Here is a 57671-nt window from a genome sequence, read left to right on the forward strand (position 1 = left end):
CTTACTTATAGATTCAGTTTGAAATAAAAAACTAAATGAATTGATTTTAAAGAAATAAAATGCTAACAGATATATAAGATGTTAGCATTTTATTTCTAAGAAAGGAGAATGAAATGGTTGATAAAAGAGAAAAACTGATGAACTCTTTCAATCAGTATGGTTTTTTAACTTTTAAACAAGTAATAGATGAAAATTTACACTACAAAACCTTATTGAAAATGCTTGCAGAAGGAAAAATCGATGCTGAAGAAAAAGGGTTATATCGCTTACCTGATATTTATTTAGATGAGTGGTTTGTCCTTCAGTATCGATTTCCAAAGGGAATCTTTTCTTTGGAGAAAGCACTTTGGTTACATAGTTTATCTTTGACTATCCCTTTTAACATGACGATGAGTTTTCCTTATGGTACGAATACCAAAAACATTAAGGAAGCAGATATATGTCCTATTATTTTACGCTCTCACTATAGTGAAGGAATTATTGAAATAGAGCGCCTTCCTGGTCGATTTATTAAAGTTTATGAAGTTGAACGAGTTTTGGTTGAATGTCTATGCCCAGCTATTTAAAGTAACTGATAAGTTACAATCTTATACGGAGGTGCTATCTTAATGTTTTTTAATACAAAAACTTTAATAGTTTTAGAATTTGGTTGATAGCTTATGAATAAACAGCTATATTTTTTTGATTATTAAATATTCAAAAATCTATTATATAATTAGTTGAAATTATATGTTGTAAGTGTTATAATACAGGCGAAAAGGGTTGCTCTGGAAAGGAGAAAAAACGGAAACTATATTTTGAGCAATTCATAATTTTATTGTTAAATAAAGCTTTTAATTCTAATTATGGAAGGTGAACAGTCATGAAAACGAGTAAAATTATCCTTTCTGTCTTAACTGTAATTATTAGTTGTAGCTTAGCGTGTCCTGTATTTGCTGATTGGGTATCTGGTGGTAACTGGAGTTACGGAGGTTATCATAATCCAGGCAATTGGGGAGCATTCTCAAATTATTTCCACGACTATCGATGGCATTGGTCAAGTGTGACTCGAGCAAGTGACAGCAGAGCTAATGTAGGTTATGCTTCTGCTCATTACACATCAAGATCGTTCATAAATACAAGTTTTGGTGAAACTGCATACTTTAATTATGGATTTTAATTGCTAAGGTTTATCCTAGAGAGAAGAAATCTCTCTAGGATAAACTAGAAAGAGTAGAATTATGAAACGTTTATTTATACATTTCTCGAACCTTTTTATTCTAATCTTTCTGCTTTGGATTGCCTTTATTTCACCTAATACGGTCATCCATCGAAGCCTACCTGTAATAGGGATTCTTCAACAAGAAAGGGAAGTTGTTTATGAAGAGCTTTCATCTAGCTTAGATCAGTTAGCAAAGGAAAACAATAGTTTGATTGCTCGTCAGATTCAAAAAACGGATTCTAAAGGGCAAGTCAAGTTTTCGTATGATATCTACGGAGAAGGAGCACTTCCTAATGGCATCAAAAAAGAAGAGAAAGAATTCGTTGCAAAGGAAAGTTTGCTTACCAATTACTATATACTATCTGGGAATTTAACCCTTGAAAAATTGGATCAAAAACTCCACGATCTTGGTTTTTCAAAAAGTTTCATGAATAAGCCCAATCCCCTGCAAAATTTTATGGTATTTTTTAGTTCGGGTTCCCAATCTCTAGCCTTGGTTATTTTTATCATCAGCTTTGCTGCATTGACCATTATTCAAAAAACACTTGAAATGAGAAGTGCAGGGATTCGTTACATTTCTGGAATAAGACGATACCAGCTCTTTGGACATTCTCTCATGGAAGACGGTAAAGAATTGTTTTTAGGGTGTATTGGTGGAAGTGTCTTAGGAGCTATTCTGATTTATTATTTACAATTGACCCCTTTTGCCTATTCTCTCATCATTTCAGCTAGTATTATTTACAATACACTTTTATTTATTTTATCTGCTTTCCTATCCTTTTTCTTTGCATTCAGTATTCAGACAGTACACTTGGTTAGCCTTTTAAAGGGGAAAATTCCATTAAAAAGAGTCTTGTTTTTTCTCTTTACATGTCAATTTCTTGCAATCACTGTCATTGGTCTCTCAATTCATCGTGTCAGCATCTATGGCTCTATCTGGCAGACTTATCAAGAGGGAAGTTTGGCTTGGTCTAAAGAGACAAATTGGATACAAATTAGTGTGAATCGGGAAGAGGTTTTACAAAAGACAAACAAAGAAATGCAAAATGAACAAAGAGCTAAATGGTCTAAACTGATCGAGTCTGGCATTGAAAAAGGTGGACTTTTGGTCCATCATCAGCTTGCCGCATTTAATTCAAAAGGCTTCATGAACGATCCTAGAACAGGGAGAGAGCTTTCGATCACAGATTACGATCCTCTTGCCAACACCCTGTATGTAACACCAAATTACCTTGATATCCAAAGGATCTTAGTTTCCCCTGAGGAAAAAGAGCGCTTGAATCACTTGCAAGCTGGAGAATTTGGACTCTTGCTTCCTGAAAAGTTGAAAGGGCAAGAAGAGGAGTTGAAAAAACGCTATGAAGATTATCTGACTCCTAGTGATGAACAAGGAAAGAGTCAGTTGCCTATGAAAGCACGGGTGACCTATCTTCCTAACAACCAAAAACGATTTATCTATAATAATACACCGATGATCTATCAGCAATTCTTGACAGACCCGATTTTGGTTGTTGTTCTACCTAGAAGCTTTGGTGGCTACGATAATCCTTATTTCTCTCATCTTAATTCTTATCTTTACTTTGATGGTCTGGAAAAAAGCAAGAAACTAGTAGTTGAGAATGGGCTTGAAAAAAATGTTAGTCAATATGACTATGCGGCGTCTGTATACCAGCAGATGATCCAAACCATTCAATTAGAGAATCTCATTACCATTGCAGGAGGAATCTTTGCAATAGCTACTTCCATACTACTCTTTAACACCATGAATTTCCTCTATTTTGAAGAGTTTAGAAGACCAATCTTCTTGAAGAAGATTGCAGGTCTGGGATTTGTAAAGATTCACCAAATGATTTTGCTCTCAGAAAGTATCCTCTTACTATTAGGAAGCTTCCTGACATTCCTTCTCACTCAAGAATGGTGGATTGCTCTTGTCACTCTCTTGCTATTTATTACTAATGCTTGGTTTATTCTCCTGTACCGGTCTCATAAAGAAGACCACTTGTTAGCCACTGTACTGAAAGGAGCCTAATATGATTAGCATAGAACATTTAACCAAATCATTTGGCCAACGAACGGTCTTTCAAGATTTGAGCTTGCAATTTACAGAAGGTAAGGTCTATGCTCTGATCGGAAATAGCGGGTGTGGTAAAACAACCTTGCTTAATATCTTGGCAAAGTTAGAGCCTTATGAAAAGGGAAGTATCAGCTATCAAGGGCAAGAATTGAAACAAATCAAACAGCATCACTTCTTTAAGCATGAATTAGGCTATCTCTTTCAAAACTTTGGCCTACTTGAAAATGAGACTATCGCTACAAATTTAGATTTGGGATTGATTGGGCAAAAATTAACGAAAAAAGAGAAGAAGCAACAAGAAGAAGAAGTGCTCAAAAAAGTAGGATTGGCTTACCTTGCTCTGGATCAAAAGATTTTTGAATTATCTGGAGGAGAGGCGCAACGTGTCGCATTAGCTAAAGTTATTTTAAAAGATCCACCTTTAATTTTGGCAGATGAACTAACTGCAGCACTGGATCCAGAAACCTCACAAGAGGTGATGGACTTGCTCTTAATGTTAAAGAATCAAGAGCGTATAATCATTATTGCAACCCATAATCCCGATATTTGGAATCAAGCAGATGAAGTTATAAATTTAAATCAATTATAGTTACAGTCAATAGATATCTTCTATATTTTAAAGTTATTTTATCTGAATCCGTAAAAGCAGTTCAATTGAACTGCTTTTTTCTTCTACGACTTACACTGTTTGGTTTCATGAGCAAGCCCCTCAAAGTGAATTAATAACAAATCATTAGAAATCATAGTGATGAAATTTCTGTAACGGAAGTAGAGCGAATTGCTGAACCATTAAATGAGTATCTCTCGAAGTAGAAGCGTCTATTTTGACTTTTAGTTTGATAGAATGGTAGTTTGAAAATGTAAATGATAGCTACTGTTCATAAAACATATAAGGTACGTACGGTGTTGTGAGAGGAGCTAGAAATTAGCACTTACCTTATTATTCCAACAACCCCAAAAATGTGATAAAAATTTCAACTACTCTTATCTATAATAAAGCTACCTGTTCTTTGAAAATTGAATCCACTCCGTCTTGATTAGCGTGCCTGTGTAAGTAGGGACTGAGAGTATTTCCCTGTGAAGGGCAACTGGCACAAGACGTGTGTGAGAATTTTCTAACAGACACGGAGTTTATCGTTACCAGACTTAAACGATGCGACAAACTAGATAAAGGAGTTAATCATGAAGGTAGTAAACTTGTATGATTTGAAACAAATGGGAAATAAAGGTGGTTGTACCATCCAATTGATTCATCACTTTCCTTTTGGTATGGGCTTAGGACATCTCAAAAAAGACTACATTGAATTTAAACGTGTTGGTATCGTTGATGGGAAAGCAGTAGAAGTTACTCTTCGAGAACCTTATTCGAGAGATCTACTGCAGGTTGTCAAGTCGATTAAGCAACGTCAGAAATTGATAGCTTATCGTTATAAAGAAGGAAAGCTGCTATTTGTGAAGAAGGAGGTATCAGATGTCCTCTGAACAACAGGAACGAATGGCAGTTCAATATGCTGAGCGTAGTCTTTTATTCACTGTCAAAAGTCTTTTAAAGATTCTAGAATGGTCTAGACGTCAGGCTTTAGCACAGGATTCCGCCTATAAGATAGGGGTGCAGAAATTAGAAGAATTGCTACAATCTCCTTATTCGATTGATACGATTAATCTGAAAAAAGATTTTTTAGACAAACCAATTGATTTAGAGAAATTTAAAGCTTTTTTAGAAAAAGAAGAGATTCCTTTAGCCATCGCTTGGCAAGGGGATTCTCTACATTTCTACACGAAAGACCGTTCGATTCTGGACAATCATTTAGACCATCTGTTAGAAAAAATGGTTAATGATCCGGAGAAATTAGCTGATTTTACCATGGATCAGTCACTAGACCAAGCTATTGATGAAGCTAAATCCCAAATTACCTTTAGACAAGAAGGAGCCGTCAAACAGAAAGAGATGGTGAGATGATGTACAGTGGAAAGAAATTCCTACTATTCTCACTGTTAGGCATCTTACTAGGCTATCTTTTCCATCGTTTGACGCTTTTGTATGATTCCTATACTGGAAATAGCTTAGATAAATGGACTCATCTTCTGATGGAAGGTCAAGATGAAGTTCTTCAGTCGCCATGGAATGTTTCCTTTACTGGAAAATCAAGTGCTTTTTTTCTACTAGGCTTTGTGATGATGTTGCTGGTTTATCTCTATTTAGAGACTGGCAAAAAACAATACCGAGAAGGGGTAGAATACGGGAGCGCCCGTTTTGGAACTCTAAAAGAAAAGAAGCTCTTTTACGGAAAGGAATTTTCTCATGATACGATCTTAGCACAAGACGTTCGTCTGACATTATTAGACAAAAAACCACCCCAATATGATAGAAATAAGAATATTGCGGTGATAGGAGGTTCAGGAAGTGGGAAAACCTTTCGCTTTGTGAAACCCAATCTGATTCAGATGAATAGTTCTAATATTGTAGTGGATCCTAAAGATCACTTGGCCGAGAAAACAGGCAAACTCTTTTTAGAACATGGCTACCAAGTAAAGGTGTTAGATTTAGTCAATATGAAGAACTCAGATGGCTTCAATCCATTTCGCTATATAGAGACAGAAAATGATTTGAATCGCATGCTGACGGTTTATTTTAATAACACCAAAGGCTCTGGCTCCCGTAGTGATCCATTTTGGGATGAAGCTTCTATGACTTTGGTACGAGCTTTAGCTTCCTACTTGGTCGATTTCTATAATCCACCCAAAACAAGAGAACAGCTCATAGAAGAAAGTCGTTTAAGTCAAAAAGAATACCAAAACTTGTTGAAACGTCAAAAAATAGAAGTGGAAGAGCGAAAAAAACGAGGGCGTTATCCAAGTTTTGCTGAAATATCAAAACTCATTAAACACTTATCCAAGGGTGAAAACCAAGAAAAAAGTGTCTTAGAAATTCTATTTGAAAATTATGCTAAGAAGTATGGGACTGAAAATTTTACCATGCGAAATTGGGCAGATTTTCAAAATTATAAGGATAAGACTCTGGATTCTGTTATAGCTGTAACCACTGCTAAATTTGCCCTCTTCAATATTCAGAGTGTCATGGATTTGACCAAAAAAGATACACTTGATATGAAGACATGGGGCCAGGAAAAATCAATGGTTTACTTAGTTATCCCCGATAACGATAGTACCTTTCGCTTTCTTTCAGCCCTCTTTTTTTCAACTGTATTTCAAACCCTAACAAGACAAGCAGATATTGATTTTAAGGGTCAATTGCCTCTTCATGTGAGAGTCTATTTAGATGAATTCGCAAATATCGGAGAAATTCCAGATTTTGCTGAACAAACCTCAACAGTCCGTTCTCGAAATATGAGTCTCGTTCCTATTCTACAAAATATTGCCCAACTTCAAGGGCTCTATAAAGAAAAAGAAGCTTGGAAAACCATTCTTGGGAACTGTGATAGCTTAGTATACTTAGGTGGTAATGATGAAGATACCTTTAAATTTATGAGTGGTTTACTCGGTAAACAAACCATTGATGTTCGAAATACTAGTCGTTCCTTTGGCCAGACAGGTTCAGGATCCCTTTCTCATCAAAAGATTTCTCGTGATCTAATGACACCCGATGAGGTCGGAAATATGAAACGGCATGAATGCTTGGTTCGAATTGCCAATATGCCTGTCTTTAAAAGCAAAAAATACAATTCAACCAAGCATCCAAACTGGAGGTACCTAGCCAATCAAGAAAGCGATGAACGGTGGTGGAACTATCAAATCAATCCTTTGAATCAAAATCAAGAAAATCATCTTGAAGGCCTTAGAATTCGTGATTTAACTTTTGAATCTAGTTTAAAATAAAAATAGAAAAGAGGAAATACATGTTTACGCATTTTAAAGGTTTTGTTTATGGAGTAGACGCAAGTGCTATGTTTGCACAAGCTATGTCTTTGTTACAGAAGGGATTGATTGCCGTTGGTGCCTTTCTCGTTGTTGTGGGGATTGTCAATCTTGCAACCAACATTAAAGATGGAGGACCAGGTGTTCGGAATGCCATTCTTGAAATTGTCGGTGGAGTTATGGTCGGGGCTGCTGGAGCCTTTGTAACCCAGATTTCAATTTAGGAGGATAAACAATGACATGAATCTTAGTTTAGTCTCACCCTTTGTTTACCTTGCATCTGAAAAAATATCAGCTGAAAATTTATTTGAAGGATTTAATGTAGATTTACAATCTACGGTAGATCTGATTAAATCACTATCTAACTACAATCCAACCGTTTGGACTTATATGTCTAGTATTACTAAAAGTGTCATGCAGCCCCTTGGAGTTGCGATTTTATCGGTTGTTCTCATCCTAGAATTTTCGAAGATGGCTAAGAAAATTGCTAACTCTGGTGGAGCGATGACCTTTGAAGCCTTAGCGCCAATGCTGATTAGTTATATTATGGTCGCAGTTGTAATTACCAACACTACCGTCATTGTAGAAGCCATCATCGGGATTGCGAGTCATGCCATTGAACAAGTGGCCTCGATTGTGGCTCACGGTGGGGCAAAGTATGATACACTCTCTGGATTAAAAGGGTCAGGATTTATTGGCCGGATGATTGTGGGCTTTTTCGCCCTCCTCATTTGGCTTGTTCGGATAGTAAGTGCAGCCATGGTTAATCTTTTGGTATCTATTCGATTTATTCAACTCTACCTTATGATCCCATTTGCCCCTCTTACGATTCCAACATTTTTAAGTGATGAATGGAAGTCTATTGGTTTAGGCTATTTAAAAAATATTATGGTCTATGCGGTACAAGGGGTTCTTATTTTTCTGATTGTTTCTCTTGTTCCTTTGTTTGAATCTGCTGGTAAAATAGCTGTTTCAAATGGTGCAGGAGTCCTGCAATCACTTGCGATTATGTTTGGTAGTTTGGTACAAGCTATCTTACTGATTATTGCCCTCGTTGGTTCTCAACGTACGGCTCGCTCAATCTTAGGTATGTAATTAGATAAAGGCTAGGAAGTGGTTGCTTCTTAGCCTTTTTAGAAAGGAAAGTCATGAATACACGTGTCTTTAAAGACATCTCAAAATACCAACACAGGGCTTGGTTAGGTTTCACCACAAGACAAATCATCTTTGTTTTACCAGCCTTTATTGTCACAATTATTGTTTTGGGCTTGAATCTCTTTTTCTGGCAATTTGGAGATTGGTTTGTTTACGGTTTTGTGTTTGCTTTTACCATCCCCCTCTTGCTTTTTGGAGTCTATAAACCCAATGATTTATATTTTGAACATTATTTGAAATACCGTCTTCATTTTGAACTAACGATACCCCTACGCACAATTTCAGGAAAGAAAGGACTTGAACATGAAAAGAAAATCAAATACATTAAAGAAACAAAAGACTTCAACGACTAATAAAAAGGAAGAAGTTAAAGATAAAAAAGAGGAAGTGTTACCATCAACGGCTAATACTCTTTCCTATCAAGCCTTGTATCAAAATGGTCTGATGCAGGTAAAAGAAGATTATTTTTCACAAAGCTATTTACTTGGTGATGTCAATTACCAGACCGTTGGTTTAGAAGATAAGGGAGCAATCATTGAGAAGTATTCTGATTTGATTAACTCTTTAGATGACCAAACCAACTTCCAATTGACCATTTTTAATAAAAGATTGAATTTAGAAAAATTCAGACACAGTGTTTTGTATGAGGAAAAAGAAGATGGGTACGATAGCTATCGTAAAGAATTGAATCGGATGATGAATCAAAATTTAGATAGTGGTGAAAATAACTTTTCGGCTGTGAAACTGATTAGTTTTGGTAGAAAGGATTCTAATCCCAAACAAGCCTATCGTTCCTTGTCCCAAATTGGAGAATATTTCAAGAGTGGTTTCTCAGAAATTGATGCACGTTTTGAATCCTTGGCTGGTGAAGAACGTGTCAACTTATTGGCGGATATGCTTAGAGGAGAACACCATCTTCCTTTTTCTTACCGTGATTTAACGAGATCGGGTCAGACAACTCGTCACTTCATAGCACCTAATCTCTTGGATTTTAAAAACAAGAATTACCTACAAATCAATGATCGCTTATTGCAGATTGTCTATGTGAGAGATTATGGCATGGAATTAGGGGATCAGTTTATTCGAGATCTCATGCAAGGAGATTTGGAATTGATTGTAAGCCTTCATGCTCAAAGTTCGACTAAGGCAGATGCTATGAAGAAACTACGAACAAAGAAGACCTTGATGGAATCTCAAAAGATTGGGGAACAACAAAAACTAGCTCGTACAGGTATCTATTTGGAAAAAGTAGGCCATGTTTTAGAAAGCAATATCGATGAAGCTGAAGAACTCTTAAAAACCATGACCGAGACAGGAGATAAACTATTTCAAACAGTCTTTTTGATTGGTGTTTTTGGTCAGGATGAAGAAGAACTCAAACAAGCACTAGACACGATTCAACAAGTGGCCGGCTCAAATGACCTAATGATTGATAAACTTCCATATATGCAAGAAGCAGCCTTTAATAGTTTGCTGCCATTTGGTTGTGATTTTTTAGAGGGAGTATCACGGAGTTTATTAACGTCCAATATAGCAGTGAACTCTCCATGGACTTCAGTAGATTTACAAGACCGCAGTGGGAAATATTACGGTATCAATCAAATCTCAAGTAATATTATTACCATTGATCGCAGCCTATTAAATACACCGTCTGGTCTGATTTTAGGAACATCTGGAGCTGGGAAAGGGATGGCAACCAAGCATGAAATTATCACGACCAAAATCAAGGAATCTGGTGAAAATACTGAAATTATCATTGTGGATCCAGAAGCAGAATACAGTGTCATTGGACGAGCTTTTGGGGGAGAAATGATTGATATTGCGCCCGATTCCCAAACTTATCTCAATGTCCTTGACTTGTCTGAAGAAAATATGGATGAAGATCCTGTAAAGGTAAAATCAGAATTTCTTTTATCCTTTATCGGCAAGTTATTGGATAGAAAAATGGATGGAAGAGAAAAATCGATTATCGACCGAGTTACCAGACTCACCTATCAGTCATTTAAAGAGCCTTCTTTGGAAGAATGGGTCTTTGTCTTGAGCCAACAACCAGAAGAAGAAGCGCAGAACTTGGCACTTGATATGGAACTGTATGTCGAAGGTTCTCTTGATATTTTTTCTCATAAGACCAATATTCAGACAGGATCTAACTTCTTAATCTATAATGTTAAAAAGTTAGGAGATGAGCTGAAACAAATCGCTCTTATGGTAGTGTTTGATCAGATATGGAATCGTGTTGTTCGGAACCAAAAATTAGGGAAGAAGACCTGGATTTATTTTGATGAGATGCAGCTTCTCTTATTAGATAAATATGCCAGTGATTTCTTCTTTAAATTGTGGAGTCGTGTCAGAAAATATGGAGCCAGTCCGACTGGAATAACTCAAAACGTCGAAACCTTATTGTTAGATCCAAATGGTAGACGGATTATTGCAAATAGTGAATTTATGATTCTCCTCAAGCAAGCAAAAAATGACCGAGAAGAACTAGTTCAACTCTTAGGCTTGTCAAAAGAACTCGAAAAATACCTTGTCAATCCAGAAAAAGGGGCAGGACTGATAAAAGCTGGTTCAGTTGTCGTACCCTTTAAAAATAAGATTCCTCAAGGTACTCAATTGTTTGATATCATGAGTACGGATCCTGATAAAATGGCTTCTAACTAAGGGGAAGTAGAATGAAGGATAAAAGAAAAATCATACGTGCCCGAAAGGCATTTAGAAGAAGTCTAAAAGATGAGAAGAAATTCTTGAAACAAGGAAAGAAGGAGGTGAAGAAACAGAAAAAAGATTCCGCTGTACTGGATGAAAAAGCATGGAAAAAAGAGATAAAAGAAAAGCTAGAGGAGATGAGAGAAGCTTCAAAGGAGAGAGTAAAACAAGCAAATGAAGACTACAATCATATTCTTCAAAATAGTCCTCCATCTCTTTTGAATCGAAAAGAATTAAGAGACAGACGGTTGCCTCATGCTAGGAAACGATTGAAAATAGCCAAGAAGCAATTTAAGGATGCAAAGGTAGAAGCAAAAGAAGAAAGAAAAGAGAGTCGTAAAGAAAGAAAAACCAATCAAAAATTTCTTTATGGTCAGGAATCGAAAGCAAAATCTAATTTTTTCTTTCAAGGGAAGAGTTTAGAAGAATTAAAAGCTAAGAAAGAAGTCAAGGCTGCAAAAGAGAATCTAAAATCTACTAAACAAGCCTATAAGTCCAAAAAAGTAAGTAGGAAAGCCAAAACTTTTCTTTATGTCCTTGGACGTGAAGGTGGAGAGTTAGCTTCAGAAAATGAAGATTTAGAAGGCTATCGCACACTTCAAGAGACCATTAGAAAAGGGAAACGCTACAGTAGGCTTTCTTATAATCTTGGGAAAGCTAGTGTCAAAACAGGACAAGCAACAGGTCGTTTTACCAAGAAAAGACTGACCAACACAAAAGAGCGATACCATCATTTTAAGGCTGGAAAAGGATGGAAACTAGGGAAAGAGAATCCAAGTTCCTTTAAAAATCAGTTTCGAAAATTAAAGAAACAAGGTCTTACTAGTGTCCGAAATATCTATCAAAAACTAAAAGCAGCCTTTTCCTTCTTTACATTTGTGGCCGGAAATCCTGCAACCTGGATAGTTGGAGGAATAGTCTTTCTTCTTTTACTTATGATGAGCTTCTTTTTAGGATTTTCATCTGCTAGTTTGATTCAACAAGATGAATTTGAATTAACAAAAGCTTATACCCACCTAACCTGGGAAGACGCAGAACATACTCGCACAAATGACAAAGGAATTACTTATTACACAAAAGTTGATGATGTGATGGGGTATATGAACTTTAAATTCCATGACTATGAGTTACACAAACCAGTTCACTTATTTAGTTCCGAAACTTACAAGGATTATCTGTCTACTTTGTGGCATGATTTAAACGATGGGGATGATTTGAAATCCATGCAAGACCTCTATGAAACTCCTAAGTATAAACTATCGAAAGACGATCAAGAGGAAATAAAGGAACTAAAAGAAGAGGGTGTCTATGCTTCCATGCAGGAATTGGACAATCCATTTGAGGGGAAAAGCAACGAAGATAGTCTAACCATGACTTATCGTTATGGATACTATGATTTAGATGGAAAACCTACCCTTCAGGAGTACATTCTACTAGAAGCGAAGGCTCACCAAACAATTGTCGCACCAATGGATGGAGTTGTATCTCTTGACGGAGATGATGTTATCCTTACTAACGGAAAAGGAGAGAATGAGAGTCGATTGACCTTGTATTCTATTCATAATGGCCGTGCGATTGAGGGAACAAGGGTCTTAACTGGTGATGTTATTGGTGAGACACCAGACGATACAGGTTTGAAAGTTTCCTATCAAAAGTATAAGAACAAGAAAGAAAAATTGGTGTATGTCAATCCGCAATTTTATTTTCCAAAAGTCATTCAACTTCAGACAACTATCTTACCTGCCATTGGTCAGTTTGGTGGGGATGAGTTTGAACGAGCAAAACATATTTATGAGTTTTTGAAATCTCAAGGGGCAAGTCCCCAAGCCATTGCGGCTATTTTAGGAAATTGGTCGGTAGAATCTTCTATCAATCCTAAACGAGCTGAAGGGGATTATTTATCTCCTCCAGTTGGCGCTACCGATTCCTCATGGGATGATGAAAGATGGTTAGCGATAGGAGGGCCAGCCATTTATAGTGGTGCTTATCCTAATATCCTTCATAGAGGTTTGGGGTTAGGTCAATGGACGGATACCGCAGATGGGTCAACACGTCATACAGCTTTGTTAAATTATGCACGCACCCAAAATAAGAAATGGTATGATTTAGACCTCCAACTTGATTTTATGCTTCATGGGGATAGTCCTTACTATCAAAGTTGGTTAAAGGATTTCTTTAAAAATACGGGTAGTGCAGCCAATCTCGCCCAACTCTTCCTTACCTATTGGGAGGGAAATTCTGGTGACAAACTACTGGAAAGACAAACTAGAGCAACGGAATGGTATTATCAAATTGAAAAAGGCTTTAGTCAAACAAATGGAGGACAGGCAAAAAGTGACCCACAATCCCTTGAAGGGGTTCGTGGGGACTTGTATGATCATTCTGTTCCTGGTGGTGGAGATGGTATGGCCTATGCCTATGGACAATGTACATGGGGTGTTGCGGCTCGTATGAACCAGTTAGGATTAAAGCTAAAAGGTAGAAACGGAGAGAAGATTTCAATCATTAATACCATGGGAAATGGTCAGGACTGGGTTGCGACAGCTTCAAGTCTTGGTGGGGAAACTGGCTCTACACCAAGAGCAGGTGCCATTGTTTCTTTTGTGGGAGGTACACATGGCACACCAGCAGACTATGGTCATGTGGCTTTTGTCGAGAAAGTTTATGATGATGGCTCTTTCCTTGTGTCTGAAACCAACTATGGGGGCAACCCTAACTATACCTTTAGAAAAATCTCTCAAGCAGATAGTGCCATCAGTTTTGCTTATACGACCAAATAGAAGAGTTTACACTTGAAATTGTAGCTATTTAAAGATACAATATGTCTATAAATGAGTGGTCGGCTCATGGTCAATCTGATAGTAATCTTGGACATAAGGGCCAAGCGGTGGCGGACACCAGAACAAAATCCGATAGCAATCTTGGACGTACGGGCCAAGCGGTGGCAGACACCAGAATAAACCGACTGATTAGGTGGCTTACAGGTTCAGTAAGTCATCTTTTTTATATAAAAAAACAGTAAGAAAGCGTAAAAAATCAATTCCTGTACTAGCGTGTAATTGAAATTTTTTAGTTTTGGCGTTAGAACTGTTTCCTCAGTCCTAGCCCCTTCTCTTTTTGATAAGTATGCTTGGCGGAAAGTAGTTTGTAAATGATTCTGAGAATCTTATGAGCATAAGCAATGACGGCCTTCATCTTGCTTACTCTTTGGGAAATTCTATTATAAAAAAAAGAAAAAGCTGGATCCTTGGAATGTGCTGCAATTAATCCCGACATGGTCAAAGCCTGTTTTATTTAGCGATTTCCTTGCGTGATGTGTGAGGATTTTTTAATGCCAGCACTATAGGCTAAACATCTTTTTCTGTCATGAGTTAGCAGGCTCTGCCTGCTTAGAGTTTTACATATGCTACTATCTTAGTTATAGCTAACTTAAATTCTCATTTATTAAGTATACCTAAGTTTTATGTTTAAATTTTGTATAGAATAGTTGTATCACTTAACAAAGCTATGTTTACGCTTTCAATCAAGCCTCATTTATGATACTATTATGGTAATAGAAAAAATTCTTAGTTCGCTAAAAACCTTTATTCGAGATCCAGAGGAAATAGAAATTTTATCCATTAAAAATACGTTTCATAAGTTACTTACTTAATATTAATAGAATTCCAATTTGTATAATTAAATCAAAGATGACACTGGAATCAGGAGGATTTATTATGGTTAATAATGTAGCTGTTAAAGTCTCAAACCTTTCAAAAGAATTTTTGTTAGGGCAAGACAAAACTGTCTCTATTTTGAAAGATGTTTCTTTATCTGTCAATTACGGGGAATTTGTATCAATACTTGGTGTCAGTGGTTCTGGAAAGTCTACTTTGCTAAGTTGCTTATCAAGTTTATCTGAACCAACAAGTGGCGAAGTTGTTATCAATGGTATAAATCCATATACCTTAAAAGAAGGGAAGCTTGCTAAATTTAGAAGGCAAGATATTGCAATTATTTTTCAAAACTATAATCTGGTACCCGCTCTACCTGTACTAGAAAATGTTACACTTCCTCTGAGACTCTCAGGAAAGAGTGTTGATAGAAATAAAGTAAAAAAAATGTTGGATAGTTTGAATTTTAAAGCAGAACTATCATCATTAGTTGCTACCTTATCAGGTGGAGAACAGCAAAAAGTGGCTATTACTCGTGCAATAATAGCTGATAGTAAAATTATTTTTGCTGATGAGCCAACAGGAGCTCTGGACAGCGTCTCAAGAAAACTTATTTTTGAAACACTTCGTAATTTAGCGAGTCAAGGAAAATGTGTTCTTATGGTCACTCATGATATTGAGTTGGCTTCAAAAACTGACAGAGCACTCATTTTAAAAGACGGAAAAATATCTCGACAAATTATTAAACCTTCAGCTGATGAGCTCTATCAAGCACTTGAAAGTAGTAAAGATTAATTTGAGGAGGATTTATTATGCTAAAATTAATCATTTACCAATTTCAGTACTCAAAAAGACAATGGTTAGGAACAATACCATTACTATTTGTATCTAGCCTGATTGTTGGAACATCTTTATTTGGTATTGCTAGTGCAATAAAGACTGCTAATATTAACGCTTCACAACTTTTTCAAATGCTAATAGTTTTTGGCGGGACTACTCTATTTTTCCTTATTTCAAATAATATAAGACTGCTAATAGATATCTTTAAAAAGGATTACCAATTATGGGCTACCCTAGGCGCAAGCAGAACTCAGCTATCTTTATTAGTATCTGGACAGTTTTATTTAATGGCAGTGATTGTTAGTAGTATTGGTACAATACTTTCATTTATCATGGCAGATAGTTACTACAAATTTTTACAAAATTTATTAGGAAGAGATGAGTTACCTGATTTAGTTATTACAGCCAACATTCAATCAATTTTATTGAGTGTTTTCATAGTCCCAACAATTGTCGGGATAGGGGCTTACTTTTATTCAAGTCGTATACTTAAAATATCATCAATATTAAAACCAAAAAAGAAAAAAAGAAAAGTTACAGTAACTGGTTTTATTAACATCTCTGTTCGTTTAATCCTATGGTTACTATGTATAGGTTTGATTGTTTCAGCAAGTTTTAGTAGAAACAAAGAAATAATTTCAACACAGTCAAGCATAATATTATTTTTATTAATTATTCACATCCTTATTATTCAATCACTATCTCCATCAATTCAAGTGTTTCTAATAAAACTTTTAATGAGGATATTTCCAACTGAAAATTATGTAATTAATACAGGCTTTTGGAATCTACTATCCAATCCTAGTTATTTGAAAAGTATACAAACTTCAATGAGCATGGGAGTAACTCTCATTTCTGGGTTTATTCTTTACACCCAAAATATGTATTCATTCATGAATACAGCAAACGGTGTACTCGAAGCAAGAGCTTCCTTTATTGCTTATCTGTCTGCTCCAATTATTCTGATTATTACTAGTTCTATTTCTCTTACAATTTTATCTTCTAATAAAGATATTGAAGACATTAAACAGTTAAAGACACTGGGAGTGTCAAGATCACAACTTTTTAAAATACGTATAGGCGAGGCAATAATACATTCGGTGTTAATTTTATTAGTATCAGTAGTTTTCAATTTAATTATTTTAATTTTAGTTAGCTTTATTGGCCAACTTTTAGGCAGTAGTTTAATAGACATATCAGGTTTCTGGCAACCGAGTCTTATAGTTATTTCTTTGTTAGTTATTTTTTATAGTATTACAAAGGGATTTTATATATTTAGAGATAGATAAATTGGATTAGTTACTGATTCAAAAGAATACAAACACGTTTCAATCATGACTTCCATTATAAAAACCTCCTGTTAACTATTTGAACAATAGAACAAGAGGCTACTAGTAAGATATTTTCATGCTCAAGGCATATTCGAGTCATCTCATGACTCTTGTTCAACCAGTTTGACATACAGGCTAGGAAAAGCCCTATTAAAGATCACGTATTGGTATTGTTCACCTTTATTATAGGCTAAACATCTTTTTCTGTCATGAGTTAGCAGGCTCTGCCTGCTTAGAGTTTTACATGTAATCTATTTTAATAGTAATGTTTTATCATTTTTAAGAGAACGCAGTTTTAGCTCGTTCTCTTTTTTGTTGTGATACTTCTTTCAAGGAATATTTGGTAGGATTGGAGTGAAAAAAGATTAACTAGGAAAGAAGGAAGTATATGGAAGCCATTTATCAACGTGATTCGGATCAAGATGGACTAACTGATGCTCAAGAATTGGCGCTAGGAACCAATCCTCTTAGCGCAGATTCTGATGGTGATGGACGTTCAGATTTAGTGGAAATAGAAGAAGGAACCAATCCCTTAGAAAAGGATTTACAAGACATAGACCAAACAAGTATCACTGAACCGTCCTCAGTATTTATGGAAATGAAACAAGAGATTTCAGATATGATGGAGAGTCACTACAAGGAATTTATACAGGCTCTGATTAGTATTGAAACAGGGATTGAAAACCAACAAGACCTAGAAGACTTATATACTTACTACATGAGAACGGATGCCGTTTCTCTTTTATCTAGTGATTTAGAAATCAGTCCTCAAGAGGTTGAAATGGAGATAGAGTTGTAGGGGAATCATGTGATTCTCCTATTTTCGTATAGATGAAAGGAGCGAGTATGGAAGTAATACAATTATTGGCTATGTTTCGTGGAACAATTCCAAAAGATAGAGAGAAAATGGACTTATTTCTTCGTTATCAAGCGCAACATTTTGATGAGAAATGGCAGGATTTGGTAGAGAGTTTTTTGACTGAAGAGGGCAAAATAGAAGAGATACCTCATGTCTATTCGTTTCATCAAGATATTATTTCTTTCCTAGAGGACAGTTCTGAAAATAATGACCAAGATTTAGAAAGTTATACAAGAAATTTTGGACAAGCAGGTCTAAGTAAATTATCTCAATTAAGTAGTTGGGAGAAATACTTGGTGCAAGAAGTCGCAATCTATAACCTTTCCACTCGATTTTACATCCAATCTGAAAAAGAGAAGTTAGAACCATTAAGTGAGCTTGTATTTCATCAGAATCAGGATGTCAATTTAGTCAATGTCTATCGAGTTGCGAATAATCTATCTGACCGTATTAGTAGAGATATAGAGGAATTTCTTCTAATGGTTGACTCAAAAGAGCTTAAAAAAGAAGTTCTTGAGATTCATTTTGAAGAAAAAGAGGGAGATGTTCTAGCCTATTTGGGTTCAGAATTGATGGCTACTTTAGATACCGTTACGGATCTTGTCCAACATGAAGAAAACTACACACAACTCCCACTGACACAAAAGCTGAAGATTATTACTCATTTTGATGAAGTAAAGGCTATAAGAGAAAAGTCTAATCAAGTAGAGGAAGTTTTATCTCCTTCAAGTGATATTGAACAGGAAACGGAAGAAACGAACTCTTTTTCTAATGTCGATAAAATTGTAGAAGAAGCTTTGAGGGAATATCCAATCGGTTCACAAGTAAGTTATAAAGGACAAGTATTTCAATTGGTTTCGATTGAAAATGCACAGTTAAATGACTTAATTCGCCTAGAGCTATTAAATGATTCCAAGCAGTTATTTGAAGAGAATCCTATCTTATACTTGAACAGTTTGGAAGAGATTGAACAAGTATTGTCTCGTGTAGAACTTGAGAAAGAAGATTCAGAGATTGAGATTGATTCATCAAGTGAAAGTCAGGAAATAGATTTGTTTTCCTACCTGGAAGAAGAAAATAAAAAGGATAAGGAAACAGAAACGCTTATTGTAGGCATAGAAGAGACGGATGTCCCTGTTCAAGATTTTGTTTTTCCAGATGATTTAGAGGACTTTTATCCTAAGACAAATCGAGAAAAGATTGAAACGAATATCGCCGCAATTGAACTTGTTAAAAGATTAGAAAAAGAGGGACGACAAGCGAATCCAGAAGAACAAGAACTACTAGCTAAGTATGTCGGCTGGGGTGGTCTTGCTAATGAATTTTTCGATGAACTCAATCCAAAGTATGAAGTAGAACGTTTAACTCTTAAGAGCTTAGTAAGTAAATCAGAATACTCCACCATGAAACATAGTTCTCTCACAGCCTATTATACAGACCCAATGATTATTCGCCAGATTTGGCAAAAATTAGTGGACGACGGCTTTGAGGGTGGAAGGATATTAGATCCTTCTATGGGGACTGGGAACTTCTTTGCGGCTATGCCTAGAAGTATACGAGAGAGGTCAGAACTCTATGGAGTTGAATTAGACAGTGTGACAGGCGCAATCACAAAACAACTACATCCTAATGCTTATATTGAAGTTCGAGGATTTGAAGAAGTTCCCTTTCAAAATAATAGTTTTGATTTAGTCTTAACGAATGTTCCATTTGGAAATTTTCGCATTGCCGATAAAAACTATGATAAACCTTACATGATTCACGACTACTTTATCAAACACTCACTTGATTTAGTAAGAGACGGAGGGCAGGTGTCGATTATCTCTTCTATTGGCACAATGGATAAGCGGACAGATAATGTCTTACAAGAGATTAAATCTAGCACTCATTTTTTAGGGGGAGTTCGGTTGCCGGATACGGCTTTTAAAAAGATTGCAGGTACTCGAGTGACCACAGATCTCCTCTTCTTTCAAAAGGATCAAGCAAAGAATCTTAATGAGGAGGAACTTGTCTTTAGTGGCTCTATTCCCTTTGAGGAGGATAAGCGTGTCTGGATCAATCCTTATTTTGATGGGAAATACAATACACAAGTTTTGGGTGAATATGAGGTACGTAATTTTAATGGAGGAACCCTCAATGTTAAGGGGGAATCAGAAACATTAGCTACTGACATAATGAAAGCATTAGAGAATGTAGAAGCACCTAAACAAATTGACAATTCTTTGAAAGCACCTGTTTTTATCCAAGAAGAAGTGGATAATTCTATCCCAAGTCATATACGTGAGAACTTAGCGCTCTATTCTTTTGGATATGAGAGAAATCAAATTTATTATCGAGATACGCATGGCATTCGGAAAAGTTCAAAAGTAGACGAAATTAGTTATTATGTAGATGAGAAGGGAGATTTTAAAGCTTGGGACAGTTCCTTGTCTGAACATAAAATAGATCGATTCGTGCAACTTCATTTGACAGATGAGGAAGCACTAGATGTATACAAGTCAGAAGAAGCGAGTAAAAGAGGGAAATATAAGAGCTTGTTCAAAAAAACGGTCTTTTATGAAAGCCCCTTATCGGATAAGGATATTAGTCGCATTAAGGGCATGGTTGATTTGAGAGAGACATATCAAGCCTTAATTGAAATTCAACGCCATCCAGATTATAGTCGGACAGATTTTCAGGTATTACTTAGTAAACTCAATCGTGACTATGATCGGTTTGTAAGCCAATTTGGATACTTGAATGTCTCAGTCAATCGGAACTTATTTGATAGTGACGATAAGTATTCTTTACTAGCAAGTTTAGAAGATGAATACATTGATTCTAAAGATCAGAAAGTAAAATATAAAAAATCTTTAGCCTTTGAGAAAGCATTGGTTAGGCCGGAGAGAGTGATTACAAGAGTATCAACGGCTTTAGATGCCTTAAACTCTAGTTTATCGGATGGTAGAGGGGTTGATTTAGACTATATGGTATCAATTTATCCTGAACATAGCCAAGCTGCTATTTTAGATGAGTTAGGTGACCAGATTTTAATGGATCCAGAAAGCTATTTAAGAGGGCAAAGAAAATACCTTTCTAAGAACCAGTTTTTATCAGGAGATATTCTCAACAAGATAGAAGTAGTTCAACTATTAGTGGAGGAAAACAACCAAGAATATGATTGGAACCATGCTTTAGATTTGTTAGAATCTGTTCGCCCTCCAAGGATTCATCTGGCAGATATTGAGTTTAAAATAGGGTCACGTTGGATTCCTCAATCCGTTTATGGTAAATTTGCCTTTGAATGTTTTACCAATCATGAATTTGAATTGTCTTCGCCAGATGTTGAACAAGTCATTGAAGTGAATCCTGTCGATGGCCAGGTTCATTTAAGGACATCATTTGCTTATCGCTATCCAAGTGCTAAAGATAGTAGTCTTGGAGTTAGTGGGTCACGTTATGATACAGGAAGAAAGATTTTTGAGAATTTACTTAATTCGAACCAACCGACGATTACCATGACTGTTACGGAAGGAGAAAAGAAAAAGACCATCACAGATTTGGAAAAAACCTCTGTTCTAAGAGCAAAAGAGCAGCATTTACAAGAGCTCTTTCAAGAATTTGTCTCACGGTATCCAGAAGTCCAACAGGTCATTGAGGAAAGCTATAATCGTCTTTATAATCGAACGGTTAGTCGAGAGTATGACGGTAGCCATCTAGTCATTGATGGCTTGGCACAAAACATCAGTCTTCGCCCTCACCAAGAGAATGCCATTCAAAGAATTGTAGAAGAAAAAAGAGCCTTATTAGCTCATGAGGTAGGTTCAGGAAAGACCTTGACCATGCTTGGTGCTGGGTTTAAATTAAAGGAGTTGGGGATGGTTCATAAGCCCTTGTATGTGGTTCCCTCTAGTTTGTCTGCTCAGTTTGGCCAAGAAATCATGAAATTTTTCCCTACTAAAAAGGTCTTTGTGACCACTAAGAAAGATTTTGTGAAGGCGAGAAGAAAACAATTTGTGTCACGTATTATTACAGGAGATTACGATGCCATTGTCATTGGGGATTCTCAATTTGAAAAAATCCCTGTCAGTAAGGAAAGACAGATGAATTATATAGAGGATAAACTCAATGAACTACGAGAAATTAAAACAAATTCTGAAAATAAGTATACCGTTAAAGAAGCAGAACAATCAATAAGTGGTCTAGAGAAACAATTGGAAGAACTCCAACGCTTTAATCGTGATAGTTTTATTGATTTTGAAAACTTAGGAATTGATTTTCTCTTTGTGGATGAAGCACATCACTTTAAAAATATTCGTCCAATTACTGGACTTGGAAATGTAGCAGGGATTACCAATACAACGTCTAAGAAGAATGTGGATATGGAAATGAAGGTTCGACAGATTCAGGAAGAACATGATTTTAAAAATATTGTTTTTGCGACAGGAACACCTGTTTCCAATTCTATTAGTGAGTTGTATACTATGATGAACTACATTCAACCAGATATCTTAAAACGATATCAAGTTGATTATTTTGACTCTTGGGTCGGTGCTTTTGGAGAAATTCAAAACTCTATGGAATTAGCTCCTACAGGGGATAAGTACCAGCCTAAGAAACGATTTAAAAAGTTTGTCAATCTACCTGAGTTGATGAAAATCTACAAAGAAACAGCCGACATTCAAACACAAGATATGTTGGATTTACCTGTTCCAGAAGCTCATATTATCCCTATTGAGAGTGAGTTAACTGAAAACCAGAAACTCTATCTAGAAGAATTGGTTATGAGGTCAGATGCGGTCAAATGTGGAACAGTTGATCCGAGTCAGGATAACATGTTAAAGATAACAGGAGAAGCACGGAAACTAGCAATTGATATGCGTTTATTAGACACTAGTTATAGTCTAACAGACAATCATAAACTGCTTCAGGTAGTGGATAATGTTGAAAGAATTTATCGTGAAGGAATGGAAAATAAGGCTACTCAGATGATTTTTTCGGATATTGGAACACCTAAGAAAAAGGACAATGGCTTTGATGTTTATTCTGAGATTAAGGCTTTATTAGTTGATAGAGGAGTCCCTAGTAAGGAAATTGCCTTTGTACATGATGCCAATAGTGATGAAAAGAAGAATAGTTTGTCTCGAAAGGTCAATGCAGGAGAGGTGCGGATCTTACTTGCCTCAACTGAAAAAGGAGGAACAGGTTTAAATGTTCAGAGCAAGATGAAAGCAGTTCATCACCTGGATGTACCGTGGAGACCAAGTGACATTCAGCAACGCAATGGACGGATTATCCGACAGGGAAATGAAAACAAGGAAGTGGATATTTACCACTACATTACCAAAGGTTCATTTGATAATTATCTATGGGCAACTCAGGAGAACAAACTTCGTTATATTAAGCAGATTATGACTTCTAAGGAGCCGATTCGTGCTGCGGAAGACATTGATGAACAGACCATGACAGCTTCTGATTTTAAGGCACTAGCAACAGGTAATCCTTATCTCAAATATAAGATGGAACTAGAGAATGATCTAACTCTATTAGAAAATCAAAGACGCGCCTTTCAACGCAGCAAGGATCACTATCGTCATACAATCTCTTACTGTGAAGAAAATATGCCCATTCTTGAGAAACGATTAAGCAAGTATGAAGGCGACATTCAACAGTCTGAAATATCGAAAGACCAGTCATTTTCTATGACGGTAGGCAAGCAAGCTTTTGATCAAAGAGCTGAAGCAGGGGAATCCCTACACCGTCTTATCCGTCATAATCAAGCTGACAGCAAAGAATTCCGAACCCTAGCAAGCTATAGAGGATTTGAAATAAAAATGATTAGTCTTCCAACAAATCAACCTCTTCCTGAAACCTTCTCTGTTAAGATTGTAGGAGAAAATCAATATTCTGTCAGTTTAGATTTGTATTCTCCTTTGGGGACAATTCAAAGACTTCAGCATACGATTGATCATATTAAAGAGGACCAAGTGAAAACTCAGAACTTATTGGATGAATTAAAGGATAAATGGGCTACTGCTAAAGTTGAAATTGAGAAAAACTTTCCAAAGGAAGAGGATTATCAAACTAAAAAGACCGAATACGATGTACTCGCGCCATTGATTGAAACAGAAACGGATTTAGATATTATTGATCAGGCCTTAAGACAATTCCACGAAAAAGGAAAAGAAAAGCAAGAACAACTTTCTTTTGAATTGGATTAAAAAATAGATACAAATAGCGGACAAGAAAAGAAAAGCGCGGTAGAATAAAGATAGAAAGAAACGAGGTAACGATTATGATGGAAGATACCTATTATCAATTAGAAGAGGCCTTAGTACAGGGATTTCAAACACCTGAAGAATACCAAGCCTACAAGGAGCTAAAGGAACATTATGAGGAAATTACTGGGGATTACAGTTTTTCTAAACGAGAACTCACTAGTCAATTGGAAATCTCTCTTCAGAATCATCTAGGTGTGGAGTTTGAAGAACATGAAAAAGAGGAGTATTTGGACTTAGTTCAAAAATTAGAAGAGTTTGATTCCTCTCTTGCCACCCATTATCGTCAATTGATTGACTAGAAAGGAGAAAGTCATGAATGATTTACTCCTTATCCCAGTAATTTTTTTAGCAGTTGGAGGAATTCTCATTCTTTTATGGAGACTCTTTCTTATTGCCAGTGGACTTTTCCTGATTGGTTTTGTCAGTTTTCTTATTTTCGTGGAGGTTTATGGAATTTATTTGTTCTTTACTGAACCTACTTTATATTTTGATGATATCAGACAATATGGTTTAACTAGTTTTACGGCTGTGTACCTTTTCATCAATCTGATGTTGGTTCTAGGATTTAGTTGGCGCTTCATTAACTCCATAAATAAGCATAAAATGTGAACTTTTTAGATAGTTAAAAGACTTTATTCAAAGGTAAGTTTGAATAAAGTCTTTTTGTTGATGTGCTTATAATCCCGTCTTAGTACTTAGTGTGAGAAACAAAAAGAGATGAATTAAAATTAAAGTGTACAGAATGCTTTAGAGTTTCTATTTTTCTTATAATATATAGTAATTTCGGTACAAATTAACTTGTATATTTTATCTAGTTTAGTGTGATATATTCATTGTTAAATAAAAATATGAGTTCTCCTCTTATTCTAAAAAATAATTATTTTATAATTTTTTTATATTTAGTGTAAATTATTCATTGCGTCCCAAATGCGGGAAGTTTGTTTCTGATTTTCATATTTGGATTATAATATTCTCATCAGAGTTACTTAAGGAGTAAGATATGAACCAGATTATGAAACAATATAAATTTCTATATTTCTTGATTATTTTATTAAGCTTGACAAGTGCTGTTTTAATGACATTCTTCTCTCTTCAATTAGGAAGAATACTTGATAGTATAACTAATTCAAATAGTGGATTACTCTTTCATATCACTATTTGTGTAAGTTTAATTTTACTGTGGTTCTTTATCTCTTGTTCTTATTCCTATCTTAAAAATCAATATGTAAAAAAAGTTATTATAGATCTAAAAAAGGGTCTCTTATTACATTATTTATCGCGTGAATTTAACCAAATTGACAACCGTAACCATTCAGATTTCTTAAATAATATCACCAAAAATAGTGACCTTATTCAAGAAAATTTATTGATTCCTAGAATCTCTCTAATTGCAAATTTAGGGACCCTTATCATGAGTGTGGTTGCCATTATCTATATAGAATGGCGATTAGCATTAGTCTTTCTTTTATTGTCGAGTATAACGATTTTTCTATCTCAAATTCCTGTAAAAATTATTGAACATGAAATAGCTTCATTACATGCCAATGAAATACTAGATGATAAGAGAATCCCGTGGATGTTGTAATTTTTGTACTCTAATGTTATATATTGAGGTAGTTTCTTTTTCAATATCTTTCTTTGCTAAAAGAACTTTGTAAGACCCTTTACATCCATTTAAGTAAAAAGAGATATCACTTTGAACTGCACCCCAAAAGTTAGATCTTTTCCGTCTAACTTTTGGGGTGCAGTTCAAGCTCTACTAGAGTATTTACACATAATTATTGACAGTATATGAAAAAATTGACAATATCATTTTTGTTGACAGAAACTTCATAATTAAGGATTATCTCTGTGTAGTTTAACCTTTCATTTACAGAAAACACTTTACCTAATTTTACTTCAAATACATACCCAAACTTAGATAATGCCTCTCTTAAAATAGGTGTCCAAACGTCTATGATATAATTATTCATGGTTCTTCTTACTCTCTTTCATCCTATCATTTTTTATTTGATTTTACTATTTAGATTGACTCTTTGTCAACTTTTAGTTGGGAATTAAGTTAACTGTCCATAATTATGCTATGAGCAATATAATTGACAATTTTTGGAATCTCAAATAAAATGAAAGTGGTTTCAACTGAAACTGTTTTGTAGTGGAAAGGCAACAAATAATTTAATAAAACAATTCAGTGCTTATTGATAACATTTTAAATTTAATCTAAGAATTGAGGTACTAATATGTCTGAAAAGAAATTACCAACTATTGAAGAATTATTAACTGAACAATCAGAATCAAAAACAACTTCAAATATTTTATTGAGTTGCCACCATTCACTTGTACACAATGCCTTTGAATGGGTAGAAGAAGATAAATAATTTTTAAATTTGTTTGCCTTTTCACTATATTTTGAGGTGAGGAAAATATGATTATATTGTCAACACAGAATCTATTTTTTATTTTGAAAATTGATCAAAATAAATCCACATATTGTTTACACTGTTTTGAACAGTTACTGAGCTCAGAGTATTCTAATATAGAATATTTAAGTCCTGAATTTGATAAATATGATTACTTAAAACGAAATTTTATATCTAAAATAAAAAAGAATCAATATGGAATTTACGATGAATCAAAAAAAACTTTTGAAGTTTTAAATATCTATAAGGTTCCAGGCTGTTTAGGAAAAAAACATGAAAATATTAGTTATTAATTGCTCAGGAAGAGCGGAGAATAATACAAAATTTATTTATTATAATATTTTAAAAAAATTAGAAATATCTGAAAAACTAGAATTTGATATTATTTCGCTTTATGATATATACGAGAAGTTGCCAGATTATTTAACAATCTTTGGTAGATATAAATGTATTTTATGGCTAACTCCTGAATATAATCGTAGTTATTCTTCAAATGTAAAGTATTTTATTGAAAATTTAGGAGTCGAAAATTTTTATGGGAAGATCAATGGGATTATTTCTACCTCAATTGGGCCGTCTTCAAGATGCGGTTTGAATGAGTTCGCAAACCTCTTATTTTCAATGGATACTCTTGTGATACCTCCTGGGATTGAATATAATTATTTGCTTGAAATTGATGAAAATACTATAAATAGAATTAAAGTGTTATTGAAAAATCTAAAGTTTTTTTATTTGAAACTGTTATAATTATGGATAAAATTTTTATTGTTGGGCTACAAACATTTATTTTTAAAGGGAATGATACTTGTTTTATCGTTCGCACTCCTTATGATGCATCAAAATATATTAATTGGGCCGAAAAATTAAATAGTGATTATGGATATAGTGTTCTATTACAGGATGTCAGAGGAAGATATGGTTCATTTGGTGAATGGGTTCCATATGAAAATGAAAAAAAGGACTCAGTTAGGTTGCTAAGATATCTACGTTCCCAGAATTTTTCAAATATCGTTATAATAGGTTCCTCTTATGAAGCATATTGTGCACGCATTCTAGCGTTTGAGACACAAAATTCGATTCCTACAAAGCTATTAATTCGGGTAGGTGTCCGAAACCAAGTGGAAGCAGTTTTTAATGATGGAGTATTTAGATTGGGAGATTTTGTATGGTGGAAAAATATTCATGGTACAGGTAAAAAAAGTAGTCCAATCATTGTAACTAGTCGAATTATAAAAGAAATTGAAACAAGAGTTGCACCACCAAAAATAAAAGACCTTGATGTGGTTTTCCCCAAAGTCCCTGTAATAATTATTGCTGGGTGGAAAGATGGTTATTGTAAATATGCTTTTGATGATTATAAACAATGGTTACATGTTCAAAAACAATTAATCGTTACTCCTTTAGATCATGACTTAAAAAATATTGGTAGATATTTTAATGAGGTAGAATGGTATAAAGGGCTACAAATAAAAAAAGGTTTTAGCAAAATATATTTTCAGAATGTCAAGGATGAAGTGTATGAAAGCTTTTTTCTAGATAATGACAAACAATTTGAAAAATTGAATTTTTCTTCTTGTATTGGAAATAACACAACCAATATTAATAATGGTTCAAAAGTCTTAGGAATCTTTTTAGATAATAATTTTATTAATCTTGAAATTAAAGATTTTCAATATCTAAATAGCTTAAAATTATTTTACAAAACGATTGACGAGGATATTTTTGGTGAAATTTTTTATCTTAATAAAGATAATGAATCGATACTTTTATCAGAATTTATATTAAATAAAGGTTCAAACTCAACAGAGTTTCCTCCTATAAGTATTAAAAAAATAAACCAATCAATTTTACTCAAAATTATTTTTAGTAACAATATGTTTCCTAGGTATCCTAAAAAAGAAAAATTAGTTCATCTACAATTAGAAGGAGTATTATATGGTGGAAAACATTGTTAACTCAGCACTTTACAACAAGTATACAGGAATTATTAAAAAAATAGAATTGATTAAAGTTGATAATTTTAAAGAATTTAAACTCGTTAGATCTAAAGTGACTGATAGGAACAAGTATGATAAAAAGTATCTTTTTGATGGTGTTGGAACTGGTTGTTCAATTGATTTTAATACAGCTTTATATTCAAGCATGGGGGAAGCGATTGAAAGATATTGCGCAAACATTGTTCCCGAAAATCTTAAATTAGCGTCAGAAGAAGAGCTTGCTTTAGAAAATTTACCATTTTATGAACTTAATAAGTTTATTACATATTCTGATGAACTATTAGAACAGGAAGGTTTCCCTTTTAAAAAAGCTACTCGTGTAGATAAAATGTATTGGAAGGATTCTTTTAATTATTTGACAGGTGAGGATTGTTATGTACCGGCTTCACTTGTTTATGTTAATTTTACTGATCACAGATTTAATTTTCCAAATTTGTCTGGAATAGCAAGTGGAATTAATGTAGATAAAGCTGTTCAAAGTGCATTAATGGAAGTGATTGAAAGAGATGCTTCTATCAAATGGTGGTACTTTGATAGTAAAGAACGACTTATTAAAAAGGAAATTGATGGAGATTATACATTTTTATCCTACCAAATCGATGCTATTGTACCAACTGTTGCTACATTTATCTATGATAATATTAGAAAACTTGTTGCTGTAGGTTTTTCTACAAAGTTTGATATAGAAGATGCTATGGTAAAAGCAAAAGCGGAAGCAGTTCAACTACATTACAATATGCTAAATTTAATTGATGGAAATATAAGTGATAATGATCCTGTAAAAGCATATTTAAAATCTGATAATATGAATAGATATTATATGGATGATTTCAGAACAGATAAAATGGATATGTTTGACTTAATTCACAATTTACAATATTATCTGGATCCACGAGCGTTCGATTTACTTAAATATAGATTGACTGAGATTGTGGAAGAGCCAATTTTTGAAGGAATTTACACTGATTTGAACTCGTTAATTAATTATTTTAAAATTAAGAATCAAAAAGTTATCGTTTCAGTTGTGACATCAAATGACATAAAAGAAATAGGATGGGAAGCTGTTAGAGTTCTAGTTCCCGGTTTTTTTATAAATGCACCAACTGCATATTTACCGATAGATTTTAAAAAGATAGCAGGTAGATTACCCTTACCACATAGTTAATGAAACGATGAAAAAATACAAAGAATATGAAAAAGAAATATTAAGTTTAGTTGATGAATTAAATTTTAAGCAGCGCAATCTATATGTAGATGCAAAAAATATACTTATTTTAGGTTTTGATTCTGAGATTTCAAATTTAAGAGTAACAAAAAGTAACGTTGTTATTATAGATATTAATCCGAAAAAAATTAATCTCAACAATGTAAAATTTATAAATAATGATTTAAATTCAAGCTTCCCTAATTTATCTATTGAATTTGATTTAGTTGTAGCAAATTTTATTATGGAGTATATTCAAGAGAAGAAAATATTTCTAAAAAATATAATTGAAAATTTATCTAAAAATGGAACGCTTGTTATTGGACTGTGGTTTCATAATAGAATATTAACCCAAGATTTAGAAAATAAGTTTAGAATATTTTTCAATAAAGTTGGATTTAAAATTATTAATATAGAAGTCCTTATGAGAGATGTAAATGACCCCATTTTTATACCTAAAGTATTATTTATCACTTTAGAAAGAGAGCAATAATGAAAAAAAATATAATTAATTCGTTCTATCTATCCGCAAATCTAATAACTTTTACTCACACAGTCTTCAGAGTGTTACTTATTTTGTACTTTTCTAATGAATTCAGAAAAACTTTGGAAATTGGTTACATAATGTTGGCGGATACTTTGCCATTTTTGATTCTGGGGCCTTTAATTGCTACGATTGTTAATAAATTTAATCGAAAAAAAATAATTAGCCTAACTCTTTTTATAGATATTTTGGTAGATATTTTAACTCTTTTTATGATTATAGAAGAAAAATATAGTTTTCTAGTAATACTTTTGATTCTTGCTGTAAATAACTTCAATACTTCGTTATACAGCGTATCAGAATCATCTTATTTTCCATTAATTGTACCTTCAGAGAAACTAAGTAAGTATAATTCTTCTCTTTATTTCATGAGTAGTTTAGCATACATTCTTTCTCCAAATATTTCATATTTTATAGTCAACAAAAGAATAATAATATCTATTCTATATATTGTATTATCTATTACTTTGCTTACATTAATTAATTCATTGATAATTGATGAGGTAATAGTTACTTCTAATGAAACCAAAAGTAAGACATCTTTAGTGAGTTCGTTTACCTATACTCTAAAAAATCCTACATTAACAATTGCTTTAATTGTCTTGATAATAGGAAATATTTTTGATGCACCTTTGGATACAGTTATACTTACAAAATATGCTTCTGAAAATAGTATTGAAAAAGTTGGAATAATAATGTCAATGAGCGGAATAGGTTCATTATTATCTTCTGTTTTGATAGGATTTGCTTCAAAGAATAATAAAATATTTACAATTTTAATGAGAATCTCTTCTGTCGGTCTATCAATAAGTGGTTTGTTACTTTTGTTGGTAGATAATTATTTTATTTTCATTCTTATTTTTTTATTGATATATCTTTCAATGGGTATTAGAACTATCTATATAATTACATTAAGACAAATTGAAACACCAAAGGAAATTTTAGGTAGTGTAAATACTTTTTTCAAATATGTTGCTTTCGGTATTTCTCCAATCTCTATTTGGTTTTTCAGTCAACTTTCTAAATACTTTTCAAATGGAAATTTATTAAGATTTATAGGGATTGGTTTTTTAGTCGCTGGATTGGTCTCATTTATTTCACTTAGTCCAAATGGGAAATTAGCATTAAAAGAAAAATCATAATGTATTTATAAAATGAAATCTAGAAAGGTTTGATATGAGTAAATATGGAATAATGTTACCTATCTCATTAAATGGATATCATTCAGATGTTGAATTACTAACAGACATAGAGAATAATAAAATTGATAGTATTTGGGTTAGAGACTTACCTGTTGCCCAATTTTTGGATAGAGATGAAGGTAGTTGCTTGGATCCATTTCTTTTTGTGAATGAACTTTCTTCAACTTTTGATAAAAAATTTATTTTAGGGATAGCTGTAATAAATACTTCATTTAGAACACCAGAAAATACTATTAGGGAAATTCTATCTACGCTAGAATTAAAAGAAAAATCTAAATTTATTTTCGGAATAGGTGACGGAGCAAAAAATGCAGTATTTGAATTACTTGGTATAAATTATGATGAAAAGAGAATATTATTTGAGAAATGGCTTGATAGGTATGTGGCATATTATCAGAATCAAGTATCAGGTTTATCAAGTGTTGAAAGCAGAACTTATATAAAGTGGTTTAAAGATATAAAAATTCCGAAATTGACAGTTTCTACTAGAAATATGGACTTACTTCAAAAATATGCAGACATTATTGAGAGAAATATAATTTGGTACAGTCAGCCAACTATAATTTCTGATATCAAAACTAGTTTTCCCGATATTGAATTGAACATGTTTCTTCGAATTAAGCTAGTCTCAAAAAATAATACATTAAAATTTGATGATAAAAGTAGAACCATTGTTGTGTCTCCTGATAAATTAAGACGACTTTCTGAAGAATATTCAACACTCGGTGTGGAAAGATTGATTCTGTCATTAGAGAATCCAAAGGTGTCAAGTAGTTTACTTAATAGGTTATAAAATGGAAAATTATTTATTGGAATATATAATTGATCGTAAAACAAATACTAAATTTGAAGGGTTAGATAAATTATCTTCTAAATTATTTTATGATTTCAGTTTAGATTTTATTGATAGATTGAAAGACAATGAATCAAATAGAATATCAACTATCAATCTAATTAATGAAAAATTAAGAGTTGAATATATTAGTAATTACTATGATATAAATAAAAAATTAAAAAAAAATAAGTTGATAGATATAAATAAACTTGGTTTGAATAATTCAGCTGAGTTAAAAGAATTGATCAATGCTTATAATTTTTACATTTCTGAAAAACAATTTCTAAAAGAAAGTTACCAAGCACTGTTTAAAGAACAAGTACAAATAATGAATGATGAGTTCAGAAAATCTGAAACATTTGAAACCTTGAATAGTTTATTACCATTAATAAGCACTAATCTTGAAAATGATTTAAATAATTTTCTTATTCATAGACGCAATGATAAGAAAACTAGACAATTTTATGAAACAATGCTAAAAATATTTGTCAGAGGAGTAACTAAAACTACTCCATTTAGTTTATATGCTTCTACTGCACTGATTAAGAATAACCACGTTGTTGAACATAAAGAGAATATTTTAAAAGTTGAAATTAATTTTGTTATTTTAAAGATGGTTTTTGACACTATTCTGAAAAATAAATTGTTCAGAAAACAAGTGAGCTACAGAGTTTCGTTTTTGAATATAGGAGAAGATTCTACAAGTATTATTCTACAAAACACTAGTTTGAGTGCTGACAGAATAATTAATAACGTAGATACTTTCAAAACATTTAGAAATAATTTTTTTTATGAAAAAATTTTAAAACATTTAGATAAAAAGAGTTTTAATTTTTTAGATTTCTTTGATGAAATTCAATCAATTTGTAAATGTTCTGGAATTGAATTAACTTTAGAAGAAGTAGAGAGTTTATTTGATTCTTTTGTAAATAGTGGTTTAATAGTCTCTGACTTAATATTGGATGAAAGTAAAAAGGATATATTTGAGGAGTTTTACAATCAACTTGATTATTTTGACGATAAAACTGGTATCTTACAAGAAATTAAAAATATAGTAAAAAAAATTGAAAAAATAGTTCAAAAATTTAGTGATTCTGACTATAAAAAAAGATTTTATTATCTAAAAGAAATGAAGTCTTATTTGGTTCAAATAGAAGATATTTTAGATATTAAAATTAATAATAACACTTTAATATATGAGGATATGTTGTATTACGATTATACTCCTAGGTGTAGTAATCTAGATGTAAAGTCGCTATTGCTTTTACAAAATTATTTAATAATATTTGATTGGATGTTAGATGCTAGAATCCTTTTCGCTCAAGAATTTGTTAAAAAGTTTTCTACAGAGGAAATTAGAGGAGATAATATTGAAATTTATAAATTATTTGGACAAGTTATTGAGGAGTTGCCTTTAAATGAATCAAACAGTCAGGATTTAAATGTAATAAGGGAAGCTCGTAAAACTTTTTTCAAAAAAATAAAAGAAATTATTAAATCTGGATTAGATGAGGTAGATATTAGAGATTTCATTCAAACCGAGTTGAAGTCTTTCGGTGATATTACATCGAAATTTGCTAATTCATCAACATTTTTTTTACAAGAGGGTCAAGATGAAGTAGTAATCAATAAAATTTACAGAGGCTACTTAACAAGATTTACTAGATATTTTAAATATTATAATATTGATAAGACCCTTTTAGTAAAATATCTAAAGAATTCAATAAAGACTAATTTGGTAGAAATTCGTGAGAGCTTTGGCAGTAACTTAGGTGTGCATGAATCAATCTTAAGTTCAAGGCTTTTGCTAGATACTACAGAAAGACTGGATATTAATGAAAAAGATACCATTATAAAAACTGAAGATTTAACATTTAAATATAGTAATAAAACAGAAATGGTTGATATATTTTATAGAGGAGAGGCAATTTTTCCATTATACATGAGTTCAGTTGCAAATGAACTATTGCCAATTCAACTTCAATTTTTTAATTCATATCAAACCTCTGCGATATTTGATTTGAATCTCATTAATATTTATAAGATAGATGAAATTGTTGATGAAACACGACGAATGGTTCAGTGTACAATACCAAAAATAAAGTGTGGTAACGTAGTTCTCGTACGAAAATCATATATAATAAAGAATGTGTTTAATTTGTTGGTTCCCCTTGAGGAGTTATATTTAGAAATATTAAAGAAATTTGAAGAAGAGGGACTTCCGAAACGTTTCTTTGTAAAAAAAATATTGAAAAACTACTATCAAGTAAATCGGAATGAACGAAGTAAAGTAAAATCGTTTTACATTGACCTTGCTTCAATTGATCTCGTTAAAATATTTATTAAGTACTTTAAAAATAATGATAATTTACTATTGGAGGAAGTTTTTCCCCTGTTTGACAATCAATACTCACATGAGATTCAAATTGAAAATACTCTATATTTCCCAAAAGTTTAATATTTCAATTTCAAAGGAGAAGTAAATGCAATATGTCTTGTTATTAAGAGGAATTAATTTAGGTAAACAGAATAAAGTTAGTATGATAGTATTAAAAAAACAGTTGATAGATTTAGGATTTCTAGATGTGGTAAGCTATCTTAATACTGGAAATATTTTATTTAAGACTGACAAAGGTGTTCAAGAAATAGTAGATTTGATTTCAGAATTATTCCGAACATCATATTCATTTAATATTCCTTTTGTAGTGATTTCTTCCAATGAAATTATGCAGGATTTTAAGAAATTACCTAATTGGTGGTGGAATAACAATTCTTATCGTAGGGATGCACTCTTTTATTTAAGAGAAACAAATCGAGAAATAATAACAGAAATAATTGAAAATCAGTGGGATACGAATGATTTGAAATTTTTTATTGGTGAAACAGCTCTTTTTGTGATTTCTAATTCTAAGGAAGAATATCAGTCATCATTACATTCTAAAAAAATTATGAAAAGTCCATTTAATAAGATTGTGACACTAAGGAATAACAATACTTTTAACAATGTTATTAAATTATTAATTGACAAATCGAATTGTTAAGATACTATCAATAATTATGTGTAAACACTCAAAAAGAGGCATTTAAGCCTCTTTTACTCTCCTTCAAACACTCTGTCACTGTCCATTTACTGTCCAATATAATGTAATATTATTAAATATCGTTAATTTTTTTGAACTCTAAAGCCTTTAAAATCAAGATTTCTAATGATATCAAGACCTAAAGAATCTTAAATTAAGTCTTGTGTCTTCGTGGTGTGTCTCTTTTTTCCTGAATAATTTTACTTTGGTTTCTTTTAGGACGTTGAAATAGGACTTTCTATGACATCAATAGCTATAGTGACACTTGCTGCTTTTAAGTTGTCTAAGGCAAATAGACCTGAAGAACGAAGAGTATCTTCTACCAATATTATCGTTCGGTGACTGTCGCTAATCCAAGACCAAAATCAAAAGCTAGGAGACGTAGAGTTGGTCAATAGAATAAATAACGCAAGTTTAGCATCAACTGTTTTTATAGACTTAGCGTTTTTGGACGTCCTCCTTTATAGTGTTTGGTTTTATAAGCTTTATTTAGACAGGATATCTTCGTTGGGAAGGTGTCCTTTTTTACACTAATAAATAATTTAAAGTTCTCAGAAGTTAGTTGCATGATCTTTTGTAAATAGTTTTCTTAACTATAGTATAGCATAGTACAGTATGCATTTTATTTTTTTCCAATAAGTCTATTATACTTCAAAGACAGCTAGTTTTATTTTTTTCTCTGAACTGTACGATTTTGCGCCTGAAATGTAGGAATTACCTTTCGTTGTGATGTGATAAAACTTACAAGTTCTTTTTGTTATTCTTGACCTAGTTTTTATAGAAAGAAGGTCTAAGATGTTAAATAAAGTCAAAACTAAAGCCTTAATTAGTGTTGGAGCAGTGGCTGCAACTAGCTTTATTCTCATGATGGGATATACTGCTGGTCAACATTCTACTGCTAAACAAAGTCGTAAAGAGATTGAATTGGCTGCAGCTAAACTTGTAGAGGACAAACAAGCAGAAGATAAAGCAAGTATTTTGTCATCAGATACTGTAAAAGAATTTTTGACACAGTACTATACGAAAGAAAAGCTCGGAGAAAATAATACACGTATTCAACCTTATATGACTGAATCAGCTTATTCTCAAGAATTGTCAAGTCAAAATGATGCCATGAACCAAGTGTATAAGGATTATATTTTGGATTATCATTTTGAAAAAGCTGATATCTTTGTCAATCAGACTACGAATCAAGCCATTGCTATGGTGTCTTATAATGTAACCTATGTATCCGATTTAAAGAATGCCAACCAATCAAAGACCAATCAGACAGAAACCAGAACGGTTAAGTTGTCTTATTCGAAACTACCAGGTAAGTTATTGGTCAATCAAGTACAGGTTTGGAAATCTGGGTTAGATGATTTAGATAATGCAACTCCTAAAACTTTAGAAGAATCATCATCAATACCATCACTGCCAAATACTACGACAAAATGATGATATTGCATGGGAATAGAAGAATGTAAGCAAATTTCAATTCTTGATGTAGCCAATCGTTTAGGTATCTCCTTTAAACAAGTTTCGAGCAGTGTCTATGAACATCCTGAACACGATTCATTTCGGATTTTTTCAACTACCAATACTTTTAAATGGTTTTCAAGAGATATTCAAGGTGATGTCATTGATTTTGTTCGACTTGTTAAGGGAATTTCCTTTAAAGAAGCTCTAGCCTTTCTTTCTGAAGAACCTTTTCAAAAAGAAGCTATTCAAGAAAAAAGAGAGAGACCATTTTATTATCCTTTAAAGAGAGTAGAAGATTCTAACTGCAGTTTGACTAGATATTACTTAACAGAATGTAGAGGAATCTCAGAAGAAATCATACAAAAGATGATTCAACAAGGTTTGATAGCACAAGCTAGTTGGAAAACAAATGAAACAGTTGAACCTGTTAACGTTTTTAAAAGCTTTGATCATCGCCACAAGCTGCAGGCAGCAAGCTTACAAGGAATTTATAAGAATCACTCTCTTCCTAGAGAAAGGTTAAAAACGATTCTAAAAGGAAGCCATGGACATGTTGGAATATCCTTTGACATTGGTAAACCAAATAGACTGGTCTTTTGTGAATCGTTCATCGACTTGATGAGCTATTACGAACTTCATCAACAAAGTCTAACTAATGTTCGTTTGGTATCTATGGAAGGATTAAAAAGGTCTGTTGTTGCTTATCAAACTTTACGACTAATAGCTGAAGAAAATCAGAAGTTGGAATTTTTAGATACAGTAACACCTTCAAAGTTATTGCATTTGATCAATACAATTCGTGATACCACCACCTATTTCGATAATCATCCTGATTTATTGACACTTGCGGTAGATTGTGATGATGCAGGAAAAGATTTTTCTGATAAGTTATCTCAATCAGGATTTCCTGTTTTACTGGATTTACCTAATAATGAATCTGGGAAAGAAAAAATAGACTGGAACGATATTCTTAGAGAAAAGAAATCAGATTTTCAATTTAAGCTTGAAACTGTAAAAGAGACATTTGGAAATCCACCAGTAAGACAAAACTCTCAATGTTTAGAATTGTGATAACAAAATCAAGATGTTTTAGCTAATATTAGAATGAAGGAGGATCGTATATGACCATAATCGAGCGCTTAGAAGAAAAGGTCACTAGGCAAGAAAGCAAGGTAGCAAGAGAGACAGAAAAACTCGCTGCTTACAAAGAGCAACTGGAGACAGCGATGTTTGCGACGTTCAAAAGGCGTCAAAGCATCAGTCACATGAGTTTTGAAGAAGCTCTTGACCATGCCTTTGGTAAAGAAAGACAATTCGATGATTCTGAATTTAGAAAGGATGAAATGAGTGAATGACAAAAGATTGGAATTTTAATCAACCATTAGAAAGTAAATCAGAAAATCAAGGGGATTCAGATAAAATTGCGGCCTTATTTGGAAATCATCAAGGAGGTAATGATGTAAATTATGAAGCAGCTTTTCAAAAGCGAAAACAAGCGCCTGTGACGGAATCAAATTCTAGTTCTAAACCTAAAGTTACAGAGGTTAGAACAGGAAAAGAGACAGATATCACTACAAGTTATCAGCAACATCTTAAAAGACTTATTGCTGATAACAATAGCGATATTCAAAGCAGTCAAAAGAAAATTGAAGAGCTACATACGTTGATTGACACAAAGAATAAAGACAATAAGAAATTACAGTCCATTTATGATGCGATTTCGGAATTACACTAAGCAGTCCTGATAGGCTGCTTTTTTTGAGAGGTTATAGATGTTTACAACATTTTTTAAGAAAAATCACGACAATAGTGATGTATTTAAAAAGCTGATTCATAGACTATCTGATATGTCTGTCCAAGATCTTGAAAAAATAGACCGACTGTTAGATATCATTTTCACTCCAGATCAAGAATCAGAACAAGTAAAAACAGAATCAACTTATAGGGAAGAAACTTTGGACGACACATTAAAGGAAGCTAAGAATCAACTTCATAAGGAACAATTGGAGAAGAATTTAGAGAGATTTAGGAAAGACGGAAGGAAGTGAATAGTTTTATACAATTTTCTTTTACTTGAATAAAGTCTTGTGTTATACTTTTAGTATAGACTAGAGAAGGAAGTAAATATTTTGGAGTTGACTACCAAGCAGGAAAAGCAACTAGGTCAGACGCAGTGGTTTCATGCTACATTATTGAGACATTTAGAATCCTTAAAAAGTGGTATAGATGTTAAATTTAATTTAGGAAGTGAGCTAGATTTTGGTCCTGGTTTCTATATCACGCCTGACTTTGAACAAGCTAGAAAATTTATTAACAAGCAAGTTGAAGTATTAAATCGAAGCAGCTCTAATAATAATATTTTTGACTCAGAAGAAGAAGTAGGAATTATAGTAGAATTTCGTATTTCAAATTTTATAGAAATTTTTAAGAACCCTGACTATCATTGTCACTATTTTGCAAAACATAAAAAGTCAGAGTCAGATTTAGATTTTGCTGAATTTGTCGTTCAAAATCGGGAAAATCCAGATGAATTACAACACCATTTTGATTTTATCTATGGTGTTCAGACTGATGACAATCCAACCCAAGCTTTAGCTCGTTTTCGTCAGAATGAAATTACAAAAGAAGAAATGCTTGCTGAGTTTAGAAAACCATATTCTTTTAAACAATTATCCATCCACAACCAATCTTTTTGTGATATAATGAAAATAGAGAAGGTTTATCAATCAAAAACAGGAGAGGAGTTACAAAAATGGCAGTAGTATCATTGGAAAATAATATTAAACTATATAGTTCAGAATTATTTCAAGCACTATTAAAAGCCTCTAATTATAAATTGGATAAGCGTATTGCTCAGACTGTTGCAGAAGGCTATGCTCGTAATCTAGATTATTCTGATCCTGAACTGATGCATGTTGGTGTAACTTCGGTTGCTAACAATCTGCTTACAAAAATTAAACAAGAGTATTTTAATGTATAGTATTTTAAAAAGCCACCGAAAAAGGAATTACTCTTTAAGGTGGCTTTTTTAGAAGTAAAGTTTAGGCTAGAAAAACAAGAAGTAACGCACCAAAAATGGTGCATTTCTTTTTTCTAAATGTTATGGCTCTTTGTCAACTGCAGTGGGTTGAAGAAAAGCTAAGATCTTGAAAGGACACATTTCGTCCTTTCTTTTTTGATGTTCAGAGCGATAAAAATCCGTTTTTTGAAGTTTTCAAAGTTTCGAAAACCAAAGGCATTTCGTTTGATGAGTTTAATGAGATTATTAGTCGCTTCCAATTTGGCGTTAGAATAGGGTATTTGAAGGGCGTTGACAATCTTCTCTTTATTTTTGAGGAATGTTTTAAAGATAGTCTGAAAAAATGGAGTTCTTAATACGTAATAAAGTATAAATGCTGATTCAAAGTGAAGTTTTATATGTTTTTTGCTTTTGTTGAGTATAAAATCTATTAACTAAAGTCGAACTACAAATATTAATTTAAGATGAAGTAAACTGTAACCTTCGGAAATGTCTCTTACTCGATTTCAGAATGAATCACTGACATAGGATTGAAAGAACTAAGTATTTCTTTTTGTTTTGAATGAGATACGTGAGTATAGATTTGTGTGATTGATATAGAACTGTGTCCAAGAATTTGTTGAATATATCGAATATCTACATCATTATCTAGAAGCATTGTTGCAAAGCTATGTCTAAACATATGTGGTGTAATAGTTTTAGATAAGCTATTTTGTTCAACGATTCTCTTTAAAATTAAACGTACACTTTGCTCTGACAATGGTTTAGGCGAATGTTTTCCTGGGAATAGGAAATCATTAGATTCCTTTCCGTTTTTATTTATATATGTTTCTAATAAATTGAAGGTTGTTTGATCTCCTAAAAATAGGATACGCTCTTTCTTGCCTTTTCCTATAATATGGAGTGTCTTATTGGAAAGATTAATATCTTTGAGATGAATGTGACAAAGTTCAGAAATTCTGATACCTGTTGAAAGTAATAGGGAAATAATTAGTAGATTTCTTTCAGCTTTTTGTTTTTGATAGTCAGTTTTAGATATAACTACTCTCTGCTCTAAATATGAAAAAATATTTTTCAGAATATCATACGGAATCGTTTTAGGCAATATTTTTTCAGTTCTAAATTGAAAGCGTAATTGATTGAAGGGATTCTCTTCAATTATGTGCTGGTATTTTAGATAGTTATAAAACACCTTTATACAAGCAATTTTTCTTCTTAATGTATTCGTTTTTATGTTAGATTGTGTCAACTCTTCGATATAGGATTCGACATTATCATAGTTTGAATTATAAAATTGTATAAGATCATTCTTATAAGCTCGAATCGTGTGTGAACTCAAACGCTTATGAGTTTTGCAATAATCTAAGTAAGTAGAAATAAGTTTATAATCCATAAAAATCTCCTTTGTCAATAATCATGCTATTATAAACCTATTTGAGTGCTTTGTATAGTGATAATAAATTGTTATCGGTAGGAGATAGCGAATATGACAAATAAAAAAATAAGAGTATTTTTAAGCAGACCTAATCCATTTACAGAGAATCAAAATTTATTTATTAAAGAATTGATTAAATTTTTAAGACGACACAATATTGAATGTGTAACATTACAAGCTGCTGAGTATACTCCTTACGAAGTCATGAATTCGTTGAGTGAGATGATACAAAGGAGTTACGGAATTATAATTGTTGCATTTGGTCAGACATTTATTTCTAGTGGAACCAGAAAAATGGGAGCTGAGGATAATCCAGACTTCTTTGCATCCAAAGAGACCCACTTAAAGAATAAGTGGGTTACAAGTGTTTATTGTCATATTGAAGGGATTTTAGCGCTAACTTATAATCTTCCAATGCTATCTATTCCTCAAGAAAGTTTAACTGAAGAAGGGATTTTAAAGAAGGGAGAATATTCTATAACATCACCTGAATTCTCATTAGAAACAAAAGAAAATATATTAATGTACTTGCAATCAGAAGGGTTTCAAAAAAGTTTTCATGCATGGAAAAACCTTCTTGATGATAAGTATAACTTTATCAAAGGAGGGGAAATAAACTATTAATTACCATTTACAATTGCAGTTTTAATCCTCTGGAGATCCTCACTTAACATAATACTACCTTCATTAATTGTTTTTTTCTGTCGTTCAGTTAAACCCTCAATATCATTAATAGGTTTTGAAAGAAGGCCTGAAATCAGCATTAAATCCTCTTGATTGGAAAGAAACCAAATGTCGTCATATTCACTAGATTTACGATGTATTTTTTCTAAAGATCCTAAAATAGTTTTTGCTGTATAAACAGATGTATAGTAGAACTCCTTTAAAACTTCAACATCTTTCTCAACTAAGGCTATTTTTAACAGGTTAGCACAGTAATTCCTTGCGCAATAAATATTTCTATCTTCAAAATTCATGCCTAACCTATAGTAATTAATTGCAGAGATTAAGTCACTCCTATTCTTTGTAATATAAAATATACGTAAGAAAATAGCTCCATAAATACCTAATAACTTATGATATGTTGTGGTGTTTATATCTATATATTTACTAATATTTTGCTGTGCCATTTTTAAATTTGCTAGCGAAGATTCATTTTTCTTATAGGATGATAGTAAATAGCCTGCCAAAATTTCTTCATCAATAAATCCACTTTCTAAAATTTGCTGAAATATTTCTTCTGCCTCAGGATACTTTTCTGAATTCTTGAGTTCCGTGGCTTGATCATAAAGTTCAGCTATTGACTTGTCTAATGCTTCTTCACTTTGAATTTCAGTTTTATCGATTAAATCGTTAATTATTACACGGTATAGAGCAGATTCAAAGGCTGGACTATCAGTAAATGTCTCATCTGACTTTATAGCGGAATCAATATATTCAGAAAGCAGTTTTTTTACCTTGTTAACTTCATCCACTTCGTTTAACTTATCAGAATCATATCTGATTTGAGGTAAGTGTGCAATATCAAAAAAGCTAATCTTAGCTGTGTGATGATCACACAGTATAATGGTTGATTTGGGTTTCATAGCATGACGTAGACCTAACTCATAGATAGCATTTTGGTTTAAAGTAGTAATATCTGCAATTACAATATCTGCTTTTAATATACCTTCGATAAATGTTTTCGTTATACTCTGTGTACTGAAAACTTCATCAGCTCTAAAGTGGTTTTTACCATGAACAGAAACTAATTCTTTTTCTAAAATTGTTGGCTTAATTAAATTATTATAGACTTGATTCAAGTCCACTTCTATATTTGTATTAGGAATTTTTTTAGTATTAAACCCCATAACTACAAAACAACTGGTCATTTCTCAACTTTCCTCCCGATAACAATTTATTATCACTAGTATATCATAAATTCATCTTCAGTAGCTTGAATTGTATAATGAATTTTTACTTATCATTCAATAGCAAACTATGATATTGATCAGCTATAGCTAAAACACTGTTTTGAAATTATATCTAATACTTTTGAGTCAATTACAAACTTACAACAACGAGATATTTATATAGTCTGAAGAAAATAAGTACAAATTTATTAGAAAAGCAACATTTTATAGAATTATCACTGAAAATTCTAATTTTAGAATTATACGTTCTATTGATTTAGAATCTGTTTTTTAATTTCTAAATGTTATAATAGTATTATCGAGTAAAAGAAGCATGCCATGATTGGAAACAATATAAAATTCATACGAAAGGCACATGACCTGACATGTCCAGAATTTGCCCGAATTATAAACATTTCACCCAATAGCCTTAGCCGTTATGAAAAGGGAACAAGTATAATTTCAAAAGAATTAATAGACACAATCTGCCAAAAGTTCAATGTATCGTATGTGAATATTGTTGGGAAAGAAAAAATATTAAATCTAGTGGGAAGATAATAAACTGACTTTAAAAATGGAGATTGTTAAGAAACGTTGAACAAATCTCCTAACTCATCACTATTGTTATCAAGATAGCCAGAACCTCGTCTTTAATGATGAGAGCAATCACTTGATTGTAATGAGTGGCGCCTTATCTGATATGGTGAATACCAACATTTATCTAGTGAGTACTTTTGAAGAGCTTGAGCGTTACAGGAGCTACTTGGATGGTATTGAGTACATACTAAAAACATCAGAAATGTGAATGGTAGTTTAATGAGTTTATATGATTCTAGTGAGAATGAGTTCGCCTGTGCCTTAGGTCGAAATGTTTGCACACTGACGAAAGGAAAGTGAATGAGCCAAAATCCAATAGCTATCTTTCTCCATGGAAAAAGCGAACTAGAAAGACAATTATCCATTGTATCAAGCTCAAAGAGTTTCTGTTTAGTGAGTGGAGTAAGGTAAGAAGTAAATGTTGAGACTGGGGAAAACAAATTGAGAAAATTTTAATTAGTCATGTTTTATGTTAATATCAAATAGAAAGAATAGGTGAAAACTATGGAATTAAGAGATATATTAGACAAAGAATTTGAAGAGATTGTTACAGAGTTTCAAAATAGAGGAATAATATTTGAAGGTCAATTTAAAATAATAACTTCAATGTTTTGTAAGAAATATTCAACGGAGTTCTGTAAATTATTGGAAAAGGAAACAGGATTGAACGTGTGGTATGGTTATCAGGTTCCTTATTTTTTCTATTACGATAGTAAAAGGTACGATAATAAAACAGCTTCTCTTGTTGCAGAAGAGTACCAAATTAAAAAAGGGAATTTGTAATAATTTCCGTAGAGGAGTTATAAAACAGTAAATATTTATTATGAGGTTGCAGATTATATGGGCAAAGTAATGAGACAATATAATGAATTTTATATAAAATTACAAAAAGAGTTTAAACTGGCCCATAATATGACCATAGAAGCTATGCCAGCAAAATTTTCCAACAAAGATTATGTTAAAAAATTTATTTATATGTTTCCTGATAAAATTTCTAGACTGATAATAGAAAGAAACTATTGGTATGGTAAACGTATTATTAAAAAAAATTTAGTTAAAATTCAGAGTAAAAGGATGTCTTTAGAAACTAATGATTTTATTCTTGAAACATCTAAATATATAAGAAGGCGAGTAAGAAAAAATATTTTGAGTATTGAAGAGAGAAAAACTCAGGCAGATGAAATTCGAAAAAAATCTTTAGCAAAATTAAAGCTGCAAACTATAAAAAGAAAAAAATCATTAGATTATATCCAAGAAATAAATCCCTCTTATCTGGAACATTATTGCAAAAGATTTTTTAAAACACATGATTTACATGAAAGATTAGAAATCATTAGAGAACTTTCGAAGTATGATTCAAAGGAAGTTCATAATTTTTTCTATGCAATAAATGGTCATGTAAGAAATCAATCGCTAAAAAAAGAAGTTCAGTCGTACTTTCAAAGTTTATCTCTACCGTTTAGATTGAGTAGAAAAAAGAAAGGAAAAACAAATTTTATTGATAATGAAATAGTAACAAATAGGAAAGGACCAGAAGAGTTGAAGAAGAGGTTATACATTGATGATCTAGAAAAGATAAAAAAATTTGATATCTTTCTTTCACATAACTCTCAAGATGAAGAAAAAATAATAACATTTTATAAAAAACTAAACAAAAATGGCCAAGTCGTATATATTGACTGGGTTAATGATAAATACGATCTGAAACGAGAATGGTGTAATACTTCAACAGTCGATATTATCAAAGAGCGTATAAAACAATCGGATGTATTTGTTTTGTACTTTTCAAGTAAGACACTTAATTCTCAGTGGTGTGCTTGGGAATTGGGATATGCAGATGCAATTGGAAAGAAAATATGTATCTATTTTTCAGAAAAAATAAATAGAACAATTATTCCCAAATTTTATTCTATTTATCCAGAGCTACATCTTTCTGAAAACATTACAATTGAAGTTGATAAACAATCATCTATTATATTTAATGATTGGAAAAATAGGAGTAGTTAATATGGAAAAAGAGCAATTTATTAAAAAATATACTGAAGTTATTCAAGAAGGGAATGCGGCAGTATTTGCTGGTGCGGGGACATCAGTTGATGCAGGTTTTGTTAATTGGAAAGAATTGGTAAGACCATTCTCAGAAGAAATAAATTTGGACATTGATAAAGAAACAGATTTAATTGGAGTGGCGCAATACTATATCAATTTTAAAATGGGAAATCGTGGTACTGTGAATCAAGAAATAATTAATCAGTTTTCTAGTTCAGATGCAGAAACAGATGTTATGAATCTATTAACACGTCTTCCCATTTCTACATATTGGACAACAAATTATGATGAGGTCATAGAAAATGGATTGGAAAAAAATAATCGCAGGGGTGATATAAAAAGAAAAGTAGATGATTTGGCTATTAATATTTATGATAGTGATGCTATTGTATATAAAATGCACGGTGATATAAGATCTCCCCAAGATGCAGTTATTTCAAAAGATGATTATGAAAGATATGGTGAGAAAAATTCGTTATTTGTTACAGCCTTGCGTGGGGACCTAGTCTCAAAAACGTTCTTATTTGTAGGGTTCAGTTTTGAAGATCCAAATCTAGAGTCTATTTTAGGAAAGGTGAATATTTTATTAGGAGATAACAAAAGAGAACATTATTGTATTCAGAGAACTGTATTAAGAAAAGATTATAAAACGAAAAAAGAGTATGACTATGCAAAAATAAAGCAAGATTTAAAAATAATAGACTTAAAACGATATGGTATTGAGACTGTTTTGGTAAATGATTATATTGAGATTCCCCAATTATTACTAGAAATTGAAAGAGAATATTTTAAAAATACAATCTTCATCTCTGGTAGTATATCAGACTATAGTAAAAAGTGGAGTAAAGAAAAAGTAAATCAATACTGCTATGATTTATCGAGTTTTCTTGTTTCAAAAGATTATAAAATAATATCAGGATTTGGACTTGGTATAGGAAGTAATGTTATTAACGGTGCGCTAGATCAAATTTATAAAACTAAATATAGACATGTAAGTGAGCACCTTGGTTTGTTTCCTTTTCCACAAAATGACAACGGAGAGAAACCGTTAAAAGAACGTTGGACCGAGAACCGTGAACAAATGATTAGTGAGTCAGGGGTGTGTATATTTTTATTTGGTAACAAGCTAGTTGATGGTAAGGTAGAGCTTGCTTCAGGTATGATGGAGGAATTTCAAATAGCTAAAGAAAAAGGAAAAATAATCATTCCGATTGCCTCTACTGGATTTGCTGCAAAAGAAATTTTTGATGAGATGAAACAATCAGGAGAATATAGTTATTTAGATAATTACTGGGAAACTTTGGAGACTGAAAAGGATTTCACTAAAGTTTTTTCCACGATTGATAAAATTGTCAATGAGGTACGATAATGGCAACCAAAATATTTATTTCGTTCCGTTTTAGTGATGGAAAAGAGATTAAAGATGAACTAGTTGATTTATTTGATGAATCTACTGAGGTAATTAATAGATCAGAAGATGTTGATAGAGGTCAAATGAGTGAGAACATTATTCAGGAATATCTATATGAGAAGTTAAAGGATACATCGGTTACAATTGTATTATTAACTCCAGAGGCTGTTTCTTATAGAAAGAATTGGATTGGAAATTATGATGATTGGCTTTATGATGAACTAAGGTATTCTTTAGAGGATAGAAAAAATAACAGAACAAATGGTGTGATAGCTGTTTATACTGATGAAGCTAGAGATAAGATACTATATGATAGTACTCATTATTGTCAACATTGTCAGCAGACTAAGTCGTGTAGGTCTTTGAAATATTTTGATAATTTAGCTAGAAAGAACATGCTAAATATTAAGTCGGTTTATAAGAAAAATCCATGTAATGATCTTTATGATGATGAGCACGATTCTTATATTTCTTTAGTGAGTTTGAACGATTTCAAAGAAGATTATAGTCGATATATTCAGAATGCAAAAGACAAAAGAGAACGATTAGATGAGTTCAATATAGCTAAGAGGATGTAATAAACACTCCTTGTAGATAATTCTGCTATTTGGATAAGTTCAACTTTTTAAGAGTCGAAAGGCTCTTTTTTCATACTCTTATTCTCCTGTGATAACTTTTCCAAATTCCCTTTGGTATACTTTTTTCAACTTTAAAAAATCCAACTAAGATTTTTCTCTGGGGGTTTGGGGGCGGAGCCACCAAGTTATCTTATCGTTAGCTGTCCAAACTGGAAGGTTTTAGTCAGCTGGCGATATGATTTTTGGGATATTGTGGACACAATATCTGAGCTCGCAAAGCCTTACAAGAATGAAAATCAGTTGGTGTAAAAGTGTACGGACATTGTACGGTAGCAGACATTGTCAGTACAGGTATTTTGGAAAGGAAGTAGCAGTATGAAACGAGACGTGCGTGATATTCGGAAACAATTTCGCCTAACAGATGAAGAGGAAAAGCAAATTTTAGCTTTGATGAGAGAGCAGGGAGATACTAATTTTTCAGATTTTCTCCGTAAAAGTTTACTCTCCTCTGATTTACAAAAACAGATAGAGATATGGTTCACCCTTTGGCAATCTCAAAAACTAGAACAAATCAGCCGTGATGTTCATGAGATTTTAATTTCGATCCAGTCAGAACGTCAAGTCACCCAGGAACATGTATCTATTCTCTTAACCTGCGTACAGGAATTGATTAAAGAAGTTGGCAACTCCATTCCTCTCAGTCAAGACTTCCAAGACAAATATATGAGGTAGACACATGGAACATCGTTACCGAATCAATCTCAAGAAAGTGTTTTTGTCTGATATTGAGTTGAACCAACTAAATAGAAATATAGACCAAAGTAGCTGCCAATCTTTTTCTGAATATGCGAGACGCACCCTACTTGACCCTGGAATGAATTTCATCACCATTGATACAAATGGCTACCAAGACTTAGTGTTTGAGTTGAAGAGGATTGGCAATAACATCAATCAGATTGCTCGAAGTGTGAACCAATCTCAGTTGATTTCTAGCGAAGAATTGCAAGAGTTGAAAAAGGGAATCGCTGAATTGATAAAAGAAGTTGAGAAAGAATTTACAATACAAGCTCAAAAGCTGAGGGAGTTCCATGGTCATCACTAAGCATTTTGCCATTCATGGAAAGAGTTATCGCAGAAAGCTCATCAAGTATATTCTCAATCCTGATAAAACAAAAAATCATACCTTAGTGTCGGATTATGATATGAGGAATTTTCTGGACTTTCCTAGCTATGAGGAAATGGTGCAGATGTATCATGAAAATTTTATCAACAATGACACGCTTTACGATTTTCGACACGATAGGCTGGAGGAGAAACAACGACAAATCCATGCTCACCATATTATTCAGTCCTTTTCGCCAGAGGACAATCTCACTCCTGAACAAATCAATCAGATTGGTTATGAGACCATGAAAGAATTGACTAGTGGAAAGTTTCGCTTTATCGTTGCGACCCACGTTGATAAAGACCATCTGCATAATCACATCATTATAAACTCGGTTGACAGCAATTCTGACAAAAAACTTAAGTGGGATTATAAAGTGGAGCGAAATCTTCGAATGATTTCAGATAGATTTTCTAAAATTGCAGGGGCGAAAATTATAGAGAATCGCTATTCTCACCAGCAGTATGAAGTTTATCGCAAGACCAATCACAAGTATGAACTCAAGCAGCGACTCTATTTTTTGATGGAACATTCTAGAGACTTTGAGGATTTCAAAAAGAATGCTCCACTACTACATGTAGAAATGGATTTTAGCCACAAGCATGCGACCTTTTTTATGACGGACTCATCCATGAAACAGGTGGTGCGTGGCAATAAACTCAATCGCAAGCAACCTTATACAGAAGAATTTTTTAAGAATTACTTTGCCAAAAGGGAAATGGAAGAACTCATGGAATTTCTCTTATCAAAGGCTGAGAATATAGATGACTTGATTGAAACTGCGAAACTTTTTGATCTAACTATCATTCCCAAACAAAAGCATGTGTATTTCCAGTTGGCAGGAGTGGAGGTAAAAGAGACAGAACTAGACCAGAAAAATCTTTATGGTGTAGAATTTTTCCAAGATTATTTTGAGAGTAGAAAAGATTGGCAAAATCCAGAAATTGAGGATTTGGTTCAATTTTATCAAGAAGAAAAATTTTCCAAAGAAAAAGAACTCCCAAGAGATGAGAAGTTCTGGGAATCCTATCAAGAGTTCAAGAGCAACAGAGATGCCGTTCATGAGTTTGAGGTAGAGTTGTCACTCAATCAAATTGAAAAAGTAGTAGATGATGGTATTTACATCAAGGTCAAGTTTGGTATTCGTCAGGAGGGGCTTATCTTTGTGCCGAATATGCAGCTCGATATTGAAGAGGAGAAGGTGAAAGTTTTTATTAGAGAAACTAGCTCCTACTATGTCTATCATAAAGACGATCCTGAGAAGAATCGCTACATGAAAGGTCGAACATTGATTAGACAGTTCAGCTCTGAAAATCAAACGATTCCATTCCGCAGAAAAACGACAGTCGATATGATTAAAGAGAAGATTGAGGAAGTGTATACTTTACTTGAGCTGGATATGGATAAGCACTCTTATATTACAATTAAAGATGATTTAATTCATGAATTGGCAGCTTCAGAATTGAGAATCAATGCTTTGCAAGAACGAGTGACAACCTTAAATCAAGTAGCAGAATATTTACTGGCTTCAGTTGAAAATAAGCAAAAAATGAAATTGAATCTTTCAAAATTGAATATAACTGATAAAATTGGCATTGATGTTGTTGAGAAGGAATTGAATGAGTTAGGTATCCAGATAGAATTAGAGAGCAATAGATATGAAAATATCGTATTTAAAGTGAATAAGTTTATCAATCGTTTGAGTAAGAAAATTTCAAAAGAAGAAGGGATATGTTTTCAAAAATAGGAACCCAGACAACCATTATATAAAATGTGTATCTTTTATAAAACATATTTGAAATTATGATAATTTTTATTGCATCAGTCGTAGATTTAGTTATCACATACGATACAAAAAAATCATCATTTTGAGCAAATATCTCCTTATATTTATTCACTTATTTCCTTACTAGTTTTTTTTTGATTTGTTGGATAAATTCAACTGCTCAATGGTTTTATCTTATCGTTTACTCTTATTTATCATTTTTCTTTTCAATCTCTTTGCCAAGATGAACCTGACTTCAGCTATCAAACTGGAGCAGGTTGAGAAAGAAATCGAAGAAAATCAAAGATTTATGACTAAATGGATAGATGATTACGAATATAAGGTTAGGAGATTAGAGAATTTTATCAATATACTTGATAATACAAGAAATCAAAATGTTACCAAATTAGAACGGGAAACAAAATCAGTATAGTTATTGGAGATGCCATGGAAAAATTATAAGGCTGATAGTATTAATATCACTATCAGCCTTACAGGTTATTTAACGTTTCAGAAAAACTATAATGTAAGATTAACTATACAGTATCTAATTCCTTCAAATAATTTTCTATCTTCATCAACATTAAAGGATTGATATAAATCTTACATAACTCTCTTGCTTCTATATAATAATTTTTGACTTGTTCTTTGTCTAGAAATTCGGCTCCAGCATTTCCTACAAGAATAAGTAGAGGAGCCAGTTGGTAGCTTGTCTGTCTTTGTTTACATAGTTCAATCGTCTCAAGAGCTTCTTGGATGGCTTCGTTATATTTTTCCTTTGACACTAGGTAGTGAGCGTAGTTGTAACGAACTCTGATGTAGCCAAATAAAAACTCTTGATGCTCAAAATTTTTTGTCTGATATAATTCCATTAAATGAGAGTAGTTCTTTTCATAATCTTCTTCACGACCAACAAGGGAGTAGAAATTAGACAGTGTGTTTAATACTTTTAAGTAAATCAGAGTATTTGAGGAGACTTTTAATAATATATTTTCCAATGAAGAAATAGCCTCACACTTACTGTCATATTGATAGAAGTCAATAATAGCTTTAATCCATTCAAGGTAAGTTCGGTCTTCTAGTGTTAGAAAAGTACTTCGTTCAATCTCTATTCTATAAATATATTCCAAATCTTCATAATTTCTGTCATCTAATAGTCGAGCAGATAATTGCTTGAAATTAGAGAGGTTAGATTTAATTTCAATTTGTTCATTAAAAAAATAATCTAATGGTACTTCAAGTCGTTGGGAGAGTTTGAACAAAAGGTCTGCGGAGGGAATGAAATGCCCTCTCTCAATTTTACTAATCTGGCTTTGTTCACAAATTCCTTCTGCAAGAGTTTGTTGGGAGAGTCTCAACTCTTTTCTTTTCAATCTGAATTTCTCTGCGAGTGTATTCATTAAAGATAATAAACCTTCCTATTTGCTTAATTTCATTATAAAATTTTTAGTTCAAAATAGCAAGTTAATAGCAAGTTAAAGGAATAAATAATTCTTTATGGTAATAAAAAAAAAAAAAAAAAGTTCAAAATGTAATAAAAACAATTGACTAAGTAATATATATATGTTAGAATAAAAACAAGGAAACAGAAAGGGGTTTCATTGCATGAGAAAAAAACGTGGAATTAAAAAATTAGTTACATTTGCATTACTAGGTGTTTTTATGTTTAGTAATACAATTCCTTACCAACAGTTTATTCAGAAGAATAAACAATTTGAGATTCGAGTGCAATCACAAAAGAATTCCAATGGTCTTGATGTTGGGAAGGCTGATTAGTTGATTAAATGATGAAAATACTATTAACTATATAGTATTTCTGTTTCATCTAATTTTTAATTAGAAAGAAGGGATTCCAATGTACTAGGGTGTGATTTGTTGATACTCCTAAATGCAGTCATTGTTATTGTTAGATTTTAAGTGAAAGAAATGAGGGCTTTACGATGAAGAAAAGCATAAAAAAAATAATTACAACATCTTTACTTGCACTGACTTTAGCTGGTGCAGGTGGTTCGATTGTTTCAGCTGCAACAGTTTGGTATAAAGGTACTGCAGTTTATTGGAATTATGGTCGTGTTGCTGGTCTTTGGAGCTATTCAAATGTTCAGACTGGTGTTTACGAACACTCATCATCTGCTAACGGGGCATTCTCAGGCTGGAAATCCCCTGGAGTAGAAGCACGTGCTTCTAAATACATCGGAACTGGTACAGCTGAATGTTACTGGAATTGTAGGTAAGTACCTATGACATACAAAAACATGTTATTAGGTAAAATGAAATACTTAATCCTGTTTTTGATTGCCATCCAGAGTGTCTTACTTGCTCTGGTGGCAATTTTTTTAGCAGGTTTACAGTATCAACAGTCATGGCAGAGTTATAATCATCATTCCGGGACCGTAACAGTTTATCTTCAGAAGTTAACAGAAGAGCAATCACAAGATGTATTTAATTATTTTTTAGAACAGAGTGACTTGTCCATATGGACAAAACGTTCTGAAAGTAGTGATACAGGAGAAGGTCTAAATAGGATTTATATAGACATCCTTGGTAGCTCTGCTGGTTTTTCAGATTTTGAAAGTACGGGTAAAATAGTTGTCTCACAACAACAATTTGCAAATTTATTATCTCATAGTGATAATAGTATGACTATTGGACTTGACAAAGGCTCAAATAATATGCTTTACGAGCTTCCAGATTTATTATTTAGCACACCTGTAGTCATTGAACGATTAGATTTCACTTTCCAAAACACTAATACGATTAATGGGATATACCATATCAATGGTCTCCACGATGCTGTCTCAAGAGATAACTTTTTGTTGCATCTTTCAAAGGTGTCAGGTATTTCTGTTGAGGATTTGACAAAAGAAAGTTTTGGAAGTAGTACTGATCAGGGAATTTGGGGAATAATACTTGCTATCAGCATCTTAGTAAATGCCTTCATTTTACTGATCCTATTCTTAATCTGTGTTCTTCAATCCTTTAAACATTTCGGAACATTGATTCTTTTAGGATGGGATAGAAAAGAATTATGGTCTGCTTTTTTCAAAAATTCTCTACTATTTTCAATCTACATTATTCCAATTATCTCTTTATGTAGTTGGTTGTTGTCAGGCTGGTCTAGTTTTGGTTTATCATCGTTTATTCTAGTTTTTGCTGGAGTCAGCCTCTCAGTCTTGTTACTACTATTTATATTCATTATTCCAACGATTATTGTTTATTCGGTTTCTCCATTATCCGCAATTCATAAACGATTACCAATGAAGCCTTTAATGGTAACCTGCTTGTTATTCTATACCTTGGTAGCTGGTTTGTTAATCGCAGTCAGTTACTCTTTAGATGCTCCAATGAATCAGTTTATTGATAATATCAAAGTATCTAGGGAGTGGAAGAATGTTGAAGATATGTACGTTATATCCAGCTTTGTTGAGGGAGATGATGTAGGTACTTATGCAGGAACTACAAATTCCCTCGAGCGTAGTATGTATAACTTTTACCAGCGTATATCTGAAATTCCAGGTGTCTATATTGCCAAAGGACAATTTTTTAATCAGGAGTCCCTTGATGCAGTCTATGGGACATACCAGCATGTCCCTAAAAAACCATTTTGGTATTTGAAATTCTCCTATAATTACCTGCAAGACCTAGGTATTCCCCTAAGTGATGAAGAGTTGCTAGAGATGAGGAATGGTACTCGACTTTATCTTCTACCTAACACGCTCAATACAGAAGAACTTGAGGTGATGAAGGCGTATTTACAGGAAAGTGTCACTGTAAAATCGGGAGATTTACAAACTAATTTCACAGAAAATCAGAAATTTATGTTCAAGGTTTACCAACCGTCTCGACCAATATTTACTTGGTCAGATTCCATTTCTTATGGTACAACTAGTGAGAATCCAGTTATTTTTGTCTCAACACCAGAGAATTCATATTTCATGGAGTCGGCAAACTTAGTTGTCAGTGGCTATAATGGTCTTTTGAAGATTCGTGATAGGGAAACGATGGAACAGGTAGTGTCCATTTTAGAAACAGAATTTCCAGATTTAACGGATAATCGGTTGAGTTTTACAACTGTCAAGAACTTTATCAATGGTCTTCAAAAAGATCTGAGTTATACATTTTATCTTTTCGGCACGATCATAGCGATTATCATAATTACGATGATGGCTATTTTCTGGAGTTTTGTCTTAATGTACCGCTTGTTATTTGAAGAAAAATTGTATGTTCAATACTTTATGGGATTCTCACCATGGAAAAGATATATTGGTGTGCTTTCTCTCATTATTAGTTTTTCTGTGATGGAACTAATCGTTTCTATCTTAGTGGGTTCTAAGTTGGGAATAGTCATGACACTAGCTACATTTTCTTTTCAGATAATGCTTCTTTACTTCAGCTTGTTCCGTAAAGAAGGAGAGAGTATCATACAATTATTTAAGGAGTAATCTCATGTCTAGAATTTCAGTACAAAGTGTATCAAAACAATTTGGTTCAAGAGAAATTTTCAAAGACTTAAGCTTTGATATTGAGGAAAATGAATTTGTAGCTTTAGTAGGACCTTCTGGTTCTGGAAAATCGACTATCCTCAATATGATTGGACTATTGGATACTGTTGACAGTGGTAAAATCCTAATCAACGGAAAAGTTTTGCCTAAGGTAAATTCGCAATCAGCAGCTCATTACCGAAGGAATGTCATCAACTATCTTTTTCAATCCAATGCACTCATTTCTACATCTAGTGTGAAAGATAACCTGATGCTTGCCATGACTTTTTCTAATTTCTCTAGACAGGAGAAGGAGCAGAGAATCAAGGAAACGCTAGAATTTGTTGGTCTACAAAATCGGTTAAATAGTAAAATCAATGAATTGTCGGGAGGTGAACAGCAGAGAATTGCGATTGTGAGAGCTATTTTAAAGCCTGGAGATATTGTCCTAGCAGATGAACCAACCGGATCGTTAGATCCTGAAATGTCTCAAAAAGCATTCGATTTGATTCGAACTTTGAGAGATCAATTTGGTAAAACAATTTTGGTTGTTACGCATAACATGGAGCAAGCACGGCAATGTGATAGGATCATTTCACTGGAGTCGGTTCTTGTAAATTAACTCAACCATTATTAACAGTTGATATGGTTACTTTAGATTATGGAATATCGAAGGAGGAGAGTTCAAACATAAAAAAATTACATACGATATTATAAAACAGCCAAGTTTGTCTAATCGTTTGGAGTTAAAAACACATGTACTGGTTGAAAATCATATTGATGACGTTATTTGTCTACATATCATTGCTAACAATAAATTATTAGATATGGTTCTTTTGCACCCATTTCAAAAGAAAATTATCTTTTTTCCATGTTATTTTGAGGAAGATATTGTGAAAGTCAAAGATGATGATGAAGTTGAGTAGGATTTGTTAGAATTTCAAAAAATTAGAGCATTTTTTGCATAGTAATATGTGTTGAAGGCTCAAAATCTATGGTAAAAAAGTAGTTTTGAAACGTATTACCTTCAAATATTTAGTTAAATAATGATTTAACATAAAAAGAAATTATTGAAGTTCTGGAAAGATGTTGTTTCAGTATTGAAATCATTGAGAAAAAGTGTGAAAAACTGGATTTGAAGAATTATTTTGATTATATTGTTTCGGATGACAATTGCTATTGAAGATTCGTACTCAGGGATACAGGGATCAACTAGTGCTGGTATTGCTACTATTGGACATTACGATAACCGATTGACTTTATTTAATGCTAAGGCAAATTGGAAGGCTAGAAGTATGCAAGAAGTATTGAACGCAATTCAATCACAACATGAGTTTTAAAACGTCTAGACGTACTTAGAAAAATAAAAAAGCGATATAGCAATTTTGCTCTATCGCTTTTTTTATTTTTCTAAAAACAGCGGTAAAAATACATGATTTTTCACTCTTAATAGTGAAGTCTAAAAATTGAGAGAGTTTTATGAAAAATCGTTCACCGCCATTTCCTACCTTATCAAATCTATATAAGGAGGAATAAAATGGTGTATTTTATCTATGTGAATGGGTTAAAAGTCCCTGTTTCCAGAGAAGTTCTTGTATGATTAATTTGTGAACATTTTCCTATAATTTTGTAATATTTTTGAGACTATAATATATTAGATAAACATGTCTTTTGTGTTTCACTTTATTTTACAATAAGACTAATTTTTGAAGTCAGTAATTTTAAATAGTTGATAAAATATTTGCTCTCAGACGGTTAATAGATATGCTTATGAGAAGCGTTTAATAAATTAATTTTAGTTCAAAATGTCCAGTTTGGACACTTTGAAAGATTTCCTAGTTTTATATATTATACTTTTCTCAGGAGAAAGCTAGATGTACAGACGTTTGAGAGATTTGAGGGAAGATCACGATTTGACCCAAAAACAAATAGCTAAAATACTTTCGTTTACAAACTCAGCTTATGCTAAAATTGAACGGGGTGAGCATGCCTTGACGGCAGATGTATTGGTAACTCTCTCAAACTTTTACGATGTCAGTACAGACTATCTATTGGGATTGACAGATTTTCCTGATAAAATTCGCTTTAGAAAATAATCTCCTCAATTTCATAGAGTGTGAAAATGAGGAGATTTTTATTTGTTCTTTGACATTTGAATAGTCCAAAATGGTACTTTCCTCATTTGTGGAGCAGATTTGAATGGCTCGCCATGATAAGAGCGATTTTAAAACCATCAATAAAATAGAGCGATACTTTATATGCCATGATACAAATGATATACAATGATACTTCTGACCGTTCAGGCTGCCACCGTAAAAGAGCAGTAAGTGAAATTCTTATGATGACTTCATCAGTCATGCCATGGAGGTGAAAAAATCTAAGAAAGGAAGTAATAATATCATGGAAACAGTAAACTATAAAGATTTAGTTGCGATTGGTTTTCCAGAGCACACATCAAGAAATATTATTAGACAAGCAAAAAAGATTGCTGTAAAAAAGTTTGAAGAAGCTAGAAAAAATGATAAGAATGCGGTACAATTAGGATGTTCACCTTTCGATAATAAAAGGTTAGGCATTGCTC

General features: G+C 32.8%; 52 protein-coding genes and 4 pseudogenes (1 of these 56 running past the window's edge). 51 read left to right on the plus strand and 5 right to left on the minus strand.

Features of this window, described 5'->3' with window-relative positions:
* Nucleotides 1–113: 113 nt before the first annotated feature.
* The 29 genes and pseudogenes from I2C87_RS02925 to I2C87_RS03065 all read left to right on the plus strand — a co-directional run bounded on the left by I2C87_RS02925 (nt 114) and on the right by I2C87_RS03065 (nt 35198).
* Nucleotides 114–609, plus strand: a pseudogene (locus I2C87_RS02925) (type IV toxin-antitoxin system AbiEi family antitoxin domain-containing protein).
* A 253-nt stretch (nt 610–862) separates the two neighbouring features.
* A complete protein-coding gene (locus I2C87_RS02930; protein WP_080981310.1) occupies nt 863–1159 on the plus strand; it encodes a lactococcin 972 family bacteriocin in 297 nt (98 codons plus the stop codon).
* Nucleotides 1160–1220: 61 nt separating this feature from the next.
* Entirely contained in the window at nt 1221–3230 is a 2010-nt protein-coding gene (locus tag I2C87_RS02935) for a DUF1430 domain-containing protein (protein ID WP_049498273.1), read from the plus strand.
* A gap of 1 nt (nt 3231) precedes the next feature.
* Nucleotides 3232–3864 (plus strand): putative bacteriocin export ABC transporter, encoded by a 633-nt coding sequence (locus tag I2C87_RS02940; protein ID WP_000623394.1) that lies wholly within the window; start codon nt 3232–3234, stop codon nt 3862–3864.
* Between the two features lie 593 nt (nt 3865–4457).
* Nucleotides 4458–4757, plus strand: coding sequence for a hypothetical protein (locus I2C87_RS02945; protein ID WP_033685091.1), 300 nt, complete (start codon nt 4458–4460; stop codon nt 4755–4757).
* A complete protein-coding gene (locus I2C87_RS02950; protein WP_049498270.1) occupies nt 4747–5235 on the plus strand; it encodes a hypothetical protein in 489 nt (162 codons plus the stop codon). The genes I2C87_RS02945 and I2C87_RS02950 overlap by 11 nt, the downstream gene beginning before the upstream one ends.
* Nucleotides 5235–7112 carry a VirD4-like conjugal transfer protein, CD1115 family gene (locus tag I2C87_RS02955; protein ID WP_070587394.1) on the plus strand — a complete coding sequence of 626 codons (1878 nt, stop codon included), beginning with the start codon at nt 5235–5237 and terminating at the stop codon, nt 7110–7112. The genes I2C87_RS02950 and I2C87_RS02955 overlap by 1 nt, the downstream gene beginning before the upstream one ends.
* Nucleotides 7113–7132: 20 nt before the next feature.
* Nucleotides 7133–7375 carry a hypothetical protein gene (locus I2C87_RS02960; protein WP_000494028.1) on the plus strand — a complete coding sequence of 81 codons (243 nt, stop codon included), beginning with the start codon at nt 7133–7135 and terminating at the stop codon, nt 7373–7375.
* Between the two features lie 16 nt (nt 7376–7391).
* Nucleotides 7392–8246, plus strand: a complete 855-nt coding sequence (locus tag I2C87_RS02965) for a hypothetical protein (RefSeq protein WP_001054254.1) — start codon at nt 7392–7394, stop codon at nt 8244–8246.
* A gap of 53 nt (nt 8247–8299) precedes the next feature.
* Nucleotides 8300–8659, plus strand: coding sequence for a PrgI family protein (locus I2C87_RS02970; RefSeq protein ID WP_001097587.1), 360 nt, complete (start codon nt 8300–8302; stop codon nt 8657–8659).
* The gene (locus I2C87_RS02975) at nt 8610–10967 is read left to right on the plus strand and encodes a VirB4-like conjugal transfer ATPase, CD1110 family (RefSeq protein ID WP_195323904.1); all 2358 of its coding nucleotides are present in this window, start codon (nt 8610–8612) and stop codon (nt 10965–10967) included. Before I2C87_RS02970 ends, I2C87_RS02975 begins: the two co-directional genes overlap by 50 nt.
* 11 nt (nt 10968–10978) lie before the next feature.
* Nucleotides 10979–13792: a phage tail tip lysozyme gene (locus tag I2C87_RS02980; protein ID WP_195323905.1), complete on the plus strand. Its 2814-nt coding sequence runs from the start codon at nt 10979–10981 to the stop codon at nt 13790–13792.
* Nucleotides 13793–14728: 936 nt separating this feature from the next.
* Entirely contained in the window at nt 14729–15460 is a 732-nt protein-coding gene (locus I2C87_RS02985) for an ABC transporter ATP-binding protein (RefSeq protein WP_000247939.1), read from the plus strand.
* Nucleotides 15461–15477: 17 nt separating this feature from the next.
* On the plus strand, nt 15478–16794 hold the full coding sequence (locus I2C87_RS02990) for an FtsX-like permease family protein (RefSeq protein WP_000915988.1): 1317 nt from the start codon (nt 15478–15480) through the stop codon (nt 16792–16794).
* Between the two features lie 430 nt (nt 16795–17224).
* Complete coding sequence (locus I2C87_RS02995; RefSeq protein WP_000387507.1) at nt 17225–17635, plus strand: thrombospondin type 3 repeat-containing protein; 411 nt, start codon at nt 17225–17227, stop codon at nt 17633–17635.
* A 47-nt stretch (nt 17636–17682) separates the two neighbouring features.
* Nucleotides 17683–23895, plus strand: coding sequence for a DEAD/DEAH box helicase family protein (locus tag I2C87_RS03000; RefSeq protein ID WP_229046121.1), 6213 nt, complete (start codon nt 17683–17685; stop codon nt 23893–23895).
* 74 nt (nt 23896–23969) lie between these two features.
* Nucleotides 23970–24254 carry a DUF5962 family protein gene (locus I2C87_RS03005; RefSeq protein WP_195323907.1) on the plus strand — a complete coding sequence of 95 codons (285 nt, stop codon included), beginning with the start codon at nt 23970–23972 and terminating at the stop codon, nt 24252–24254.
* 13 nt (nt 24255–24267) lie between these two features.
* Complete coding sequence (locus tag I2C87_RS03010) at nt 24268–24564, plus strand: DUF5966 family protein (RefSeq protein WP_048789096.1); 297 nt, start codon at nt 24268–24270, stop codon at nt 24562–24564.
* Nucleotides 24565–24955: 391 nt separating this feature from the next.
* Nucleotides 24956–25471 (plus strand): annotated as a pseudogene (locus I2C87_RS03015) (ABC transporter transmembrane domain-containing protein); the annotation flags it as partial.
* A gap of 724 nt (nt 25472–26195) precedes the next feature.
* Nucleotides 26196–26333, plus strand: a complete 138-nt coding sequence (locus I2C87_RS03020) for a hypothetical protein (protein WP_176752507.1) — start codon at nt 26196–26198, stop codon at nt 26331–26333.
* A 47-nt stretch (nt 26334–26380) separates the two neighbouring features.
* Entirely contained in the window at nt 26381–26668 is a 288-nt protein-coding gene (locus I2C87_RS03025; RefSeq protein WP_094753905.1) for a hypothetical protein, read from the plus strand.
* The gene (locus tag I2C87_RS03030) at nt 26649–27122 is read left to right on the plus strand and encodes an NAD(P)H-dependent oxidoreductase (protein ID WP_094753906.1); all 474 of its coding nucleotides are present in this window, start codon (nt 26649–26651) and stop codon (nt 27120–27122) included. Before I2C87_RS03025 ends, I2C87_RS03030 begins: the two co-directional genes overlap by 20 nt.
* Before the next feature lie 2 nt (nt 27123–27124).
* Nucleotides 27125–28330 (plus strand): CocE/NonD family hydrolase, encoded by a 1206-nt coding sequence (locus I2C87_RS03035; RefSeq protein WP_094753907.1) that lies wholly within the window; start codon nt 27125–27127, stop codon nt 28328–28330.
* Nucleotides 28311–29537, plus strand: a complete 1227-nt coding sequence (locus I2C87_RS03040; RefSeq protein WP_094753908.1) for a YcaO-like family protein — start codon at nt 28311–28313, stop codon at nt 29535–29537. Before I2C87_RS03035 ends, I2C87_RS03040 begins: the two co-directional genes overlap by 20 nt.
* 7 nt (nt 29538–29544) lie before the next feature.
* Nucleotides 29545–30069: a methyltransferase domain-containing protein gene (locus I2C87_RS03045; protein ID WP_094753909.1), complete on the plus strand. Its 525-nt coding sequence runs from the start codon at nt 29545–29547 to the stop codon at nt 30067–30069.
* Nucleotides 30069–31262 (plus strand): MFS transporter, encoded by a 1194-nt coding sequence (locus tag I2C87_RS03050; RefSeq protein WP_094753910.1) that lies wholly within the window; start codon nt 30069–30071, stop codon nt 31260–31262. Before I2C87_RS03045 ends, I2C87_RS03050 begins: the two co-directional genes overlap by 1 nt.
* A 34-nt stretch (nt 31263–31296) precedes the next feature.
* Entirely contained in the window at nt 31297–32115 is an 819-nt protein-coding gene (locus tag I2C87_RS03055) for a hypothetical protein (RefSeq protein ID WP_094753911.1), read from the plus strand.
* 1 nt (nt 32116) lies between these two features.
* On the plus strand, nt 32117–34615 hold the full coding sequence (locus I2C87_RS03060) for a lantibiotic dehydratase (protein ID WP_195323908.1): 2499 nt from the start codon (nt 32117–32119) through the stop codon (nt 34613–34615).
* 25 nt (nt 34616–34640) lie between these two features.
* Entirely contained in the window at nt 34641–35198 is a 558-nt protein-coding gene (locus tag I2C87_RS03065; protein WP_094753913.1) for a DUF1697 domain-containing protein, read from the plus strand.
* A 191-nt stretch (nt 35199–35389) separates the two neighbouring features.
* Here the strand turns inward: I2C87_RS03065 and I2C87_RS10190 are convergent.
* Nucleotides 35390–35805 (minus strand): annotated as a pseudogene (locus I2C87_RS10190) (IS5/IS1182 family transposase); the annotation flags it as partial.
* 227 nt (nt 35806–36032) lie between these two features.
* Here I2C87_RS10190 and I2C87_RS03070 point away from each other — a divergent pair.
* The 7 genes from I2C87_RS03070 to I2C87_RS03100 all read left to right on the plus strand — a co-directional run bounded on the left by I2C87_RS03070 (nt 36033) and on the right by I2C87_RS03100 (nt 39678).
* Nucleotides 36033–36674 carry a hypothetical protein gene (locus tag I2C87_RS03070; protein WP_050078401.1) on the plus strand — a complete coding sequence of 214 codons (642 nt, stop codon included), beginning with the start codon at nt 36033–36035 and terminating at the stop codon, nt 36672–36674.
* Nucleotides 36675–36683: 9 nt separating this feature from the next.
* The gene (locus I2C87_RS03075) at nt 36684–37769 is read left to right on the plus strand and encodes a toprim domain-containing protein (RefSeq protein WP_000510561.1); all 1086 of its coding nucleotides are present in this window, start codon (nt 36684–36686) and stop codon (nt 37767–37769) included.
* Nucleotides 37770–37819: 50 nt separating this feature from the next.
* Nucleotides 37820–38053 (plus strand): DUF5965 family protein, encoded by a 234-nt coding sequence (locus I2C87_RS03080; protein ID WP_000152419.1) that lies wholly within the window; start codon nt 37820–37822, stop codon nt 38051–38053.
* Nucleotides 38050–38433, plus strand: a complete 384-nt coding sequence (locus I2C87_RS03085; RefSeq protein WP_000159223.1) for a DUF5945 family protein — start codon at nt 38050–38052, stop codon at nt 38431–38433. Before I2C87_RS03080 ends, I2C87_RS03085 begins: the two co-directional genes overlap by 4 nt.
* A 37-nt stretch (nt 38434–38470) precedes the next feature.
* Complete coding sequence (locus tag I2C87_RS03090) at nt 38471–38746, plus strand: hypothetical protein (RefSeq protein ID WP_000495441.1); 276 nt, start codon at nt 38471–38473, stop codon at nt 38744–38746.
* A gap of 81 nt (nt 38747–38827) precedes the next feature.
* Nucleotides 38828–39460, plus strand: coding sequence for a DUF3990 domain-containing protein (locus tag I2C87_RS03095; RefSeq protein WP_000424175.1), 633 nt, complete (start codon nt 38828–38830; stop codon nt 39458–39460).
* Nucleotides 39451–39678: a hypothetical protein gene (locus I2C87_RS03100; RefSeq protein WP_000301903.1), complete on the plus strand. Its 228-nt coding sequence runs from the start codon at nt 39451–39453 to the stop codon at nt 39676–39678. Before I2C87_RS03095 ends, I2C87_RS03100 begins: the two co-directional genes overlap by 10 nt.
* Nucleotides 39679–39836: 158 nt before the next feature.
* On the opposite strand, the gene I2C87_RS03105 is transcribed toward I2C87_RS03100, so the two are convergent.
* Nucleotides 39837–40148, minus strand: coding sequence for a transposase (locus tag I2C87_RS03105; RefSeq protein ID WP_416385281.1), 312 nt, complete (start codon nt 40146–40148; stop codon nt 39837–39839).
* Nucleotides 40149–40213: 65 nt separating this feature from the next.
* Complete coding sequence (locus I2C87_RS03110) at nt 40214–41110, minus strand: tyrosine-type recombinase/integrase (RefSeq protein ID WP_195323909.1); 897 nt, start codon at nt 41108–41110, stop codon at nt 40214–40216.
* 93 nt (nt 41111–41203) lie between these two features.
* Between I2C87_RS03110 and I2C87_RS03115 the strand changes: the two genes are divergently transcribed.
* Entirely contained in the window at nt 41204–41776 is a 573-nt protein-coding gene (locus I2C87_RS03115; protein WP_151379471.1) for a hypothetical protein, read from the plus strand.
* On the opposite strand, the gene I2C87_RS03120 is transcribed toward I2C87_RS03115, so the two are convergent.
* Nucleotides 41773–43023: a hypothetical protein gene (locus I2C87_RS03120; protein ID WP_195323910.1), complete on the minus strand. Its 1251-nt coding sequence runs from the start codon at nt 43021–43023 to the stop codon at nt 41773–41775. The two genes, I2C87_RS03115 and I2C87_RS03120, sit on opposite strands and share 4 nt — an antisense overlap.
* 360 nt (nt 43024–43383) lie before the next feature.
* On the opposite strand from I2C87_RS03120, the pseudogene I2C87_RS03125 reads away from it, so the two are divergent.
* From I2C87_RS03125 to I2C87_RS03160, 8 genes and pseudogenes are all read left to right on the plus strand, one after another.
* A pseudogene (locus tag I2C87_RS03125) lies at nt 43384–43849 on the plus strand (helix-turn-helix domain-containing protein).
* Nucleotides 43850–44145: 296 nt separating this feature from the next.
* Nucleotides 44146–44424 carry a hypothetical protein gene (locus I2C87_RS03130; protein ID WP_094753228.1) on the plus strand — a complete coding sequence of 93 codons (279 nt, stop codon included), beginning with the start codon at nt 44146–44148 and terminating at the stop codon, nt 44422–44424.
* Nucleotides 44425–44481: 57 nt separating this feature from the next.
* On the plus strand, nt 44482–45648 hold the full coding sequence (locus tag I2C87_RS03135; RefSeq protein WP_094753227.1) for a toll/interleukin-1 receptor domain-containing protein: 1167 nt from the start codon (nt 44482–44484) through the stop codon (nt 45646–45648).
* A 1-nt stretch (nt 45649) separates the two neighbouring features.
* Nucleotides 45650–47059 carry an SIR2 family protein gene (locus I2C87_RS03140; protein WP_195323911.1) on the plus strand — a complete coding sequence of 470 codons (1410 nt, stop codon included), beginning with the start codon at nt 45650–45652 and terminating at the stop codon, nt 47057–47059.
* A complete protein-coding gene (locus I2C87_RS03145) occupies nt 47059–47679 on the plus strand; it encodes a TIR domain-containing protein (RefSeq protein WP_094753225.1) in 621 nt (206 codons plus the stop codon). Before I2C87_RS03140 ends, I2C87_RS03145 begins: the two co-directional genes overlap by 1 nt.
* A gap of 375 nt (nt 47680–48054) precedes the next feature.
* Complete coding sequence (locus I2C87_RS03150; RefSeq protein ID WP_000817622.1) at nt 48055–48411, plus strand: SAG1252 family conjugative relaxosome accessory protein; 357 nt, start codon at nt 48055–48057, stop codon at nt 48409–48411.
* 4 nt (nt 48412–48415) lie between these two features.
* Nucleotides 48416–48781, plus strand: a complete 366-nt coding sequence (locus I2C87_RS03155) for a MobC family plasmid mobilization relaxosome protein (protein WP_000401233.1) — start codon at nt 48416–48418, stop codon at nt 48779–48781.
* Complete coding sequence (locus I2C87_RS03160; RefSeq protein WP_195323912.1) at nt 48768–50591, plus strand: SAG1250 family conjugative relaxase; 1824 nt, start codon at nt 48768–48770, stop codon at nt 50589–50591. Before I2C87_RS03155 ends, I2C87_RS03160 begins: the two co-directional genes overlap by 14 nt.
* A 554-nt stretch (nt 50592–51145) precedes the next feature.
* Here I2C87_RS03160 and I2C87_RS03170 read toward each other — a convergent pair.
* Entirely contained in the window at nt 51146–52009 is an 864-nt protein-coding gene (locus tag I2C87_RS03170) for a helix-turn-helix domain-containing protein (protein ID WP_195323913.1), read from the minus strand.
* 205 nt (nt 52010–52214) lie between these two features.
* On the opposite strand from I2C87_RS03170, the gene I2C87_RS10110 reads away from it, so the two are divergent.
* The 6 genes from I2C87_RS10110 to I2C87_RS03195 form a co-directional block, all read left to right on the plus strand.
* Complete coding sequence (locus I2C87_RS10110) at nt 52215–52385, plus strand: PhrA family quorum-sensing system peptide (RefSeq protein WP_267471993.1); 171 nt, start codon at nt 52215–52217, stop codon at nt 52383–52385.
* 164 nt (nt 52386–52549) lie between these two features.
* Entirely contained in the window at nt 52550–52843 is a 294-nt protein-coding gene (locus tag I2C87_RS03175; protein WP_195323914.1) for a hypothetical protein, read from the plus strand.
* Between the two features lie 6 nt (nt 52844–52849).
* Entirely contained in the window at nt 52850–55051 is a 2202-nt protein-coding gene (locus tag I2C87_RS03180; RefSeq protein ID WP_195323915.1) for an FtsX-like permease family protein, read from the plus strand.
* A 4-nt stretch (nt 55052–55055) separates the two neighbouring features.
* Complete coding sequence (locus I2C87_RS03185) at nt 55056–55712, plus strand: ABC transporter ATP-binding protein (protein ID WP_195323916.1); 657 nt, start codon at nt 55056–55058, stop codon at nt 55710–55712.
* 1252 nt (nt 55713–56964) lie between these two features.
* Nucleotides 56965–57186: a helix-turn-helix domain-containing protein gene (locus I2C87_RS03190; RefSeq protein ID WP_000286248.1), complete on the plus strand. Its 222-nt coding sequence runs from the start codon at nt 56965–56967 to the stop codon at nt 57184–57186.
* A gap of 304 nt (nt 57187–57490) precedes the next feature.
* Nucleotides 57491–57671 carry the 5' portion of a DUF3173 family protein gene (locus tag I2C87_RS03195; protein WP_000450956.1) on the plus strand. The gene runs 89 nt beyond the window's last position, so the window shows 181 of its 270 coding nt (coding positions 1–181); it begins with the start codon at nt 57491–57493; its stop codon lies off the right edge, out of view.

The organism is Streptococcus sp. 1001283B150225_161107_H12 (assembly GCF_015552665.1).
GTDB lineage: Bacteria > Bacillota > Bacilli > Lactobacillales > Streptococcaceae > Streptococcus.

What these genes read in the sequence shown, in the direction of transcription:
- I2C87_RS02930 (WP_080981310.1), top strand. Translation starts at nt 863, where the DNA reads ATGAAAACGAGTAAAATTATCCTTTCTGTCTTAACTGTAATTATTAGT.
- I2C87_RS02935 (WP_049498273.1), top strand. Translation starts at nt 1,221, where the DNA reads ATGAAACGTTTATTTATACATTTCTCGAACCTTTTTATTCTAATCTTT.
- I2C87_RS02940 (WP_000623394.1), top strand. Translation starts at nt 3,232, where the DNA reads ATGATTAGCATAGAACATTTAACCAAATCATTTGGCCAACGAACGGTC.
- I2C87_RS02945 (WP_033685091.1), top strand. Translation starts at nt 4,458, where the DNA reads ATGAAGGTAGTAAACTTGTATGATTTGAAACAAATGGGAAATAAAGGT.
- I2C87_RS02950 (WP_049498270.1), top strand. Translation starts at nt 4,747, where the DNA reads ATGTCCTCTGAACAACAGGAACGAATGGCAGTTCAATATGCTGAGCGT.
- I2C87_RS02955 (WP_070587394.1), top strand. Translation starts at nt 5,235, where the DNA reads ATGTACAGTGGAAAGAAATTCCTACTATTCTCACTGTTAGGCATCTTA.
- I2C87_RS02960 (WP_000494028.1), top strand. Translation starts at nt 7,133, where the DNA reads ATGTTTACGCATTTTAAAGGTTTTGTTTATGGAGTAGACGCAAGTGCT.
- I2C87_RS02965 (WP_001054254.1), top strand. Translation starts at nt 7,392, where the DNA reads ATGAATCTTAGTTTAGTCTCACCCTTTGTTTACCTTGCATCTGAAAAA.
- I2C87_RS02970 (WP_001097587.1), top strand. Translation starts at nt 8,300, where the DNA reads ATGAATACACGTGTCTTTAAAGACATCTCAAAATACCAACACAGGGCT.
- I2C87_RS02975 (WP_195323904.1), top strand. Translation starts at nt 8,610, where the DNA reads ATGAAAAGAAAATCAAATACATTAAAGAAACAAAAGACTTCAACGACT.
- I2C87_RS02980 (WP_195323905.1), top strand. Translation starts at nt 10,979, where the DNA reads ATGAAGGATAAAAGAAAAATCATACGTGCCCGAAAGGCATTTAGAAGA.
- I2C87_RS02985 (WP_000247939.1), top strand. Translation starts at nt 14,729, where the DNA reads ATGGTTAATAATGTAGCTGTTAAAGTCTCAAACCTTTCAAAAGAATTT.
- I2C87_RS02990 (WP_000915988.1), top strand. Translation starts at nt 15,478, where the DNA reads ATGCTAAAATTAATCATTTACCAATTTCAGTACTCAAAAAGACAATGG.
- I2C87_RS02995 (WP_000387507.1), top strand. Translation starts at nt 17,225, where the DNA reads ATGGAAGCCATTTATCAACGTGATTCGGATCAAGATGGACTAACTGAT.
- I2C87_RS03000 (WP_229046121.1), top strand. Translation starts at nt 17,683, where the DNA reads ATGGAAGTAATACAATTATTGGCTATGTTTCGTGGAACAATTCCAAAA.
- I2C87_RS03005 (WP_195323907.1), top strand. Translation starts at nt 23,970, where the DNA reads ATGATGGAAGATACCTATTATCAATTAGAAGAGGCCTTAGTACAGGGA.
- I2C87_RS03010 (WP_048789096.1), top strand. Translation starts at nt 24,268, where the DNA reads ATGAATGATTTACTCCTTATCCCAGTAATTTTTTTAGCAGTTGGAGGA.
- I2C87_RS03020 (WP_176752507.1), top strand. Translation starts at nt 26,196, where the DNA reads ATGTCTGAAAAGAAATTACCAACTATTGAAGAATTATTAACTGAACAA.
- I2C87_RS03025 (WP_094753905.1), top strand. Translation starts at nt 26,381, where the DNA reads ATGATTATATTGTCAACACAGAATCTATTTTTTATTTTGAAAATTGAT.
- I2C87_RS03030 (WP_094753906.1), top strand. Translation starts at nt 26,649, where the DNA reads ATGAAAATATTAGTTATTAATTGCTCAGGAAGAGCGGAGAATAATACA.
- I2C87_RS03035 (WP_094753907.1), top strand. Translation starts at nt 27,125, where the DNA reads ATGGATAAAATTTTTATTGTTGGGCTACAAACATTTATTTTTAAAGGG.
- I2C87_RS03040 (WP_094753908.1), top strand. Translation starts at nt 28,311, where the DNA reads ATGGTGGAAAACATTGTTAACTCAGCACTTTACAACAAGTATACAGGA.
- I2C87_RS03045 (WP_094753909.1), top strand. Translation starts at nt 29,545, where the DNA reads ATGAAAAAATACAAAGAATATGAAAAAGAAATATTAAGTTTAGTTGAT.
- I2C87_RS03050 (WP_094753910.1), top strand. Translation starts at nt 30,069, where the DNA reads ATGAAAAAAAATATAATTAATTCGTTCTATCTATCCGCAAATCTAATA.
- I2C87_RS03055 (WP_094753911.1), top strand. Translation starts at nt 31,297, where the DNA reads ATGAGTAAATATGGAATAATGTTACCTATCTCATTAAATGGATATCAT.
- I2C87_RS03060 (WP_195323908.1), top strand. Translation starts at nt 32,117, where the DNA reads ATGGAAAATTATTTATTGGAATATATAATTGATCGTAAAACAAATACT.
- I2C87_RS03065 (WP_094753913.1), top strand. Translation starts at nt 34,641, where the DNA reads ATGCAATATGTCTTGTTATTAAGAGGAATTAATTTAGGTAAACAGAAT.
- I2C87_RS03070 (WP_050078401.1), top strand. Translation starts at nt 36,033, where the DNA reads ATGTTAAATAAAGTCAAAACTAAAGCCTTAATTAGTGTTGGAGCAGTG.
- I2C87_RS03075 (WP_000510561.1), top strand. Translation starts at nt 36,684, where the DNA reads ATGGGAATAGAAGAATGTAAGCAAATTTCAATTCTTGATGTAGCCAAT.
- I2C87_RS03080 (WP_000152419.1), top strand. Translation starts at nt 37,820, where the DNA reads ATGACCATAATCGAGCGCTTAGAAGAAAAGGTCACTAGGCAAGAAAGC.
- I2C87_RS03085 (WP_000159223.1), top strand. Translation starts at nt 38,050, where the DNA reads ATGACAAAAGATTGGAATTTTAATCAACCATTAGAAAGTAAATCAGAA.
- I2C87_RS03090 (WP_000495441.1), top strand. Translation starts at nt 38,471, where the DNA reads ATGTTTACAACATTTTTTAAGAAAAATCACGACAATAGTGATGTATTT.
- I2C87_RS03100 (WP_000301903.1), top strand. Translation starts at nt 39,451, where the DNA reads ATGGCAGTAGTATCATTGGAAAATAATATTAAACTATATAGTTCAGAA.
- I2C87_RS03110 (WP_195323909.1), bottom strand. Translation starts at nt 41,110, where the DNA reads ATGGATTATAAACTTATTTCTACTTACTTAGATTATTGCAAAACTCAT.
- I2C87_RS03115 (WP_151379471.1), top strand. Translation starts at nt 41,204, where the DNA reads ATGACAAATAAAAAAATAAGAGTATTTTTAAGCAGACCTAATCCATTT.
- I2C87_RS03120 (WP_195323910.1), bottom strand. Translation starts at nt 43,023, where the DNA reads ATGACCAGTTGTTTTGTAGTTATGGGGTTTAATACTAAAAAAATTCCT.
- I2C87_RS03130 (WP_094753228.1), top strand. Translation starts at nt 44,146, where the DNA reads ATGGAATTAAGAGATATATTAGACAAAGAATTTGAAGAGATTGTTACA.
- I2C87_RS03135 (WP_094753227.1), top strand. Translation starts at nt 44,482, where the DNA reads ATGGGCAAAGTAATGAGACAATATAATGAATTTTATATAAAATTACAA.
- I2C87_RS03140 (WP_195323911.1), top strand. Translation starts at nt 45,650, where the DNA reads ATGGAAAAAGAGCAATTTATTAAAAAATATACTGAAGTTATTCAAGAA.
- I2C87_RS03145 (WP_094753225.1), top strand. Translation starts at nt 47,059, where the DNA reads ATGGCAACCAAAATATTTATTTCGTTCCGTTTTAGTGATGGAAAAGAG.
- I2C87_RS03150 (WP_000817622.1), top strand. Translation starts at nt 48,055, where the DNA reads ATGAAACGAGACGTGCGTGATATTCGGAAACAATTTCGCCTAACAGAT.
- I2C87_RS03155 (WP_000401233.1), top strand. Translation starts at nt 48,416, where the DNA reads ATGGAACATCGTTACCGAATCAATCTCAAGAAAGTGTTTTTGTCTGAT.
- I2C87_RS03160 (WP_195323912.1), top strand. Translation starts at nt 48,768, where the DNA reads ATGGTCATCACTAAGCATTTTGCCATTCATGGAAAGAGTTATCGCAGA.
- I2C87_RS03170 (WP_195323913.1), bottom strand. Translation starts at nt 52,009, where the DNA reads ATGAATACACTCGCAGAGAAATTCAGATTGAAAAGAAAAGAGTTGAGA.
- I2C87_RS10110 (WP_267471993.1), top strand. Translation starts at nt 52,215, where the DNA reads ATGAGAAAAAAACGTGGAATTAAAAAATTAGTTACATTTGCATTACTA.
- I2C87_RS03175 (WP_195323914.1), top strand. Translation starts at nt 52,550, where the DNA reads ATGAAGAAAAGCATAAAAAAAATAATTACAACATCTTTACTTGCACTG.
- I2C87_RS03180 (WP_195323915.1), top strand. Translation starts at nt 52,850, where the DNA reads ATGACATACAAAAACATGTTATTAGGTAAAATGAAATACTTAATCCTG.
- I2C87_RS03185 (WP_195323916.1), top strand. Translation starts at nt 55,056, where the DNA reads ATGTCTAGAATTTCAGTACAAAGTGTATCAAAACAATTTGGTTCAAGA.
- I2C87_RS03190 (WP_000286248.1), top strand. Translation starts at nt 56,965, where the DNA reads ATGTACAGACGTTTGAGAGATTTGAGGGAAGATCACGATTTGACCCAA.